General features: G+C 63.3%; 52 protein-coding genes and 4 pseudogenes (1 of these 56 only partly in view). 36 read left to right on the top strand and 20 right to left on the bottom strand.

The window, feature by feature from the left end:
- The 5 genes and pseudogenes from trbJ to GSQ88_RS15640 form a co-directional block, all read left to right on the top strand.
- The coding region (trbJ, locus tag GSQ88_RS15620; protein WP_159008932.1) for a P-type conjugative transfer protein TrbJ at positions 1–677 on the top strand (677 nt) is incomplete at its 5' end.
- 2 nt (positions 678–679) lie between these two features.
- Positions 680–1,048, top strand: coding sequence for a putative entry exclusion protein TrbK-alt (gene trbK-alt / locus GSQ88_RS15625; protein ID WP_159008933.1), 369 nt, complete (start codon positions 680–682; stop codon positions 1,046–1,048).
- Positions 1,048–2,235: a P-type conjugative transfer protein TrbL gene (gene trbL, locus GSQ88_RS15630; protein WP_159008627.1), complete on the top strand. Its 1,188-nt coding sequence runs from the start codon at positions 1,048–1,050 to the stop codon at positions 2,233–2,235. The genes trbK-alt and trbL overlap by 1 nt, the downstream gene beginning before the upstream one ends.
- The gene (gene trbF, locus GSQ88_RS15635; protein WP_159008628.1) at positions 2,235–2,918 is read left to right on the top strand and encodes a conjugal transfer protein TrbF; all 684 of its coding nucleotides are present in this window, start codon (positions 2,235–2,237) and stop codon (positions 2,916–2,918) included. The genes trbL and trbF overlap by 1 nt, the downstream gene beginning before the upstream one ends.
- Positions 2,915–3,397, top strand: a pseudogene (locus GSQ88_RS15640) (TrbG/VirB9 family P-type conjugative transfer protein); the annotation flags it as partial. The gene trbF and the pseudogene GSQ88_RS15640, both read left to right, overlap by 4 nt.
- A 45-nt stretch (positions 3,398–3,442) precedes the next feature.
- Here GSQ88_RS15640 and GSQ88_RS15645 read toward each other — a convergent pair.
- From GSQ88_RS15645 to GSQ88_RS35675, 4 genes and pseudogenes are all read right to left on the bottom strand, one after another.
- Positions 3,443–4,027 (bottom strand): annotated as a pseudogene (locus tag GSQ88_RS15645) (autoinducer binding domain-containing protein); the annotation flags it as partial.
- A gap of 65 nt (positions 4,028–4,092) precedes the next feature.
- Positions 4,093–4,968, bottom strand: a complete 876-nt coding sequence (locus GSQ88_RS15650; protein WP_349628222.1) for a glutamate dehydrogenase — start codon at positions 4,966–4,968, stop codon at positions 4,093–4,095.
- Between the two features lie 608 nt (positions 4,969–5,576).
- A complete protein-coding gene (locus GSQ88_RS15655) occupies positions 5,577–6,518 on the bottom strand; it encodes a tyrosine-type recombinase/integrase (RefSeq protein WP_246784816.1) in 942 nt (313 codons plus the stop codon).
- On the bottom strand, positions 6,409–6,945 hold the full coding sequence (locus GSQ88_RS35675) for an Arm DNA-binding domain-containing protein (protein WP_246784817.1): 537 nt from the start codon (positions 6,943–6,945) through the stop codon (positions 6,409–6,411). The genes GSQ88_RS15655 and GSQ88_RS35675 overlap by 110 nt, the downstream gene beginning before the upstream one ends.
- Positions 6,946–7,223: 278 nt before the next feature.
- On the opposite strand from GSQ88_RS35675, the gene GSQ88_RS15660 reads away from it, so the two are divergent.
- From GSQ88_RS15660 to GSQ88_RS15675, 4 genes are all read left to right on the top strand, one after another.
- Positions 7,224–7,592 (top strand): VOC family protein, encoded by a 369-nt coding sequence (locus tag GSQ88_RS15660; RefSeq protein ID WP_174248025.1) that lies wholly within the window; start codon positions 7,224–7,226, stop codon positions 7,590–7,592.
- 301 nt (positions 7,593–7,893) lie between these two features.
- Positions 7,894–8,706 carry a UDP-2,3-diacylglucosamine diphosphatase gene (locus GSQ88_RS15665; RefSeq protein WP_159008631.1) on the top strand — a complete coding sequence of 271 codons (813 nt, stop codon included), beginning with the start codon at positions 7,894–7,896 and terminating at the stop codon, positions 8,704–8,706.
- The gene (locus GSQ88_RS15670; protein WP_159008632.1) at positions 8,706–9,761 is read left to right on the top strand and encodes a glycosyltransferase family 4 protein; all 1,056 of its coding nucleotides are present in this window, start codon (positions 8,706–8,708) and stop codon (positions 9,759–9,761) included. Before GSQ88_RS15665 ends, GSQ88_RS15670 begins: the two co-directional genes overlap by 1 nt.
- 49 nt (positions 9,762–9,810) lie before the next feature.
- The gene (locus tag GSQ88_RS15675) at positions 9,811–10,809 is read left to right on the top strand and encodes a threonine ammonia-lyase (RefSeq protein WP_159008633.1); all 999 of its coding nucleotides are present in this window, start codon (positions 9,811–9,813) and stop codon (positions 10,807–10,809) included.
- A 96-nt stretch (positions 10,810–10,905) separates the two neighbouring features.
- Here GSQ88_RS15675 and GSQ88_RS15680 read toward each other — a convergent pair whose 3' ends face one another.
- On the bottom strand, positions 10,906–12,162 hold the full coding sequence (locus tag GSQ88_RS15680; protein ID WP_159008634.1) for a prolipoprotein diacylglyceryl transferase: 1,257 nt from the start codon (positions 12,160–12,162) through the stop codon (positions 10,906–10,908).
- Between the two features lie 75 nt (positions 12,163–12,237).
- On the opposite strand from GSQ88_RS15680, the gene GSQ88_RS15685 reads away from it, so the two are divergent.
- Entirely contained in the window at positions 12,238–13,452 is a 1,215-nt protein-coding gene (locus GSQ88_RS15685) for an MFS transporter (RefSeq protein ID WP_159008635.1), read from the top strand.
- Here the strand turns inward: GSQ88_RS15685 and dgcA are convergent.
- On the bottom strand, positions 13,422–14,417 hold the full coding sequence (gene dgcA, locus GSQ88_RS15690; protein WP_159008636.1) for an N-acetyl-D-Glu racemase DgcA: 996 nt from the start codon (positions 14,415–14,417) through the stop codon (positions 13,422–13,424). The genes GSQ88_RS15685 and dgcA overlap by 31 nt on opposite strands.
- 152 nt (positions 14,418–14,569) lie before the next feature.
- Here dgcA and GSQ88_RS15695 point away from each other — a divergent pair, with 152 nt between their 5' ends.
- The 5 genes from GSQ88_RS15695 (at position 14,570) to GSQ88_RS15715 (ending at position 18,593) form a co-directional block, all read left to right on the top strand.
- Complete coding sequence (locus GSQ88_RS15695) at positions 14,570–15,703, top strand: ABC transporter permease (RefSeq protein WP_159008637.1); 1,134 nt, start codon at positions 14,570–14,572, stop codon at positions 15,701–15,703.
- 19 nt (positions 15,704–15,722) lie between these two features.
- Complete coding sequence (locus GSQ88_RS15700) at positions 15,723–16,523, top strand: ABC transporter ATP-binding protein (RefSeq protein ID WP_159008934.1); 801 nt, start codon at positions 15,723–15,725, stop codon at positions 16,521–16,523.
- Between the two features lie 113 nt (positions 16,524–16,636).
- Positions 16,637–17,497, top strand: coding sequence for an MlaD family protein (locus tag GSQ88_RS15705; protein WP_159008638.1), 861 nt, complete (start codon positions 16,637–16,639; stop codon positions 17,495–17,497).
- A gap of 415 nt (positions 17,498–17,912) precedes the next feature.
- Positions 17,913–18,185 (top strand): DUF1427 family protein, encoded by a 273-nt coding sequence (locus GSQ88_RS15710; protein ID WP_159008639.1) that lies wholly within the window; start codon positions 17,913–17,915, stop codon positions 18,183–18,185.
- 36 nt (positions 18,186–18,221) lie between these two features.
- Entirely contained in the window at positions 18,222–18,593 is a 372-nt protein-coding gene (locus tag GSQ88_RS15715; protein ID WP_159008640.1) for a YciI family protein, read from the top strand.
- A 37-nt stretch (positions 18,594–18,630) separates the two neighbouring features.
- Here GSQ88_RS15715 and GSQ88_RS15720 read toward each other — a convergent pair whose 3' ends face one another.
- Both GSQ88_RS15720 and GSQ88_RS15725 read right to left on the bottom strand, forming a co-directional pair.
- On the bottom strand, positions 18,631–20,316 hold the full coding sequence (locus GSQ88_RS15720; protein WP_159008641.1) for an NAD-dependent malic enzyme: 1,686 nt from the start codon (positions 20,314–20,316) through the stop codon (positions 18,631–18,633).
- A 242-nt stretch (positions 20,317–20,558) separates the two neighbouring features.
- Positions 20,559–21,536: a LysR family transcriptional regulator gene (locus GSQ88_RS15725; protein WP_210253823.1), complete on the bottom strand. Its 978-nt coding sequence runs from the start codon at positions 21,534–21,536 to the stop codon at positions 20,559–20,561.
- Between the two features lie 169 nt (positions 21,537–21,705).
- Here GSQ88_RS15725 and GSQ88_RS15730 point away from each other — a divergent pair, with 169 nt between their 5' ends.
- Positions 21,706–22,575, top strand: a complete 870-nt coding sequence (locus GSQ88_RS15730) for a division plane positioning ATPase MipZ (protein ID WP_159008642.1) — start codon at positions 21,706–21,708, stop codon at positions 22,573–22,575.
- Between the two features lie 17 nt (positions 22,576–22,592).
- On the opposite strand, the gene GSQ88_RS15735 is transcribed toward GSQ88_RS15730, so the two are convergent.
- Both GSQ88_RS15735 and GSQ88_RS15740 read right to left on the bottom strand, forming a co-directional pair.
- Positions 22,593–23,729, bottom strand: coding sequence for a MerR family transcriptional regulator (locus GSQ88_RS15735; RefSeq protein ID WP_159008643.1), 1,137 nt, complete (start codon positions 23,727–23,729; stop codon positions 22,593–22,595).
- Positions 23,730–23,861: 132 nt separating this feature from the next.
- Positions 23,862–24,511, bottom strand: a pseudogene (locus GSQ88_RS15740) (Crp/Fnr family transcriptional regulator).
- 738 nt (positions 24,512–25,249) lie between these two features.
- On the opposite strand from GSQ88_RS15740, the gene GSQ88_RS15745 reads away from it, so the two are divergent.
- The 6 genes from GSQ88_RS15745 (at position 25,250) to GSQ88_RS15765 (ending at position 29,405) form a co-directional block, all read left to right on the top strand.
- Positions 25,250–26,371: an HWE histidine kinase domain-containing protein gene (locus GSQ88_RS15745; protein WP_159008644.1), complete on the top strand. Its 1,122-nt coding sequence runs from the start codon at positions 25,250–25,252 to the stop codon at positions 26,369–26,371.
- 470 nt (positions 26,372–26,841) lie between these two features.
- Positions 26,842–27,024 carry a hypothetical protein gene (locus tag GSQ88_RS35255; protein WP_210253824.1) on the top strand — a complete coding sequence of 61 codons (183 nt, stop codon included), beginning with the start codon at positions 26,842–26,844 and terminating at the stop codon, positions 27,022–27,024.
- Positions 27,025–27,036: 12 nt separating this feature from the next.
- Positions 27,037–27,237 (top strand): hypothetical protein, encoded by a 201-nt coding sequence (locus GSQ88_RS15750; RefSeq protein ID WP_159008645.1) that lies wholly within the window; start codon positions 27,037–27,039, stop codon positions 27,235–27,237.
- Between the two features lie 83 nt (positions 27,238–27,320).
- The gene (locus GSQ88_RS15755) at positions 27,321–27,935 is read left to right on the top strand and encodes a TetR/AcrR family transcriptional regulator (protein ID WP_502706733.1); all 615 of its coding nucleotides are present in this window, start codon (positions 27,321–27,323) and stop codon (positions 27,933–27,935) included.
- A gap of 71 nt (positions 27,936–28,006) precedes the next feature.
- Positions 28,007–28,873 (top strand): DMT family transporter, encoded by an 867-nt coding sequence (locus GSQ88_RS15760; RefSeq protein WP_159008647.1) that lies wholly within the window; start codon positions 28,007–28,009, stop codon positions 28,871–28,873.
- Between the two features lie 157 nt (positions 28,874–29,030).
- Complete coding sequence (locus tag GSQ88_RS15765; RefSeq protein WP_159008648.1) at positions 29,031–29,405, top strand: hypothetical protein; 375 nt, start codon at positions 29,031–29,033, stop codon at positions 29,403–29,405.
- 934 nt (positions 29,406–30,339) lie between these two features.
- On the opposite strand, the gene GSQ88_RS15770 is transcribed toward GSQ88_RS15765, so the two are convergent.
- Positions 30,340–36,081 carry an apolipoprotein A-IV repeat region-like domain-containing protein gene (locus GSQ88_RS15770; RefSeq protein ID WP_159008649.1) on the bottom strand — a complete coding sequence of 1,914 codons (5,742 nt, stop codon included), beginning with the start codon at positions 36,079–36,081 and terminating at the stop codon, positions 30,340–30,342.
- A gap of 384 nt (positions 36,082–36,465) precedes the next feature.
- Between GSQ88_RS15770 and GSQ88_RS15775 the strand changes: the two genes are divergently transcribed.
- Together GSQ88_RS15775 and GSQ88_RS15780 are read left to right on the top strand one after the other, a co-directional pair.
- A complete protein-coding gene (locus GSQ88_RS15775) occupies positions 36,466–36,861 on the top strand; it encodes an Hpt domain-containing protein (RefSeq protein WP_159008650.1) in 396 nt (131 codons plus the stop codon).
- A 97-nt stretch (positions 36,862–36,958) separates the two neighbouring features.
- A complete protein-coding gene (locus GSQ88_RS15780) occupies positions 36,959–37,279 on the top strand; it encodes a 2Fe-2S iron-sulfur cluster-binding protein (RefSeq protein ID WP_159008651.1) in 321 nt (106 codons plus the stop codon).
- A gap of 15 nt (positions 37,280–37,294) precedes the next feature.
- On the opposite strand, the gene GSQ88_RS15785 is transcribed toward GSQ88_RS15780, so the two are convergent.
- Positions 37,295–37,762, bottom strand: a complete 468-nt coding sequence (locus tag GSQ88_RS15785) for an acyl-CoA thioesterase (RefSeq protein WP_159008652.1) — start codon at positions 37,760–37,762, stop codon at positions 37,295–37,297.
- Between the two features lie 203 nt (positions 37,763–37,965).
- Here GSQ88_RS15785 and GSQ88_RS15790 point away from each other — a divergent pair, with 203 nt between their 5' ends.
- A complete protein-coding gene (locus tag GSQ88_RS15790) occupies positions 37,966–38,994 on the top strand; it encodes an NAD(P)/FAD-dependent oxidoreductase (protein ID WP_159008653.1) in 1,029 nt (342 codons plus the stop codon).
- Between the two features lie 249 nt (positions 38,995–39,243).
- Positions 39,244–39,825 carry a DUF2147 domain-containing protein gene (locus GSQ88_RS15795; RefSeq protein WP_159008654.1) on the top strand — a complete coding sequence of 194 codons (582 nt, stop codon included), beginning with the start codon at positions 39,244–39,246 and terminating at the stop codon, positions 39,823–39,825.
- Positions 39,826–39,841: 16 nt separating this feature from the next.
- On the opposite strand, the gene GSQ88_RS15800 is transcribed toward GSQ88_RS15795, so the two are convergent.
- The 4 genes and pseudogenes from GSQ88_RS15800 to GSQ88_RS15815 form a co-directional block, all read right to left on the bottom strand.
- Entirely contained in the window at positions 39,842–41,851 is a 2,010-nt protein-coding gene (locus GSQ88_RS15800; RefSeq protein WP_159008655.1) for an SGNH/GDSL hydrolase family protein, read from the bottom strand.
- A 77-nt stretch (positions 41,852–41,928) separates the two neighbouring features.
- A complete protein-coding gene (locus GSQ88_RS15805; protein WP_159008656.1) occupies positions 41,929–42,543 on the bottom strand; it encodes a TetR/AcrR family transcriptional regulator in 615 nt (204 codons plus the stop codon).
- Positions 42,544–42,556: 13 nt separating this feature from the next.
- Positions 42,557–43,809, bottom strand: a pseudogene (locus GSQ88_RS15810) (MFS transporter).
- An 82-nt stretch (positions 43,810–43,891) separates the two neighbouring features.
- Positions 43,892–44,959 carry a lysylphosphatidylglycerol synthase transmembrane domain-containing protein gene (locus GSQ88_RS15815; protein ID WP_159008657.1) on the bottom strand — a complete coding sequence of 356 codons (1,068 nt, stop codon included), beginning with the start codon at positions 44,957–44,959 and terminating at the stop codon, positions 43,892–43,894.
- Between the two features lie 401 nt (positions 44,960–45,360).
- On the opposite strand from GSQ88_RS15815, the gene GSQ88_RS15820 reads away from it, so the two are divergent.
- Both GSQ88_RS15820 and GSQ88_RS15825 read left to right on the top strand, forming a co-directional pair.
- Complete coding sequence (locus tag GSQ88_RS15820; RefSeq protein ID WP_159008658.1) at positions 45,361–45,867, top strand: YciE/YciF ferroxidase family protein; 507 nt, start codon at positions 45,361–45,363, stop codon at positions 45,865–45,867.
- Positions 45,868–46,079: 212 nt separating this feature from the next.
- Positions 46,080–47,510, top strand: a complete 1,431-nt coding sequence (locus tag GSQ88_RS15825; RefSeq protein ID WP_159008659.1) for an MFS transporter — start codon at positions 46,080–46,082, stop codon at positions 47,508–47,510.
- An 8-nt stretch (positions 47,511–47,518) separates the two neighbouring features.
- On the opposite strand, the gene GSQ88_RS15830 is transcribed toward GSQ88_RS15825, so the two are convergent.
- Positions 47,519–47,953, bottom strand: coding sequence for a hypothetical protein (locus GSQ88_RS15830; protein ID WP_159008660.1), 435 nt, complete (start codon positions 47,951–47,953; stop codon positions 47,519–47,521).
- A gap of 96 nt (positions 47,954–48,049) precedes the next feature.
- Here GSQ88_RS15830 and GSQ88_RS15835 point away from each other — a divergent pair, with 96 nt between their 5' ends.
- The 3 genes from GSQ88_RS15835 to GSQ88_RS15845 all read left to right on the top strand — a co-directional run bounded on the left by GSQ88_RS15835 (position 48,050) and on the right by GSQ88_RS15845 (position 49,786).
- Positions 48,050–48,484, top strand: a complete 435-nt coding sequence (locus GSQ88_RS15835; RefSeq protein WP_159008661.1) for an anthrone oxygenase family protein — start codon at positions 48,050–48,052, stop codon at positions 48,482–48,484.
- Positions 48,485–48,499: 15 nt separating this feature from the next.
- Positions 48,500–49,096: a hypothetical protein gene (locus GSQ88_RS15840; protein ID WP_159008662.1), complete on the top strand. Its 597-nt coding sequence runs from the start codon at positions 48,500–48,502 to the stop codon at positions 49,094–49,096.
- A gap of 105 nt (positions 49,097–49,201) precedes the next feature.
- The gene (locus GSQ88_RS15845; protein WP_159008663.1) at positions 49,202–49,786 is read left to right on the top strand and encodes a YdcF family protein; all 585 of its coding nucleotides are present in this window, start codon (positions 49,202–49,204) and stop codon (positions 49,784–49,786) included.
- 57 nt (positions 49,787–49,843) lie between these two features.
- On the opposite strand, the gene GSQ88_RS15850 is transcribed toward GSQ88_RS15845, so the two are convergent.
- Complete coding sequence (locus GSQ88_RS15850; RefSeq protein WP_159008664.1) at positions 49,844–51,187, bottom strand: aminotransferase-like domain-containing protein; 1,344 nt, start codon at positions 51,185–51,187, stop codon at positions 49,844–49,846.
- 183 nt (positions 51,188–51,370) lie between these two features.
- Between GSQ88_RS15850 and GSQ88_RS15855 the strand changes: the two genes are divergently transcribed.
- Both GSQ88_RS15855 and mddA read left to right on the top strand, forming a co-directional pair.
- A complete protein-coding gene (locus tag GSQ88_RS15855; RefSeq protein WP_159008665.1) occupies positions 51,371–51,598 on the top strand; it encodes a DUF1127 domain-containing protein in 228 nt (75 codons plus the stop codon).
- Between the two features lie 54 nt (positions 51,599–51,652).
- Positions 51,653–52,435, top strand: coding sequence for a methanethiol S-methyltransferase (mddA, locus tag GSQ88_RS15860; protein ID WP_210253825.1), 783 nt, complete (start codon positions 51,653–51,655; stop codon positions 52,433–52,435).
- A 13-nt stretch (positions 52,436–52,448) separates the two neighbouring features.
- Here the strand turns inward: mddA and GSQ88_RS15865 are convergent, their stop codons facing one another.
- Positions 52,449–52,874 (bottom strand): universal stress protein, encoded by a 426-nt coding sequence (locus tag GSQ88_RS15865; RefSeq protein WP_159008666.1) that lies wholly within the window; start codon positions 52,872–52,874, stop codon positions 52,449–52,451.
- Positions 52,875–52,947: 73 nt separating this feature from the next.
- On the bottom strand, positions 52,948–53,487 hold the full coding sequence (locus GSQ88_RS15870) for a SixA phosphatase family protein (protein WP_159008667.1): 540 nt from the start codon (positions 53,485–53,487) through the stop codon (positions 52,948–52,950).
- 109 nt (positions 53,488–53,596) lie between these two features.
- On the opposite strand from GSQ88_RS15870, the gene GSQ88_RS15875 reads away from it, so the two are divergent.
- The 3 genes from GSQ88_RS15875 to GSQ88_RS15885 all read left to right on the top strand — a co-directional run.
- Positions 53,597–55,066: an NAD(P)/FAD-dependent oxidoreductase gene (locus tag GSQ88_RS15875; protein WP_159008668.1), complete on the top strand. Its 1,470-nt coding sequence runs from the start codon at positions 53,597–53,599 to the stop codon at positions 55,064–55,066.
- A 125-nt stretch (positions 55,067–55,191) separates the two neighbouring features.
- Positions 55,192–55,692, top strand: a complete 501-nt coding sequence (msrB, locus tag GSQ88_RS15880; protein ID WP_159008669.1) for a peptide-methionine (R)-S-oxide reductase MsrB — start codon at positions 55,192–55,194, stop codon at positions 55,690–55,692.
- A gap of 232 nt (positions 55,693–55,924) precedes the next feature.
- Positions 55,925–56,659, top strand: partial view of a flagellar hook-basal body complex protein gene (locus GSQ88_RS15885; protein ID WP_159008670.1) — the 5' portion only. 1,473 nt of this gene lie beyond the right edge of the window; only the first 735 of its 2,208 coding nucleotides appear in the window; the start codon lies at positions 55,925–55,927; its stop codon lies beyond the right edge, outside the window.

The following is a 56,659-nucleotide window of genomic DNA, read 5'->3' on the forward strand; positions in this document are numbered from 1 at the left end:
CGGGTAAGCCGTCTTCGGCGCAGGTCGTGGTGTTCGATCCCAACAACTACGCGCAGAACGTGCTGACGGCCGCTCGCGCGTTGCAGCAGATCAATAATCAGATCACGTCGCTGCAGAATCAGGCCCAGTCCCTGATCAACCAGGCGAGGAACCTCGCCAACCTGCCGTTCTCGTCATTGCAACAGCTTCAGCAATCAATCCAGCGCACCCAACAGCTTCTGAACCAGGCGCAGCGGATCGCGTACGACGTCGGGCAGATCAACAACGCGTTTTCCACGACTTACGCGCCGGCATCGGCGTCCGTATCCAACCAGGCGCTGATATCAAACGCGCAATCCCGCTGGCAGACGTCAGTCGCAGCACTTCAGGACGCACTCAAAGTGCAAGCCGGTGTTGTCGGAAATCTCGACACCAACCGTACCCAGATGTCGGCGCTGGTGACGTCGAGTCAATCGGCCACGGGTGCCCTCCAAGCAACGCAGGCTGGCAATCAGCTCGTCGCTCTGCAAGCCCAGCAACTCGCTGACCTCACCGCGGCTGTTGCGGCTCAAGGACGGGCACAGAGCCTCGAAGCAGCCCAGCGTACCACCGCGCAGGATCAGGGCAGGGAGCAGCTCCGTCGCTTCCTCCTACCTGGCGTCGGCTACCAGCCCACTACTGTTCAGATGTTCCACTAATGATGCCGCACCTCACACCTCGCCAGTTCGCGCGGATCGCAGCCGTCGGCTTTGTCGTGTTGATCGTCGCGTTAACGATCGTGCAGAGCCGGCATAGCGAACAGACCGTCGTTGTTGCGCCGCTTGAGCACCGCGACGCGGAGACGCTCGTCGAAGAACTCGCTCGCTGCCGAACGATCACATCCGATGAAACCGCTGCGCTCGAGGCCTGCCGGCGGACGTGGGCCGAGAACCGTCGTCAATTCTTTGGGTCGGCGCCATCTCCGCAGTCGCCAGCCGATCCGGTCCTGAAGGCGCTCGGCGCGCCGGAGAAGAGCCAGGACCGGGTCGTGCCACGCGAAGTTGAACCTCAACAAGGCGAGGCACGCTGATGGGCGGCACCGGCGTTATCGATAACTTTCTCTCGGTCTTCACCAATTATATCGATTCTGGATTCGGGTTGCTCAGCGGTGAGGTGGCATTCCTCGCCACAACGCTTGCAGCGATCGATATCACTCTCGCGGCGATATTCTGGAGCTGGGCTGCGGACGAAGACATCATTGCCCGGCTGGCGAAGAAGACGCTGTTCGTCGGCGTATTCGCCTACCTGATCGGTAACTGGAACAATCTGGCCCGCATTGTCTTCGAGAGCTTTGCCGGACTTGGCCTCAAGGCGTCCGGCACCGGCATGTCCACCTCGGATTTCCTGAGCCCCGGCCGGGTCGCACAGGTCGGAATTGATGCCGGACGCCCGATCCTCGATTCGATCTCCGGCTTGATGGGCTACATCAGCTTCTTTGAAAACTTCGTTCAGATCACAGTTCTGCTGTTCGCCTGGATCGTGGTGCTGCTGGCGTTCTTTATCCTGGCAATCCAACTCTTTGTCACCCTGATCGAATTTAAGCTGACCACGCTCGCTGGCTTCGTGCTGATTCCGTTTGGCCTGTTCGGAAAAACCGCGTTCGCCGCCGAACGTGTGCTCGGCAACGTCATCTCGTCGGGTGTCAAGGTGCTGGTGCTTGCCGTCATCGTCGGTATCGGCTCGACTTTATTCTCCCAGTTTACAACGGGATTCGCGGGCAATCAGCCAACCATCGAAAGTGCCATGTCCATGGTGCTGGCGGCGCTCTCGCTGTTGGGCCTAGGCATTTTTGGCCCCGGTATCGCCAACGGCATTGTCTCCGGAGGTCCGCAACTCGGCGCCGGCGCCGCAATCGGTACGGGCGTCGCTGCGGGTGGCGTGGTTGCCGCGAGCGTTGCTGGTGCCGGGCTTGCTGCGGGAGCAGCAGGTGGAGCACTGGCTGGTGCTAGCAGAGGCAGTGCGTCAGTTGTCGCTGCAGCTTCAAATACCGCCAGCCCTCTCCCTCGTACTGCAGGTGCAATGTCGAGTGCGGTTACGCAAGGGCACGGTGCAACTTCCAGCGGGTCACCTTCTGCCAGCGGGCCGCCACCATGGGCAACGCGCATGAAGCGCGCGCAGACCATGAGCCACGGCGCCTCCGCGGCAACCCATTCTGTTCGCTCCGTCGATCATGCCGGTGGCGGTGCGTCCGTCGATCTCTCCGAAGGTGAAAGCTGATGTTCAAACGTCCCTCCGTTCGCTACGGGCGTATGCCTGAGCCCGAAACTCCCTATCAGAAGGCAGCACAAGTCTGGGATGAGCGTATTGGCTCAGCCCGCGTTCAGGCCAAGAACTGGCGACTGATGGCATTCGGCTGTCTGATGCTATCGGGCGGTCTTGCGTCAGGTCTCGTTTGGCAATCCCTCCGCGGCACGGTGACGCCGTGGGTAGTCCAGGTCGATCATCTCGGTCAGGCCCAGGCCGTAGCGCCGGCCGACGGCAGTTATCAGCTGACCGATCCCCAGATCGCGTTCCACCTGGCGCGCTTTATCGAGGACGTGCGTGGATTGCAAGCCGACGGCATCGTGCTGCGCCAGGACTGGCTGCGCGCCTACGACTTCACCACGGACCGTGGCGCCGCCGCGCTCAACGATTATGCGCGCACCAACGACCCTTTCGTCAATTTGGGCAAGCTGCAGATTTCGATCGAGGTCACCAGCGTCATCCGCGCTTCACCGGCCTCGTTCCGCGTCGCCTGGATCCAGCGCTCTTATGAAAACGGCAGCCTGAGCGCGACCGAGCGCTGGACCGCAATCCTCACCGTCGTGATCGATACGCCGCGCGATGCCGATCGCCTGCGCAAGAATCCTCTTGGGGTTTACGTCAACGCCATCAACTGGTCGAAGGAGCTGGGGCAATGAGATCATCTTCTATTCGCAAAACCGCATTGCCGGTTCTGTTGTTTTCGGTTTCCGCGCTTGCCGGCTGCGCTGTTCCGTTAAAGCCCCCGCCAGCGATCTCCTATGACGACGCAGAGCCGGCCGTGCAACTCGCCGATCCGCCCAAGCCGGTCGAAGTTGTCGAAATGCCAAAGCTGTTGCCGCTTCCTGGCCAACTCAAGCCGCTGCACGGCGCGCCTTCGAAGCCGGAGTCTGGCGATCCCCGTAAACGGGTCGAGAAAGCCAATGCCGCGGCCCGGGTGCAGCCGACTCGCAACGGCTACGTCAACGCGGTGCAAGTCTACCCATTCTCGCCGGGCGCGCTCTATCAGGTCTATGCCGCGCCGGGACAGGTGACGGATGTCGCCCTGCAGGAGGGCGAGCAACTGGTCGGTTCCGGCCCGGTCGCGGCCGGGGATACGGTGCGCTGGATCATCGGCGACACCGAGAGCGGGGCCGGCCGTGCGATGTGTAATGCCGAGAATGTGCCCGATCTCCCGGGCAGACTTGCCCTGCGCCGCCCATTCGAGGCATTCAAATTCGCGAGGTGATAAAGACACGCCGTCGACGACCCGATCAGGAGACAGTTTGCGTCGAACATGCGAGTGAAAATAGATCGCCATAAGCTGAAGCACGTGTCTTTGCGCTTCGACATGTCGAGAGAAGGCGGTACCGCGATGCTCGTCTGCCGCAAAAGTAACAGCAGCGATCGGACCACGACCATCGTGGATAGGAATTGTAAAGCCACACGCGATGCCAAATCCAGCGGCGTCCTCGAATAATTCCCGCTGCGGACGTGATAGGTGGCTCGCCCTCGAGTTGAGCCCCCATTGAAAGGGCTCGGTATCTTCGAGGGCCTGAGCTATCACGGGATCAAAGCGTTCGTAGCGGTTTTTTAAATACCGCGCCGTCCAGGTAGACGGATATGTCGATATCAGTTGCGGAGAGCCACTTTTTCGGCCGGGTAAGCATAGATAGGCGAAACAAGACAGGTCCAGTGCTTGAGTCGCCTCTATCATGCTTTCCCGAAGCGCCGTTACATCGGTGCTTTCGGAGAGACGATCGATGTAGGTCTGAAAGATGCGGTGCATTTCGATACAATATGGATAAGGCTAGATGGCCGTGCCCAATTAGCTGAGCCCAATCGCCGATTTATCTATATTCCGACCGCTTCGTAGCGTGCAGCGATTCTCCTGAGTGCGATTACATAGGCCGCCGTGCGCAGATCGACGATTCCTTTGTCTCCGTTCCAGAGCTCAGACATCTCGCGGTAAGCGCTCCGCATCTTCTCTTCCAATCCCGAGCGGACAAGATCGATTTCCCGACCACCGGCCAGAACACTCTCGAAATCGGCTCGGGGAAACTTGAGACCGGTCATCTTTTCCACAGCGGCTGCAAGCGTTAGAGCCTCATGCTGCCGCCGACGTCGCTCCATCAGGCCGAAGGCCATATGGGTGATGTTTTTAACCCATTCGAAATAGCTGACGGTGACGCCACCGGCATTGGCAAACAGATCCGGAATGATGATTTTACCTCTCCGACGAAGTTCTCGATCAGCCTCGAATGTCACTGGACCATTGGCTGCTTCTGCGACGATCTTCGCCCTTATGTCCGCGGCATTGTCGATGTTGATGACACCTTCGAGGGCGGCAGGCACAAGGATATAGCAATCGAGCTTTAACAGGGCATCGCCGTCAGTCAAGAATCGCCCGCCCCGAAAGCCTGCAAAGCTCTTCGCCTCGTCAAAATGCTCCTTCAAATGAACTACGTTTATGCCGTCTGGTTGCAAGACCGCCCCGTTCTGTTCAAGAACTGCGACAATTTTGCATCCGTCCTCGGCGAGGAACTTGGCGACGTGCCAACCGACGTTTCCGAAGCCCTGAACCACCACCGAGCGGCCATTCAGGGTTGAGGGAAGACCGGTACGTGCCAAGTCGATCGGAGTGTTGAAGAACTCGCGAAGCGCGAATTGCACTCCTCGGCCCGCGGCCTCCCCCAGCTTCAGCTTACGTTCGAACGGTTGAACAACAATCTGCGGGTGACGGTGCCGTGATGGCGTGACCCACGCTCTCTCTTGAGATCGTCGCCTTTGTTCGGCGCGCCGCTGGCGTGGAGGCTTTAATCGAAGACGCCCTTCGTCCCGACACCTCCAGGTCGATCACGGCCGGAGCGAATTGCAATCTCGCATGTGTCGCGGCTCCGAATATTGCCCCCTTTCGGCGTCCCACATTAGCCTTGGGTGCCGATTGGGAGTCAAAAGCCACGCCGATCCACAGTCGAACGGCGATTTACCATTCTTGAGCGCCAGAAGCGCCCACGCTGCAGCTATCGCAAATGGAAGCCACACTTCCCGGAAAATACGGGACAACAGGGGTTTGTGTTTTGCCCAAAAGGATTTCATCTGCGCTTTCGCAGGAATCGCTTGTGGAGATGAGCTGGTTGCCGCGCGGTGTTTCCTCGGGCGTACGCGCATACTTGAACTTGTGGTCGGGTGAGTAGACCTGCCGATCTGCACCGTTCGGCATTGTGCTGGTGCAGACTGCGACGGTCCAGCACGAGATGCACAAGCATCAACGACCATCACACGAGCTTTCCACGGATTGAACTGGGCAACATTAACCACGCCTGATGATCGGTGACTCAGGCCTGCGCGCCTCCCTTGATCGGCATCACCTTCTTGGGATCGAGCCAGTAGTCGATCCGATCAGCCCAATGCTGCATCAGCTTTGTGCGCGAGCCGATCAGCGCGAGCGGTCCGTGCTTTTTGTAGAGCCCTTCCACCGTAGAGTTATCGAGATGCGCGAGCTGCAGCTCGACGACATCGCCATCCCATGCCTTGGCGTCCTTGATCTCTTCGTGGTGAGATAGGGTCGAGAAGGTGGTCCGGAATCCGTGGGCACAATGATCTGTCTTGGTGTCAATGCCAAGCAGCCGCAAGCGCTTGTTGAGCGTGTTGTTTGATAGCGGTGCGTCCTTCGAGCAGGAAAACGCGTACCGGCGATGCCCGGTCAGCTTCTGAACGCTGCGCAGGATTGCTACTGCCTGGCGTGACAAAGGCACGACATGGTCCCAACCGGTCTTCATTTTGACGGCTGGAATAGTCCAGCGTTCGGCATCCCAATCGACCTCGCTCCACTCCATTTCATTGACCATGCCGGGGCGGGGAATGGTCAGCGCATCGAAGCGCAAGGCAAGGCCGACAACGTCACTAAACCTCGCTCTCGTCCACGGTGCGCTGATGAGCTTGAACACGCGCGTCACGTCGCGTGGTTCGGTGACGCCGGGACGCGGCGTCGAAATGTTGGCAATCATCTGCCCATTCAGGTTGCGGAATGGATTGTAGCCGTCGCCTTCGGCGTCGGCATAGTTGCAGATTTGCTCACCGATGCTGCGCACGCGGTCGCGGTCCAGCTTTCCCTCGGCTTCGTATGAACGCATGAACGCGAGCACGTCCGGACGCTTGATGTCCTCCCTACACAGCTTGCCGAAGCGAGCCTTGACGTAGCCGACGCGCAGCTCGAGCACCTCGATGGTCTTGGGGTCGCGCACCGCGACGATCCTGCCGCGTTTGACTTTCTCCACCTTCTTCTTCGCAAGCCACTCGTCGGCCCATTGCTCGAAAAGGCCGGGCGGCCGCCTGCCTGTGCTTGTCGAGCTGCTTCTCGGTGCTCGGGTCTTTGCCTTCCTTGAGCAGGTCTTTGGCCTTGTCGCGCTCGCGCCGCGCGTCGGCGAGTGAGAACGTGCCATCCTTGCCGCTGCCGTAAGGGCCGATGGAGTAGGTTTTCTGACGGCTGTGGAAGCGGTAGCCCATCCGCCAGAGCTTGGAGGCAGCGTTGCCGGGCCTGCTCTCGTCCGGCGTGACGAAGAGATAGAGACCGCCGCCGGTCACGTCGGAAATCTTGGCGGGGCTCCAGGCGTCCTTGTCGAATTTCGGTCGGGCAGCGCGGCAGTCGACGTCGGTCCTGATCTGCTTGGGGTTGGCGCACGCGCCATCGTTCTTGCGGGCCATCTGCTCAATTCCCTTCGGTCGGAATAGCGAAAGTCGCCGTGAACGTTTGTTCTCCCCGATACCAACAAAAATACCAACAAATCGGACGGCTGGGATCGGATGAGAACAAACGGTGACGAACACCGCTGAAGTGCCTATTTTTCAAGGGTTTCCGAGCACTTCGCGGACGGTTGCGGACGCTTTAGAACGGGTTTGAACAGCCTAGTTGGTGCCCCTGTAAGGTACTGGCTATGGACGAGCCGACCGCTCTTCCCAAACCAGATCGAAGGAGATGTCCCGTGACCAATTTCAATCTTGTGGTGCTCTACGTCCAGGATTCAGGTGCCAGTGCCGCCTTCTACCAAACGCTTCTGGAGCGCAATATTGTGCAATCTTCGCCCAAATTTTCGGTGTTGCCACTTGATGGGGGAGCCATGCTGGGGCTTTGGCAGCGCGAGGACGTCGAACCGCGCGCCGGCAACGAATCCGGTGGCGGCGAAATTGCGTTTACCGTCGCCGATGCCGACGCGGTACGTGCAACCCATGAGGCGTGGAAAGCGCGTGGCGCCAAAATCGCGCAGGCTCCGACCAAGCTGCCTTTCGGGCACACGTTCGTCGCCCTCGACCCCGACGGACACCGCTTGCGGGTCTTCGCGCCGCCGGCGTGATGGACGCGTATAAGGACACCGCTGAAAAGGACCGATCGGGAAGCGCGCCTGCTGCCGTAGGCGCGCTTCCCGACCTGATTGATCGGGACGAGCTAATACACCCTGTCGCCTCGTTGTCGCACAGCACTGCTATCTGCCCTTTTACAAGACAGGGTGTCTGATTCGAATTCAGACCCATCGGGTGCGGAATGGGGGCATTCCGTTTCAAGCAGAGCGATCGGCCCATTAGGGCGCGAGGCCGGCGCAACTGTGTCCATGTGAACGTCATCGCGCTGTCACGGGATTGTGTTAGGTGCCTTCCATGGGAAGTGACTCGATGAGTGAGGAGAGCCCCGAAAGGCGCTTCCGCACTTTGTTTATCTCCGACGTCCACCTCGGCGCCCGCGGCTCGCAGGCCGAACGATTGCTGGACTTCCTTCGCGTCCACGACGCCGACACCATCTACCTGGTCGGCGATATCGTCGATGGCTGGGCGCTGAAATCCAACTGGCACTGGCCGCAATCGCACAACGACTTCGTGCAGAAGATGCTGCGCAAGGCGCGCAAGGGCGCCAAGGTCATCTACGTGCCCGGCAATCACGACGAGTTCCTGCGGAACTATTACGGCACCCATTTCGGCGGCATCGATGTCGTCGAAAACACCATCCATACCGGGGTCGATGGCCGGCGTTACCTGGTCATTCACGGCGATATCTTCGACCTCGTGGTGCAGAACGCGCGCTGGCTCGCCCATCTCGGCGACAAGGCCTATGATTTCGCGATCCAGATGAACCGCCTGGTCAACTTCTTCCGCCGCGCCTTCGGCGTGCCCTATTGGTCGCTGTCGCAATGGGCCAAGCAGAAGGTGAAGAACGCGGTCAATTATATCGGCGCGTTCGAAAAAACGCTCGCCGCCGAAGCCCGCCGCCACGGCGCCGATGGCGTGATCTGCGGCCACATCCATTACGCCGTGATCCGTGACGATGACGGCATCCGCTACATGAATTGCGGCGACTGGGTCGAGAGCTGCACCGCGCTGGTCGAGCATGAAGACGGCCGCTTCGAAATCATCACCTGGACCGATCCGTTACGCCGGCTGGCGCCAGTGCCTGCCGTGACGGCGCGCGCCGCCTGATGCGGATCCTGGTCGCGACGGATGCGTGGCACCCCCAAGTCAACGGGGTGGTTCGCACGCTCGCGATGATGGCGGAAGCGGCGAAAGAATTCGGCGACGAGGTCTCCTTCCTCACGCCGGAATCGTTCCGCACCTTCGCGATGCCGAGCTATCCTGATTTGCGGCTGGCGCTGCCGGGCCCGACCAAGACCGCGCGACTGATCGAGGCGGCGCGGCCCGACAGCATTCACATCGCGACCGAAGGGCCGATCGGGCTATTGGTGCGGCGCTACTGCCGCAAGCACGGTCTCGCCTTTACCACCAGCTTTCACACCCGCTTCCCGGAATACATCTCGGCGCGGTTGCCGATTCCCGAATCCTGGATATGGGCCGCGCTGCGCCGCTTCCATGGCCCGAGCCAGGCCGTGATGGCGGCGACGCCTGCGCTCGCCACCGAGTTGCGCCAGCGCGGCTTTCGCAACGTGGTGCTATGGCCGCGCGGCGTCGATGCGAAACTGTTTCATCCTCGCGCCGTCGACCTCGGATTGCCGCGACCGGTGTTTGTCTGCGTCGGCCGGCTCGCGGTCGAAAAAAATCTCGAAGCCTTTCTCGATCTCGATCTGCCCGGAACCAAGCTGATTGTCGGCGATGGACCGGCGCGGGCATCACTGGCCCGCAAATACCCGCAAGCGGTGTTTCTCGGCGCGCGCCAGGGCGAAGAACTGGCGCAGGCTTATGCGGCCTCCGACGTCTTCGTGTTCCCGAGTCGGACCGACACGTTTGGCCTGGTGCTGCTGGAGGCCCTTGCCAGCGGCTTGCCGGTCGCGGCATTTCCCGTCACCGGTCCCCGCGACGTGATCGGCGCGGAACCGGTTGGGGTATTGGATGAAGATTTGCGCACTGCGTGCCTGCAAGCGCTGAAAATCGCGCCGCAAGCCTGCCTGGAGTTTGCCGCAAAACACACCTGGGAAGCCTCGGCGCGGGCGTTTGTCGACCAGATGGCCGACATCCGCCATGCCGATCCCGCCAGCGAGGCGGTCGAATTCGAGCCCGAGCACCCGAGTTTCGTCGCCTGAGCGCTTCGCGCCGCTTGCCGCTAGGGCCGCCGACGCGATAGAGTTCGGCATGACCGATCAAACCCAGGTTCCCCAATCTCTGCCCGTGACATCGGCCGATGTCGATGCCGCGGCAAAAGTGATCGCGCCGTTCGCGGTGCGCACGCCGTTGTTGTCGCCGTCGGTTCTCAGCGAGCGGGTCGGCGCCAGGGTGTTCCTGAAACCGGAGCTGCTGCAGCGGACCGGCTCGTTCAAATTCCGCGGCGCCTTCAACAAGCTGTCGTCGATCCCGATGAGTGCGCGCGGCGGCGGCGTGGTGGCGTTCTCGTCCGGCAATCACGCCCAGGGCGTGGCGGCGGCGGCGAAGATCCTGAACATGCAGGCGACCATCGTGATGCCCGCGGATGCGCCGCTGTCCAAGCGCGAACGCACCAAGGGCTATGGCGCCGAAGTCGTGCTGTACGAGCGCGCGGGGGAGGATCGCGAGGCGATCGCCGGCGAGATCGCCCGCAAGCGCGGCGCGACCATTGTGCCGCCCTATGACGACCCGCTCGTGATTGCCGGCCAGGGCACGCTGGGCCGCGAAATCGCCGAGGACATGGCCGCACTCGGCCTTGCGCCCGATATCGTGGTCGCGCCGGCCTCCGGCGGCGGCCTGATCGCGGGCGTGGCGACCGCGGTGAAGGCGCGGTTTCCGCAGGCCGCGATCATCGTCGCCGAACCGGAAGAATATAACGATCACGGGCTGTCGCTGCGCGCGGGCCATCGCGAAGCCCATCACGCCACCGGCCGCACCATCTGCGATGCGTTGATGGCCGCGATACCCGGCAAGATCACGTTCTCGATCAACAGCCAGTTGCTGGCGCAGGGCGTCACCGCCTCCGAGGACGAGGTGAGGGCGGCCGTCGCCTTTGCCTATCGCGAGCTAAAACTCGTGGTCGAGCCCGGCGGCGCCGTCGGCCTCGCAGCGCTTCTCGCGGGCCGGATCGACGTGCAAGGCAAGAACGTCGTGATCGTGCTGTCCGGCGGCAATGTCGATGCGGATCTGTTCGCGCGGCTGGTGGCGTAATTAGAAACGTCATTGCGAGGAGCACTTGCGACGAAGCAATCCAGTCCTTGCTTGTTGTTCTGGATTGCTTCGCTGACGCTCGCAATGACGGTGCTGCTACGAAAACAGCGCGATCTTCTCGATTTGGCTGAGGCGCCGGATCGCGGCCAGCGGATCGGGGCCTGTGGTCGTGGGCATTCGCAATAGTCCATTGGCGATCAGGGTCGCGCCGAGCGAAGGTTCGGGTTCAGGCTCGAATGCAGGCTGAGGCGGAGCAGCAGCGGGCGGCTCGATGGCCGGCGCGATCTGCGGCGCGACCAACGTCTCTTCCGTGACCGACGTCTCCTCCGCGACCAACATCTCCTCGGCGGCTTGCTCCGGTGGTTCCCAGGAGATTTCTTCTGCCGTCGATGCGATCATCGCGGGCTCGGCAGCCGGCGAATCTGCAAGCTGGGTCTCATAGCCGTCGATATCCGCATCGCCATCCTCATCGGATGGATCATAGGCGGACATTTCGGCCGCGATCATGTCGAGTACCGCCTCGTCCTGCGCGTCGGCGTCCTCGGCGCTGACGTCGGCCGCTTCGGCGACTTGCTCGCTGGCCTCAGGGTGCGTTTCGGCGATGGCCTGCGCGGTGGCAACGGGCGCTTCGACCGGCACGGTCTCGGCCGATAGCGCCTGCGTGTCGGCGACAGCTTGGGCGACATCTGGGAGTGGCTGGGCCGGCTCGATATCGGCGGCAGGCATTTCGCTCGATGGCGCAGGCGAGGGCGATGCCGTGGCCTCCACGCTAGCCTCTGCGGGGGTATCGGCAGACGCCTCGTCGCTTTCGTCAAATGCCGCGATGCTGTTGCCGATCAGGTCGAACGCTGAGCCCAATGCGGCGTGCGGGTCAGCCGACGAAATGTCGCCGCAGCTGGCCTCGATGGCGCTGACCTGCGAATCCAACAGATCGCAAATCCGGCCGTCGGCGCCGATCTCGCGCCAGCGCCAGGAGATTTCCCGAATCACCCGCGCGCCCTTGCGCACCGGCGCCAGATGCTGCTCCAGCGCGAGGCCGTCGATCGCGGCCGTGGCGGCCACTCTGGCCTCGCTCAGTGCGGCCTTGATGGCGGCGATCGCATCGCTAAGCCCGGTGTCGGGCACCGGTTCGGGCTCCGGCTGCTTCTGGGCGGCGAGCGATTGTTCGATTTTAGCGACCGCGTCGAGCACCATGCGGGTGTCGGCGTTGCGGTTGCGCTTGGCATATTCGCCGAGAAACCAGCGGCCCCGCGACGTCTCCATGAAGGCTTCGCTGATCGCGTCGTAATCTTCCTCGCGCGGCTGGGCCGCGCGGGCGGAGATCGGCGATAGGGCAAATGCTTCGTCGGCCATGCTAAACTCATCGCGCAAATCACCGCGCGTTACGTTAACGATCACCACGATCTCAAGCGAATCGCAATTGAATTGATGCCTGCCGAATCACAAATCCCCATCGCATCGCCGAATCAGGTCAGGCGATTCGCGCGCTGGCTGAGCCTGTTCTACGGCACTACGTTCGGCCTCGGCGGCACCTATCTGCCGTTCTTCCCGGTGTGGCTGAAGGCCATCGGCATCGATCCGTCATGGATCGGCATGATCGCTGCGGCCCCCGCGGTGACGCGGTTCACCGTGCTGCCGTTTGTCACCGGCTTGGCCGAACGACATCGCGCGGTGCGCGGCGCGATGATCGCAACCGCCTTCGCAACCGCGTCCGGATTTCTCCTGATCGGCACCCAGCACGCGCCACTCGCGGTATTTCTGCTGTTTGCGCTCACCGCATCGGTATGGACGCCGATGGTGCCGCTGACTGATGCCTATGCGTTGCGCGGCGTGGCGCGCTACGGCCTCGATTACGGGCCGGTGCGGTTGTGGGGCTCGGTGGCCTTCATCCTGGGCGCGCTGGTATGCGGGCTCTTGGTCGATATCATCGCGGCCCGGCACCTGATCTGGGTGATCGGCGCGATGGCTTCGCTCGGCGCTGTGATCGGCCTTGGGTTGCAGCCGCTGGATCAGCCGAAGAGGGCGCCAAGCGAGCTTCACGGCGCGCGCGCGCTGCTGCGCGATCCCGGCTTTTGCGCCATCATCCTGGCTTCCGCGCTGATTCAGGGCAGCCACGCCGCTTATTATGCGTTCAGTTCGATCAGTTGGCAGGCCGGCGGTCTCAGCGGGCTGACGATTGCGGGATTGTGGGCGCTCGGCGTCATCGCCGAAATCGTGGTGTTCGCGCTGTCGCCGCGATTTACGCTGGCGCCATCGATCCTGGTCGTGGTCAGCGCCTTGAGCGCGGTTGCACGCTGGACCTTGACCGCGCAGGAGCCGCCGATCGCGCTCCTCGCTCTGATCCAGCTTTCGCATGGGTTGACCTTCGGGCTGACCCAGGTCGGCATCATGAGCCTCTTGGTCTATCGCGTCCCCGGCCATATGATGGCGAGGGGGCAGGGCTACCTCGCGGCTTGTTCCGGTATCGTCAGCGCCAGCGCATCTATCCTCTCGGGCGCGGTCTATGCGCGATACGGCCAGGGAGTTTATTACGTCATGGCCGCGATGGCGTTGTCAGGCGCGGTCGTGATGTGGTTCGCCCGGCGCCGGCTGGCGGATCATCCCGCCAGCGATCATCCCCAGAGCGTTGCCTCCGGCGGATAGACCAGGCTGCCGTCGTAGCGCAATCCGCCGTCGCGGTCGCGCTTGAGCAGCAGCGGACCGTCGAGATCGACAAATCGCGCCGCGCCGGCCAACAGCATTGCCGGCGCCATCGCCAGCGAGGTCGACACCATGCAGCCGACCATGATGTCGAATCCGAGCGCGCGCGCCGCATCCGCCATCTCGAGCGCTTCGGTCAGTCCGCCTGTTTTGTCGAGCTTGATGTTGATCGCATCGTAGCGCTCGCGCAGTCCCGCCAAGGTCGGGCGATCGTGCACGCTTTCGTCGGCGCAGACTGCCAGCGGCCGCTTGATCTTCGCCAGCGCTTCGTCGCGGCCGGCCGGCAGCGGCTGTTCCACACAAATGACGCCGGCTGCTGCGCATTCGGCGAGATGTTGTTCCAGATTGTCCGGCGTCCATGCCTCGTTGGCGTCGACGATGAGTTCACAATCGGGTGCGGCCTGGCGCACGGCCTTGATTCGCGCGCCGTCGCCATCGCCGCCGAGCTTGATCTTGAGCAGCCGCCGGTGCGCGGCCTCGGCCGTCGCCGCCGCCATCGCCTCCGGCGTTCCGAGCGAGATGGTATAGGCGGTGGTGCAGGGGCGCGGGGCAGGGCGCCCCAGCATGTCCCAGACGCGCTGTCCGCTGGTTTTGGCTTCCAGATCGAGCCATGCGCAATCCAGCGCGTTGCGGGCCGCGCCCGCCGGCATCGCCTGCTGCAGCGCCTGCCGGTCGAGCCCGCGCCTCAACGCCTCCCGCATCGATTTGAGCGCGGCCAGTGTTGCCTCCGGCGTCTCGCCATAGCGCGGATAGGGAACGCATTCGCCGCGTCCGGTCAGGCCGCCACGGCTGAGTTCCGCCACCACCGTCACCGCCTCGGTCTTGGCGCCACGGCTGATCGTGAAGGAACCGGCGATCGGCCAGCGTTCGATTCGGGCGGAAAATTTTAGATGGTGGCTGGAAGTCATTTTAATATCTGGCCAATTTCTGAACCGTATGCTTGCCCGGCGGGACTAAGTATGGCTGGGTACGGGCCGTTTCTACAAGCAGGCGGCGGCGTGGTGGGAACTTTCATCGTGATGATCAGAGCGTTTTCGAACAGGCGCGGGGAGCGGGCATCGTGAGCGGTGACCCGACACTGGAGCGCATTGCCCAGGGCAATGGCCTCGCGCTGTGCGCGGGCGGATCGTGGACCGCGCGCTTTGCGCCGCTGCTCGAGCCGCTGGTGGCCGATGCCGAAAAGCTGACCGGAAGCCGGCCCAATATTTTCATCGACGTCTCGCAGGTCGACAAGCTCGACACGTTCGGCGCCTGGCTGATCGAGCGGCTGCGCCGCAGCCTGACGCAAGGCGGCGTCGAGGCCAAGATCGCAGGGCTTTCGGACAATTATTCCAGCCTGGTCGATGAAGTGCGCCGGGTCAAAGTCGCACCCGCCGCCGGCACGACGTCGGTGACCATCACGGGGATGCTGGATCAGGTCGGCCGCAGCGTGGCCGGCTTCGGCACCACGATCGTCGAACTGGTCGACATGCTCGGTGCGGTTCTCGCCGCCAGCGGCAGGGTCTTGATTCATCCGACCAGCTTTCGCCTGACCTCGACCGTGCATCATCTCGAACAGGTCTGCTGGCGCGCGGTGCCGATCGTGGGCCTGATCACCTTCCTGATCGGCTGCATCATCGCCCAGCAGGGCATCTTCCATTTCCGCCGCTTCGGCGCCGACATCTTCGTGGTCGACATGCTGGGCGTGCTGGTGCTGCGCGAGATCGGCGTGCTGCTGGTGGCGATCATGGTGGCGGGCCGCTCGGGCAGCGCCTACACCGCCGAACTCGGCTCGATGAAAATGCGCGAGGAGATCGACGCGCTGCGCACCATGGGTTTCGACCCGATCGAGGTCTTGATCCTGCCGCGGATGCTGGCGCTGGTCATCGCGCTGCCGATCCTGGCCTTTATCGGCGCGATGGCGGCACTCTATGGCGGCGGGCTGGTGGCGTGGCTGTATGGCGGGGTCGATCCCGAAGCGTTCCTGCTGCGCTTGCGCGATGCGATCTCGATCGACCATTTCACCGTCGGCCTCATCAAGGCGCCGGTGATGGCGGCGGTGATCGGGCTCGTCGCCTGCGTCGAGGGGCTCGCGGTCGAGGGCAGCGCCGAATCGCTCGGAGCGCACACGACGTCTTCCGTGGTGAAGGGGATCTTCTTCGTCATCGTGATGGATGGCGTGTTTGCGATCTTCTTTGCGTCGATCGGAATGTGACATGACTCCAGTAAGTGACATGACATCAAAAAGCACCTTGGCGCCCGAAATTGCCCCTGAGATCTCCGACGCCATCATCCGGGTTCGCGATATCACCGTGCAGTTCGGTTCGACGCGCGTGCTCGACGGGCTCAATCTCGACGTCAAGCGCGGCGAAATCCTGGGCTTCGTCGGCCCGTCCGGCGCCGGCAAGTCGGTGTTGACGCGCACCATCATCGGCCTGGTGCCGAAGGTCGCGGGACACATTGAAGTGTTCGGGGTCGATCTCGATGCCGCGAGCACCCGCGAGCGGCGTGGCGTCGAGCGCCGCTGGGGCATCCTGTTCCAGCAAGGCGCGCTGTTTTCCTCGCTGACGGTGCGGCAGAATATCCAGTTCCCGGTGCGCGAATATCTCAACGTGTCGCAGCGGCTGCTCGACGAGATCATGGTGGCCAAGCTCGGCATGGTCGGCCTGCGTCCCGAAGTGGCCGACCGTTTCCCCTCAGAACTCTCCGGCGGCATGATCAAGCGCGTGGCGCTGGCGCGCGCGCTCGCGCTCGATCCCGAGCTTGTCTTCCTCGATGAGCCGACCTCGGGCCTCGATCCGATCGGCGCCGGCGATTTCGACGAGCTGGTCCGCACCCTCCAGCGAACTTTAGGACTGACGGTTTTCATGGTAACCCACGATCTGGATAGTCTTTATACCGCTTGCGATCGTATCGCCGTTTTAGGGAACGGTAAGATCATTGCCGCAGGATCGATGGCCGACATGCAGGCCTCGCAGCATCCCTGGTTGAGGTCCTATTTCCACGGCAAGCGTGCCCGCGCGGTCATGGGTTAGGGAACTTGGGTTAGCGAGCTTGGGTTAGGGAATCTGGGTTAGGCGAACTTTGCGATAGCGTTTGGGTTGGTAGGCCAGTGGCCTAATTAGTTTTCGGTACCGGAGTTGTTTTGATGGAAACGCGGGCGAATTACGTCCTGATCGGAACGTTCACGCTGGCAGTGATCGCCGCGGCGTTCGGCTTTGTGATGTGGTTTCAGAGCCTCCACACCACCAAGGCGCGCGCTCCGCTGCGGATCATCTTCGAAGGGCCGGCCTCCGGTCTGCGCAATGGCGGCAGCGTCAATTTCAACGGTATTAGGATAGGCGAAGTGATCTCCGTCAAGCTGGACAATCCACGCCGCGTGGTTGCGCTCGCCATGATCGAGAACAATGCCCCGCTCCGCAAGGACACCCTGGTGGGGCTCGAATTCCAGGGCCTGACGGGGGTCGCGGCGATTTCGCTCAAAGGCGGCCAGGAGGCCGCGCCGCCGGTGCCGCTGGATGAAGATGGCGTTCCGGTGCTGACCGCCGATCCCAACGCCTTGCAGGATGTGACCGAAGCGATCCGCGGCACGCTGCAGAACATCAACCGGGTGGTCGCCGACAACCAGCAGGCGGTGAAGAACTCGCTGCATAACCTGGAAACCTTCACTGCGTCGCTGGCGCGCAACTCCGACAAGATCGACAATGTCATGCTCAAGGTCGATGGCGTGATGTCCAAGGCCGATAGCCTGATGCTCGGGCTCGACACGTTGGCCGGCGGCAAGGACGGCGGCGAGCTGTTCCTGACGGTGAAATCGATCCGCGAACTGGCCGAGGATTTCGACAAGCGCTCAGGCGCCTTGATGACCGATGGCCGCCGTACGCTCGGCGATATCAGCCGCGCCGTGAACAATCTCGACAAGAATCCGACGCGGCTGTTGTTCGGCCCGTCCACCACCGCCTCGACCCCGGCGTCGACACCCGCGGCGACCGAGCGGAAGCGGCCGTAAACGCGGGCGTTACGGCCACGCTCCGACCGGCTTCACCAGCGGGATGAGATTAGATTGAGCCGCTCCGGCGCAAATCGGGTGAGGGCTCTTATACCAAACGAGAGGCCCTAACCCCTCACCCGGCGCGGAGCCTGTCAACGGGCGCGCATTCGCGCGACCCGTTGGCGCCGACCTCTCCCAATCGAAGTCGGATATATCCGACTTCGATCAATATGATGCCCAACTCGGGTAAACCCGAGTTGGGTGGGAGAGGTGAAGGGAAGTCACGGCCGATTCAATCAATCATCTTGATCCAGCCGTGCGGGTCGCGACCGCGTCATTTCCACTTATCGCAAAGATGGCTTCCGACCCCGCCGCTTTCGCCGGGTCTCGCCCGTCGGCATGTTGCGGCTATCACAGAGATAGAGGTCGAGACGTGAAGATGTACCTGGTTTCATTGGGCGCGGGCGTCCTCGTTGGCGTCATTTACAGCGTGTTGCAGGTTCGCTCGCCGGCGCCGCCGCTCATCGCACTCATTGGTCTGCTTGGCATGCTGTTCGGTGAGCAAGTCATCCCGGTCAGCAGGGCGCTTGTCGATCGGCCGGGATTTCTCCAGATGGGGACCCGGCCGGCGCAGGCCGACCGCACCGCGCACCATCCTGATGGCGGGTCGGGACACGACGATCGATCCGCGCCGCCGACGAAATGACTTGGCGCGCGCGTAACGATGGAACGGGAACGAGCTATGTCCAAAGCCTATCGCGAGATTCGAGATCTCACGTCGTCTAACCTTCGCAAGAGGGTGTGCATCGCGTTCAGCTATCCGACCATCTCTCAGGAGGAAATGCTGCCTTATGTCGCCGAACATCTGCGGTACATGGCAGCGCATGAGGATGAGATATTGATGTCGGGCCCCATCATCAAAGAGGGCCAGATTGTCGGCGAGGGCATCACCGTCCTTTTGACGGATAGTGAAGTGAAGGCCGCCGGATTCATGCGCCATGAACCGCTGGTCCGGCGAGGCTTGCGGCGTTTCGAGATCAAGACGTGGGAGCTGCGCGAAGGCACGTTGAACGTGGTCGCGAAACTTTCGGAGAGCAAGTTCACGCTTCGATGAGGCGAGGGGCTTCAGCTTGCGTGAGCCCTCGCGCGTTTCATCGATCGAGCTTTCGATACGGCCGGTAGCGCGGCTCCCAGACATAGGCGTCGATACGCGCGTCCAGTTCCGCGGCCTCACATTGCTCGGCGACGCCATCGATCTGCGCCCGGCGCGCGACCGCCTTGGCCATCAGGACGGATACGTTCCGCAAATCCGATATCGGCGGCAGCAAACGTGGCATGGCATCGGAAGCAACCGCTCCGATGCTCGACAGCGTCACCGCAGCGGCCATGAACATCCCGTCGGTGACCCGGCGCGCCCCGGAAGCGAGAATACCGAGCCCCATGCCGGGAAAGATGTAGGAGTTGTTGGTCTGGGTAATGCGATAGGTCCGGCCGTTCCAGTTCACCGGAGCAAACGGGCTGCCGGAGCCGATCAGGGCACGCCCGTCGGTCCAGGAAACCAGTTGCTCGGCTGTGGCTTCACTGCGGGAAGTCGGGTTGGAAAGAGGAAAGATCACCGGTCGGTCGACCTGCTGCGCCATGGCGCGCACGACCGCCTCGGTGAACGCGCCGGCCTGGCCGGACACGCCGATCAAGACCGTCGGTTTCGCGTTGATCACAACATCCAGCAAGCCGATGCCGCCAGCATTCTGTTGCGCCCAGCCTGCAACGGCGTTCTTGGCCTGAACGAACGGCTTCTGGGCTTCGGTGATTCCCGGCATGCCCTCGACCAGCAGGCCGTCGCGATCGACCGCGAAGAAATTACGGCGCGCGGCGGCTTCATCCGCGCCGGCTTCGATCATCGCTTGCAGGATCAGCGTGGCGATCCCGCATCCGGCCGATCCCGCGCCCAAAAGGGCAATGCGCTGCTCCGTCAGGGGCAGGCCTGTCACCTTGACCGCCGTCATCAGGCTGGCCGCCGCGACCGCGGCGGTGCTCTGGATGTCGTCATTGAAGGTGCAGAGCCGGTCACGGTAGCGCGCCAACAGCCGGCCGGCATTGTGGCCGGCGAAATCTTCCCATTGCAGCAGCACGTCCGGCCACCGCTCCACCACCGCCGCCACGAACTCTTCGACGAATGCGTCGTAGTCAGTCTCGCCGATACGCTCATGCCGCCAGCCCACATAGATCTGGTCGGTGAGACGGTCGCGATTGTTGGTGCCGACGTCGAGCAATATCGGCAGCGTGAAGTCGGGGTGGATGCCGGCGCATCCGGTATAGAGCGCGAGCTTGCCGATCGAGATGCCCATGCCGCCCGCGCCTTGATCGCCCAGACCAAGGATGCGCTCGCCGTCGCTGACGACAATGACCCGCACCTTGTCGAAGCGCGGGTCGGCCAGTATCTCGCGAATTTTATGCCGGTTCGGGTAGCTCAAAAACAGCCCGCGCGGCTTGCGCCAGATCTCGCTGAAGCGCTGGCATCCCTCGCCGACGGTCGGCGTATAGACTAGCGGAAGCACTTCCTCGAGATTGCGGGTCACCAGCGCGTAGAACAGCGTTTCGTTGGTGTCCTGCAGATCGCGCAAGAAGGCGTAGCGCTCGAAGTCGGTCTGGTAGGCGCGCAGCACCTGTAGGCGGCGCGCGACCTGATCGTCGAGCGAGCCGACATGCGGTGGCAGCAGTCCGTGCAGGTGGAAGGCGTCACGCTCTTCGGTGCTGAACGCCGTGCCTTTGTTCAGCATCGGCGTGTTGACGAGCTCATAGCCCGTGCGATCGGTCTCGATCGGTCCATTCCACATGCGGCGGCTCCTTGTGCGTGGTCCATCTGCCCCGTTGGAACAGCCCGGTCAATATGACAGCGCCATCATGTGGTTCAAACAAACGCGGGGGATCGGAACGGCGCGGTAGAGCGTTTTCGAGCCAACGGGTCGCGCGAATGCGCGCCCGATGACAGGCTCCGTGGGCACCGGTTCGCGTGAAGAAAACGCGTCAAAACAAAAGACTAGAGCCCCGTTCCGATTCCATCGGAACGGAAAAGGCTCTAGGTAGCAATCTTGAATGTCAGTTCATCGGTTGTTTCTTTCCTGGCTCCGCCCATCGCGTGAACCACGTGATCGACAAACAAACGGATCCGGGGAGGGACCGGCTTGCCCGGAGCGAACACCGCGTACAATTCGATGGTCGCGCAGCGATACCCCGGCAGTAACTCGACGAGTCGTCCGGCGGCCAGATCGTGAGCGATGTCCCAGTGCGCTTCCCAGGATATGCCTTCACCAGAAAGCGCCCACTCATGCAGAACCGAACCGTCGCCGCTGGACAGGCTTCCCGAAACATGGGCCTCGTAATCGGTTCCTTCGCGGCTGAAGCGCCATAGATCGACGAGACGGTGGCGCCGCGCCAGACGCAGGCAGTTGTGTTCGCTGAGCTCGCCGGGGGACGTCGGAGCACCCTTGCGCGCGATATAGGAAGGCGCCGCGCAGACGATCTGGCTCGTCGTCGCGACCTTTCTCGCGATCATCGTCGGATCGCTCGGAAGCCCGAAGCGGAACACGAGATCGAAGCCGTCGGCTTCGTTTTCGAGGCCGACATCCGAGAGCACGAGATGCGCGTCGAGGCCGGGATGCTGGGCTGCGAAGGCCGCAAGCAGCGGCGCAAGTTGCCGGCGTCCAAAATCCGCGGGAGCTCCGACCCGCAGCAAGCCACGCGCCGCCCCGCCGCGCGAGGCGACCTCGGCTTCCGCGTCGCGAATTTGTTCGAGGATCGTCTTGCATCGCTCGTACAGCAGCAGGCCTTCGTCGGTAAGCCGGAACCGGCGAGAGCTGCGCTCGGCCAATCGAACACCAAGTTTTGCTTCCAACGCCGACAGCCGCCGGCTTACCGCGGCCGGAGAGGATTGCAGGGCAAGTGCTGCGGCGGATATTCCGCCGGTCTCGACGATGGTGCGAAACAGCGCAAATTCGGAAACTGAATCCAAAATTGTTCCTCCCGCCGACGGATGCCTGCCGGCGACGGCATCCAACTTACCATTTATTGCTGCCGGCGTGGCGGCGGCAACGGCTGCGCGTGCCGTGCTGCGCCGCACAGGATGCGCCGTCTATGGTCGTCTGCGCTTGCGGGAACCCGGCGAATCAAAGCTAATTGCGCGGACCTGCCAGAGTGAAGCTTCATCATGTTTCGAAGGCGGTCCAATGTTGGTTGAACACGCAATACGCGCGCGGTCGGCGCGGGTGATCGTCGTCGGTAACGAAAAGGGCGGCTCGGGCAAGTCCACCGTCGCCATGCACATCGCCATCGCCCTGACCAAGTCGGGACAGAACGCTGCCACCATCGACCTCGATACGCGGCAGAAGAGCTTTACCCGTTACATCGAGAACCGGCGCGCCTGGGCCCGGCAAGCCACCCGCAAGCTCGATATTCCCGAACATTTCTGTTTCGGAAATCTCAATTACCCGAGCGCCGACGAAGAGGCCGCCGGCTGCAAGGCGCTCGAGGACACCGTCGATACGCTGGCCGACCGCTATGGTGTCGTCGTGATCGACACCCCGGGGCAAGACAGCTATCTGGCGCGGCATGCGCATTCGCTGGCGGACATCCTGATCACGCCGCTGAACGACAGTTTCGTCGACCTCGACGTGCTCGGCAGCGTCGATCCCGCGACGCTGAGCGTCACCGGCGTCAGTCACTACGCGCAGATGGTCGAGCATGCGCGCGGTCAGCGCCGGGTTCGCGATTCCGGCACCATCGACTGGATCGTGTTGCGCAACCGGTTGTCGACGCTCGGCTCACGCAACAAGCGCGTGGTCGGCGAAGCCTTGCAGGAGCTCTCGCGCCGGCTGAACTTCCGTCACATCGATGGGCTGGCCGAACGGGTGATCTTTCGCGAATTCTATCCGCGCGGACTGACCGCGGTCGATGATCTCGATGAGGCAACCTTGAACGCGCGCCCCACGATGTCGCACATCACCGCGCGGCTGGAGATGCTGAAACTGCTGGCGGCGATGGGACTGGATCGCGCGATGACGAGCGCGACCGTCGATCAGGGCCGCGACGCGGCTTGAGACCCGGCAGCGAACCATCAAGCCATTTGCGGTCGCCACGCAATGACGCCCTCTGTCCGTGCGCGCACTTCAGGTGATGCAAGACAGGTCGCCACGGCCTCGAAACCGGGAAATCCAGGATACGGACGGACCGTGGTTGGGGGGCTGTGATTGGCCGGGCAAAGGATGATTGATTCGTCGTTGCCCACGGCGTCCAGATCCAGAATCGAATTGGATCGCGTAAGAAAAAACAGCGGTCGAAGTTCGGGACCACGGCGGCGCAGGCGTGCGATCAGAGCTTCCTGGGTGGCCTTGTCGAGCCCCTGTTCCAGCATGTCGATGACCAGGGCGCTCGGGCCCTCGGTTTCCAACCCGGCGATCAGGCAGACCAGAGCCTCCGAAACGGTGGCACCGTCATCGACCAGCCACGCCAGCGTCTGATCGACCCGCGACTTGAGGGCCGGATCGCCGTCCAGCCGTGGTTTGGCCGCCGCGTCCCCGTGCATGAGCCGATCCAGGCCGAGGAATGCGGCGCCCGGCAGGGTCTCGGCGATGCGCTTGGCCAGTTGCGTCTTGCCGCTGCCCAGCGGTCCAATGACGTAGTTCAGGGAGCGGATGTCTTGCAATTCAAACCGTTCGCCACCCCAAGGCCAGGGCAGGTCGAACGCGACGCCAGAGCCTTTTCCGTTCCGATGGAATCGGAACGGGGCTCTGGTCTTTTGTTCTGACGCGTTTTCTTCACGCGAACCGGTGCCCACTTCGCTCGAAAACGCTCTAAATCTGGCGGACGGTCTCATCAGGTTTGCGAGTTCGCGGGCGACCGGCGCCCGCCCGCCGGCGAGGTCGGCCCGCAAGCGGCGGACCTTATCGACGGCATCGACGAGTTGATGAACGCGATCTTCGAGCGCCGCCTGATGCGCGGCCAGTGCCGGTTCAAGACTCTCGGAGCAGCCTTCCAGCACGCGCGCCACCTGGCTGAGGCTAAGGCCGAGTTCGCGCAACGCCGCGATCTCGGCAACGCGGGCCATCTCGTCGGGACCGTAGGCGCGCCAACCGGCCGCGGTGCGGACCGGGGCGATGAGACCGCGCTGCTCGTAGAGCCGCAACGCCTTGGCGGAAACGCCCAGCCGCTTGGCGGCCTCGGAAGGACTCAGGAAGGATGCGGCGGAGTTCACGAATCACCTCGACATTGGCTGACCGCACCCCTTATCGGGGCGGCCCCAAGGGTCGGGTCAAGTGGCAATCCGCCAATTCTGGACAATTTCGCGCGCGATCAAGCCGCGCTTGGTCGCGTGATTCGAGGCTTGCTAGGTTGGTTTTTCGTCTCTTTGCAGCTGAGGTTTTTCATACAAGACCGCGTTCAACAAAGAACGGTGCACCTCGATCTTTCCGTTGTAGCTGATCAATCCCAGCTTGCGAAATTTGTTCAGGAAGAAGCTCACCCGCGATCGGGTCGTTCCGATCATCTCCGCCAGGGTTGCTTGACTGATCGAAGCATCGATCGGCGTTGGCTTCTCATCCTTTCCGAAATGGCCAGCAGAAGAAGAAGGCGCGCGAGCCGTTTCTCGCTCGAATTGAATAGCTGGTCGATCAGATCTTCTTCCGTGCGATTGCTCCGGGTTACCAGGTAAGTCACGAAAAGCTCTGAAAACGCAGGCTGCTTGCGAAGCGCCGCCAGCATCGCCTTCCGCGTTATCGAGGTGACAAGGCACTCCTCCAGAGCCTTCGCGGTTCCGATGCGGACGGTCTGACCATTCAGACATCCCTCACCAAAAAACTGCGAAGGATTCAAGATGCCGACGACCGCTTCTTTGCCCTGCTCGGAAACGACGGTCACCTTGACCGCGCCGGACTGGATGTAAAAAATCTTATCGGCCTCTTCGCCTTGGGCGTAGATGATCCGGCCTTTACGGTACTTGGTTATCGTCTTGCCGACCCCGACTTTGGCGAGAAACATTTGGGGATCGAATTGTCGCTTTGCTGACTTCACAAGCCTCTCCTTTGGACCGGCGATGTCTAAATATTAAAAATGGGGTGTTGTGGTCAATATTGACCAACAAACCCGTTTTAGGGGTGAGAAAATCACCCAATCAGTAGCCGGTGTCCGGCAGCGCGTCGCGCACCCGCTTGATCCAAGAGGGGGTCCTGCATGCTCGGCTCTCATGCACTACCCGCCGGTCCGCCGCTCGGCACCCTGGAGCGCCCGCGCTGTCAGCACTGCCAGACCCGCACGATCCTCGGCCGCTCGGCGCCCGGCCCGGCAGGTTACGAATTCCGCACTTTCGAGTGCCCCAGATGTGACCGTGTCCAGCGAACCCTGGTGGTCAGCGACCCCATGAGCGGCGACGCGAGAGGGTGGCTTCGTGGAGAGCTTAAATCCCCGGACTAGATTGTGGCAATCTCCCGACACATTAAAAATGGCGGCCGCCGCGGCCATATCCAGCAGTTGCAAGCTGCATCAGCGAACTGAGGCCCGGCATGCGTAACAGGAATAAGGTCGTATTTTTGACGGCGGACCATCTGGACGAGCAGGCGGATGCGCGCGCCAGTGAGGCGAACCGATTACCCGAAGGAGAGGCAAGGCAGAATGCGCTTCGGAGCGCGGCACAGTTGAGGGTGTACGCTTCCATGAAGCGCGTGCTCACCCCACAACTGCCAAATCGAAATAATAGACGCGGATCGGAAGGCTAGCGGAATGTCGGACTTTGAGCCTACCTCGCGGCCCCCTAACGGCCATCTCTTCACAGCGAGGAGTGTTCTTGCCGACGCGCCCTTCCGGCGAAAACCGCTGAGCACTTCCATCAAGGTGGTCGCGAGGGCAGCGCGTGCCGCCCTCGGTTTGCGTCCCGCCCAACAGCCCTTCGAATTGCCCGCGCGGCTGTTCGAACAACTGCCGTTTGCGGTTTATGTGTGTGACCGGGACGGCCTGGTGCTGCGATACAACCGCCGCGCTGCCGAACAATGGGGCCGGTCGCCCAAACCCGGCGATCCCAACGAACGGTTTTGCGGATCACATCGAATGTTCCGCCCCGACGGCAGTCTGCTCCCGCACCATCAATGCCCCATGGCGGATGTGCTGCGCACCGGCATCTCCGTGCGCGAACGGGAAGTCCACATCGAGCGACCTGACGGCGTGCGCGGCATCGCGCTCATCGACATCGAGGCCATCAAGGACGGCGACGGGAACATTGTCGGCGCGGTCAACTGCTTCCAGGATATAACGGAGCGCAAACGCAGCGAGGCGCAATTCGTCAATCTCGCGCACGAGGCCGAGCATCGCGTCAAGAACATCTTGTCCACCGTGCTGGCGACGGTGCGTCTCTCTCGCGCCGATACGCCCGATGATCTCAAGCACGTGATCGAAGGGCGCATCAATGCCCTCGCAAAGGTCCATGGGTTGTTCGTGCAGTCGCGCTGGACCGGAGCTGAGCTCCACACGCTGGTCACGCAGGAGCTTTCGCCTTATAGCGGCGCCACAGAGGGGCGCGTGCGAATTGAGGGACCATCCTTGATGCTGGAGCCGAATGCGGCTCAGACGATTGCGATCTCCCTGCATGAACTCGCCACCAACGCGGCAAAATACGGCTCGCTATCGGCAGCGGATGGCCGCGTTGAAGTCGCCTGGTCGCGTACGGCAGACCGGCGGCTCAGTTTGCGCTGGGTTGAATTCGGTGGGCCGACCGTCACGCCGCCCACCCACCGGGGGTTCGGCACGCGCGTGATAGAAAAGATAATTGTAGGCCAACTGGGGGGTGAGGTGCATTTCGATTGGCGCGACCAGGGGCTGGCGTGCGAGATCGCCCTGCCGCTTGCCTAGTGTTGTCGTCATCCTCCTGCCATCGCCTGTGAGAGTGAGGCGGCTGGCTCAGGCGGCCATTTGGCAGGCGGCTGCCTCGGTCCGGCACGGCCCGTGAACACTTTCACCTGAATGAGCAATATTGACCAGTGTGCGGCGTCTGAAGGCCGCATACTCGGTGATCACCGTCCGTCAGCGGCATCCACCGGTGACAGAGAGTTCGGTAACGCTCCCGCCCAATACGGGGAAGTGTCATGACCTCCATTCCGCAATCCCTGACGACAATTGAGCGCCCGCGCTGTTCCCGCTGCCAAACGCGGATGATGCTGGAACGGGTATCATCGGGGCCGATCGGCTTCGAACACCGGCTGTTCGAATGCCCCAAATGCGATCACGTTGAGATCAGCGTCATTTCATCCGATCCCTTCAAATCGAACGCGCTCGGTTGGCTTACCGGAGAACTCAGAACACCGAACTGAGGGAGCAACACAATGCTGGATACACAAAACCAGGGGCCGCAATGCACCGCTTGCGGTTCACCGATGAAGTTGACGGCGATCGAGCCGAGTGCGTTCGGCCATGATTTGCGAACCTTTACCTGTCCGCATTGCAGAAGGGTTCAGCGGCATATTATCGAAAGTACCGCGACCGAGGCTTGGCCGAAGATGAGTTGATCGGTGACATCGATGTATCAGCGCGATGAGTGCATAAACCAGGCTTCCATCTGTCGAGAGCAGGCCAAGGCCGATCCTGCGCGTTACGACGATTGGATAGATCAGGCGACCGTGTGGCATCAGCGCGCCATCCAGGCCCGACGCGGGAAAGCGGTGACCTACGACATTCGTGATGGGCGTATGATCCCGAAGCGGCCACGTATCGATTCTTGATCGGGAGACTCTCGACCAATAGCTCGCGTTTGACCGATCGCCGCCATTTGCAATTAAAGACCGATTGGTCTATATATACGACCATGACACCGCAAACCCCCATGCCGTTGCCGCGTGGCCGGCCCCGTGGCTTCGACACGGAAGCCGCTGTCGAGCGTGCCATGGCTGTGTTCTGGTCGCGCGGCTATCACGGCACGGCGCTTCCGGACCTGCTTCGGGCGACCAAGCTGTCGCGTGGCAGCCTTTATGCCGCCTTCGGGGGCAAGCACGCGCTGTTCCTGCGTGCGCTCGATCGCTATATCGCCGACGCGCTGGCGCGGATGGACGCAGAGCTCGATCCGCGCCACCCGCCGGTTGATGGTTTGCGGGCCTTGCTGGCGGGTTACGTCGACCGCACCAGCGGCGCCAGTGGCCGGCGTGGATGCCTGCTGGTGGCCACCGCGATGGAATTGGCCGATCACGATCCGGATGTCGAAAGTCGCATCCGCGGTTTCTTCAAAGCCATGGAGACCAAGACCGCCGGCGCACTGTCGCGCGCGAAGGCCGCGGGCGAACTGGCGGCCGGTGTCGAGCCTGCAAGCGCCGCGCGCATACTGCTCTGCTTCGTCGAGGGACTTCGGGTGATCGGTAAAACCGGACCCGCACGAACCATGTCGCAAGCCACCGCCGACGCTCTGCTCGACCGCTTCATCAGCTAGCTCAGCCCGCGGACGCTGCCCAGGTTATGCGCGCCTATATCTGGACCGATTGGTCTTAAAAAGAGGATGCCATGTCTTTCATTCAGATCGCCTGCGCGGTGCTGGTGCCGCTGCTCTGGGGCTATCAGTTCGTCGCCATCAAGGTGGGCGTGGTGCAGTTTCCGCCGCTTTTCTTTCTCGGATTGCGCTTCCTCGCCATGGCACTGCTGCTGATCCCTTTCGTCAAAAGACCGACACGTCAGGAGTTCGGCCCGATCGCTCTGATCTCGGTCTTCCTGGGCGGACTGAATTTCGGATTGTTCTATGTGGGCATGGGGCTCGGTTCGGGCAGCATCTCTGCCGTCGCCTATCAACTCAACACGCCCTTCACCGTGCTGTTGGCGTGGCTGCTGCTGGCGGAGAGGCCGTCGCTGATGACGTCCGCCGGTGTGTTGCTCGCCTTCGGCGGTGTGGTGGTGTTGGCGGCCGGGCCGGGCCTGTCGGCAAATGCGTTACCGATCCTGCTGGTGGCCGGCGCAGCCTTCGCGTTCGCGGTCGCCAACGTCCTGACCAAGCGCCACGGCCCGTTCGATCCTTTGATGTTGACGGGGTGGTCGTCGCTTTTCACGGTGCCGCAGGTGATGTTGATGTCGCTGTTCACGGAACACGGACAACTGATGACCCTCGTCACGGCGGACGAACGTGGCTGGATGGCGCTCGCCTACACCATTTTCATCGGGGGAATTGCAGGCTTCGGCCTCTGGTTCTGGCTGATCGGGCGTTGCACCATGGCCCGCGTGGCGCCGTTCGCCCTGCTGCTTCCGGTGTTCGCGCTGATCTCGAGCGTGTTGTTCCTCGGCGACCGCGTGACCCCGACATTGGCGATCGGGGCGCTACTCGCGATCGCGGGCGTCGCCATCACGCAAGTGAGGCCGATCGCTCGACCGGATTTAACGTGAAGTCGCCTCTGACGACTTCCGCCATTGCGCAGCAACGATCGATCGGCATCGTGCAAGCGCTACGGCGGGAAAACGCATGACGATTCCATGGGAGTTATTAAACGACCATTAACCCGAGGGTAGCACCAATGGCCGCTACGCTGAGGAAGGATCGATCGTGAACCAGAGATCGTTTGGCCGTCGTGGGGATCCGCAGCCTTCATTCGGTCGTTCGATGGGGACAACCGAAACCGTGGCCCAAGCCGCGAGGGTCCCGTCCACCGCGCCCTCTATCGAGCGGCCCGTGCGCTTGCCGGAAAAAATCGAGCTCCCTTCGCTCGATGACGAATTGCGACAATGGAAGCTTGCACGCAAACGAAACTTCGAGATCCCATGGCGTCCGCTTTCGCTGATGGCGACGCTGTGTTTCGGCATCGGCTCCTTCGTGTTGCCTGATTCAGTGAACGATAACGTAGAATGGCTGCTCTATGCTTTGGCGGCGGCGAGCCTGTATGCAGGCTTTCGTAAACGTCGCCGGGACACCAAGAGCTGATCTGATGGGTCGCTTGTCCGCTCATCTCACCCGCAAGCGTGGCCGTCACTGCGCTGAACACCATCCTTCGAGACGCGGCCAAGCGGCCGCTCCTCACGGGCGAACGCAGCGCGTTCGTCCCGGGGATGACGCTTCTTTTTGCTTGCGCGCAAAATCTAATTTGTTGGCTCGATTCTATCTGATTTGGCCTGTCCATCGCTTCACATCTCCACGACATTTCTGATTTTCAGAAATTATCCTTGACTCTCGGCCCAAATCAGCTGCTTATTCCCTGCCATCCCGTCCCGAGGAGAGGGGGCGTTGGCCATCGTCACTGACGTTGGGGCGGGGAGCGGTGGACGCGGATGCGCTTTTGACGAACGGCGCTGATGCGGACGGCAAAGTCGTGTGGTCCTGACGCCCCGATGGCAGGTGTCAAGTTCTTGAGAAGCTCACGCTTCTTAGGGACGACGGTGACAAGCAAGCCAGGTCTCGCCGGGGAGAGCACGATATAAGCTGTAAAACCATTGCGCAGGGAAGGCCGGACTGCTTCCGCTGAACCTGTATGCTCGTGTGCGTTTTTGTTTGCTACTTTTGCACGCGAGACCGCGGGTGCAGCGCGCACCCGGTCTTCCCTGCGCCCTCTCGTTTTTGGGGGCAAACGAATTTGCAAACCTCGGGCGGATGCCGTCGCGAGAATGCCCACGTTCGTCATCGTCCGCGAAGGCGGACGATCCAGTATTCCGAGGCGTCAGTGATGGAATCGGAACTCGCGGCGTAATGGATACCCGCCTTCGCGGGTATGACGGCGGTGGGTGGAGTATCGTCATCAGCGTCATTTCGAGGAGCGAAGCGAAGCAAGCCTCTGTTCTCGGCCCGCTCTTCACCCAAACGAAAACGGAGGCATCGCTGCCTCCGTTTCTTTATTCGCTATTCGCCACTCGCTATTCGCGGCTCATCCCAGCCGTCCCGCCGCATGCGCCAGCAGGGTGTAGACCATGCCGGTCTCGGAGGTGAGGTGGCTGCGCAGGGCCTGCGGGCCGCGCTCGTCGCGGGCGACTTCGTCGAGCAGGCGCTCGAACTCGGCGATGTAGCGGTCGACCGTCTGCTTGAAATTGCGGTCGGCGCGATATTTGCGGGCGACCTCGTCAAAAGCCTTCTGGCCGGCCGGCGTGTAGAGCCGCTTGGTGAAGGCCTTGCTCTCGCCGCGCTGATAGCGATCCCACATCTCGGCGGCGAGGTTGCGATCCATCAGGCGTCCGATGTCGAGCGACAGGGATTCCAGCGGGTTGACGCTCGATGCCGGCGGCTGCGGCGGACGGCTGCGCGGGATCTCCGGATTGCCGGCGCCGGTGTCGGCGCGGTTGAGCAGGCCGGAAAGCCATCCGTCATTGCTGCCATCGGCACTGGCGGGACTGACCGGCGGAGCTTCGGTGCGCCGCGGGGCGGGCATGCCGAGGTCCGGTGGCGGCAGGCTCGATGCGCTGCTGGCGGTTTCGCGCATCCGCGGCGCTGGCGGCGGGGGCGGCGGCGCGGAACGCGGGGCGGCGTAGGTTTCGCCACGTCCGCCGACGGTTGCCAGCATCGGCTCTTCCTCGCGCTGCACGCTGGCGCGGCCGCTGCTCGCGCTCACCACGTCGAGCCCGCGGCCGTGGCGCGCCACGATCCGGTTGAGCTCGGCCAGCGCCTCGATCTGATCGACGATTACCTTGCGCATCTGCGAGGTGCTCTCGGCGGCTTCCTGCGGCATCTCCAGCACGCCACGGCGAAGTTCGTTGCGCGTGGCTTCCAGCTCGTGCTGCATTTCGCCGGCCATCTGCTTCATGCTCGAGACCATGTTCGCGAACTTGTCGGCGGACTCCCGGAACATGGCGTCCGCTTCCTGAGTGCCCTGCTGGTAGAGCTGGCTCATGGTGTCGGCGGTGAGCCGGCGCTCTTCCTCGGCGGACTGACGGACCGCCTCGAACTGCCGGGTGATCGCAGCCGAACCGGCGCCGGCGGTTTCCGCCACCACGCGGGCGATGTCGCGGGCGCGCTCTTCGGCGGCCGCCAGCGATTCATCGAGCAGGCTGGTGAACCGCGACAGCCGCTGATCGAGATCGGTGGTTCGCAGATCGATGGTGGTGACCAGCGATTCCAGCGTCGCCTTGCGCTCGGCGACCGACGCGGTGGTGCTGCGGTTGCTTTGTTCGACCACGGTTGCGGCCTCGACCAGCGTCTTGCCGTGGGTTTCGAACTGGGTCGACAGCGTGCCGAGGTTATCCAGCGCTTCGGAGGTCTTGCCGTTGAACACGTTCAACTGGTCTTCCAGCGCCTGCGAGGCGATGCCGTTGCGCGAGGTGACGTCGTTCATCGCGGTGACGAAATCGGCGACACGGGTCACCAGCGCGCGCTCCAGCGAGTTGAGGTTGTCGTGGGCGCCGGTGAGCACTTCCTGCAGCAGGATATTGCCTTCACGCAGCCGCTCGAACAACGCCACCGTGTCGGTGCGCAGGATCTTGCTGGTTTCCTGCATCTCGGTGACCGCCGCGATCGAGACCTGACGCGACTGCTCGATCGCGGTCCGCGACGACAGCTCGAGGTCTTTCAGCGACTTGTTGACCGCCCCGGTGGCCAATTCGCCGGCCGAGGTAATGGTTCGCGCGACGTCGCTGCCGTTGGTGGTCAACGACTGCGAGAAGGCCTGGCCGCGGGTTTCGATGGCGCGCAGCGCCTCCGACGTGACGCGGTCGATATCGAGCGTGAGCTGGCTGGTCTTGCCGCTGATGGCGTCGACCAGCGTCCCGCGCTTGCCGTCGATCATCTGCGACAGCCGATCGGTCTGCTGCTGCACATAGGTGACGATTTCGTCGGTCTTGCCGGTCATGGTGGAACCGAACGAGCCGCTGGCGGCGAGCACCGAGCGCTCGATATCGGCCGAGGTCGACTTGATCTTGGAGCTGATCTCGTTCGACGCGGCGACCAGCGCGCTCTGTGCATTGACCGCCGAGGTCTGGATATTGTCGGTTGTGGTGACGGTGACCACACCGAGCGAGCGCTCGATTTCGATGGAGATCGCTCTGATCTGGCTCGCAGCGTCGGACGAGGTCGCGGCGAACGAGCTTTGCGCCTCGCGGGCGCTGTTGAGGATCGAGGTCGCGGTATCCGCGCCGACCGCCGTCAGGGTGCGTTCGACATCGATCGCCAGCGACTTGACGTGGTTGGCGGCCTCCGAGGAAGCGCTGACCAGCATGCTCTGCGCGTCGCGGGCGCCGGAGGTGATCTGTTCGGCGGTGGCGGTGCCTGCCATCGACAGCGAGCGCTGCATGTCGGCAGCGAGCGACTTGACCTGGCTGGCCGCGTCGGCGGACGCCGTGACGAGAACGCTCTGGGCTTCGCGCGCCCCCGATGTGATCGTCTCTGCGGTCGACGTTCCCGCGCTCGACAGCGAGCGCTGCATGTCAGCGGCGAGCGACTTGACCTGGCTCGCAGCATCGGCGGAAGCCGTGACGAGAACGCTCTGGGCTTCGCGCGCCCCCGATGTGATCGTCTCCGCGGTGGACGTTCCCGCGCTCGACAGCGAACGCTGCACGTCGGCGGACAACGACTTGATCTGATTGGCCACTTCCGTGGAAGCCGAAAGCAGCGTGCCGTGGGCGTCGCGTGCGCCGGCGGTAATTGCGTCGGCGGTCGATGTTCCCGCCATCGACAGCGAGCGCTGGACATCGGCGGCGAGCGACTTGACCTGGCTCGCGGCATCCGCGGAAGCGGTGACCAACGTGGTCTGGACTTCACGGGCGCCCGACAGGATCGACGAGGCGGTAGCGCTGCCGGCGGCCGAGAGCGTTCGCTCGACGTCGGCCGACAGCAGCCTGATCTGGGTAGCCGCTTCCCCGGACGAGGCAACCAGGGTTGCCTGGGCTTCGCGGGCGCTGGTCAGGATCGAGTTCGCAGCGCCAGTGCCGACCGCGGTGAGGGCGCTTTCGACTTCCGAGGACGTCAGCTTCAATTGGGCGCCGACGTCGGAGGAAACCGACAGCAGCGATTGTTGCGCGGTGCGCGCGCCGGTCTGGATGGTCTCGCTGGTGTTGACCACGAGGTTGGTCAGCGAGCGCTCGGCGTCCTCGACATGCGACCTGATCCCGGCGGACAATTCCTCGGCGCGTGCCATCAGGCCGTCGCTGGCCTGGCGGCCGCTGCTTTCGATACGGCCTGCCACGGCTTCGACGCGCGAGCCCAGCAGGTCCTCGAACTGCGAGACCCGGGTGTCGATATCGGCGGCGACCGCGCCGACACGGGTTTCGATACCCTGATGAATCTCCTGGAACCGCGCCGTGATGGCGTCGGTGAGCTGGGCGCTGCGGCCATCGATGGTCTGGGTCGCGGTGGTGATGCGCTGGTCGACGGCGTCGACCGCGAGCGCGGTGCCGGCGGTGAGGGAGGTGGCGAGGTGGGTGAGCCGCGAGTCGATCGACTGGATCGCCTGCGTTGCGCCGTCCGTCAGCGTCAATGTCAGTTGCGTGAGGCGGGTGTCGATCGAGTGGATCGCCTGCGTCGTGCCGTCCGTCACCGACGTGGTCAGGTGCGTGAGGCGGCTGTCGATCGAATGGATCGCCTGCGCGGCGCCGTCGGTCAGCGACGTCGACAAATGGGCGATGCGGCCATCGATGGTCTCGGTGACCGATTTGGCGCGCGTATCGAACGTGTTCTCGAGCAGGCCGAGCCGGCCGTCGATGGTATCCGTCACCGCCTTGGCGCGGGTATCGAAGGTCTCTTCCAGCGACGCGAGCCGGCTACCCAGGGTTTCGGTGACCGACTTGGCACGGGTATCGAACGTCTGTTCCAGCGATTGGGCGCGGGTATCGAAGGTATGTTCCAGCGATTGCAGGTGTCCGCCGACGGATTCGTCGAAGGTCCTGATCTTGGTGTCGAGCGAGGTATCGAGATCGGCGACGCGATTGCCGAGCGTGGTCTCGAATTGCAGCAGGCGCTGGTCGAGCGAAGCGGTGATCTCGCCGCTGTTCGAGGTCAGGCGGTTGTCGAAGGTGTCGACATAGGTCTTGAGGCTTTCGGAGATGTCCTGCGTGCGCTGGCCCATCCGCTCGACGATCTCACCGCCGAAGGTTTTGACGGTGCGGTCGAATTCCGAGATGTGACGGGTAATCAGCGCGCCCAGCGTGCCGGAGTCGCGGGCGAATCTTTCGGCGAGGTCGCCGCCCTGGTTCTTCACCAGTTCGTCGAACGCGCTCATCTGCAAGGACAGCGAATCGTGCGCGGTTTCGGTCTGGCTGACGACCTTGGCCATCAGCGAACTGACGGTGGCGTCGAGCGCGTCGCTGGCCTTGTCGCCGCTGTTCATGATCTGGTTCGCCAGCCGATTGCCGGCGTCGTCGATCTTGCTGACCAGATCGCCGCTGCGCAGTTCCAGCTCAAGCAGCAGCGAGTCGGAGGAGTTTTTCAGCGAGTCGTGAACCTGTTCGGTGCGGTCGGAAATGCCGTCGACGATGGTGGAGGAACGCTGCTCGAATTCGCTGGTAATGCGGTCGATGCGCTCGTTCAGCATCTCGTGGACGCGGTCGGCGAGATCGACGAACTCGTCGTGTACGTGCCCGGTCTTGAAATTGAGGCTGGTGGTGAGGCGCTCGCTGGCGTCGAGCACCGCGCGGGTGGTCTCGGCGCTGGCTTCCTCGAGGCGGTCGAGCAGGTCGCCGCCGCGCTCGCCGAGCGCCAGGATCATGTTGTCGCCGGCGTTGCTCAGCGCGCTGGTGATGTGGGCGCCGCGCTCCTCGAGCGCGCCGGTGATGCTTTTGGCGACTTCATCGACGCGCGATGCGATGGCGTCCGAGATCAGCGCGATGTCGTGGCGCAGGTCGATCTGCACGCCGGAAATGGCGCTGCGAACCTGTTCGGCCTGACCGACCAGATTGTCGCGCTGATGGGCGATGTCCTGCAGCAGCGCGCGGATGCGCACTTCATTGTCGCTGTAGGCGCGTTCCAGCGCGGAGACTTCGTTGGCAACCAGGGTTTCGAGTTCGCCGGCGCGCGCGATTGCGCGTTCGACGCCGTCGCCCATCGCCGCGACTTCGCGGCGGATCGCCTGGCCGACGGTGACCATGGAGTCGCTCGCAGCACCCTCGGGCTCGGAGAAGCGGATCGCGACCTGCGCCATCGACTGCGCGATCATGCGCAATTCCTGGCCGCGCCAGGACAGCGCCGCGAGGAAATACAGCAGCAGCACCGGTGCGACGAACAGCGCCGCAAGCCCGGCCAGCGCCAGGGTGCCACCGCTGCCCTGGCCCACCAAGGCCTGCAGCGAGGGCAGGAAGCTGATCGTCAACAAGGCCGCGCCGACCACCCAGACCACGGTGAAAAGCGTCGCGAGCGTAAAAGCGCTGCGGGCGGGGCGGCCCTTCTGGATGGCTTGCAGGATCTGCCCGATGGTTTCGCGGTCGTCATTGGCGGCGCGTCGGGGCGTGGTCGGGCGCGGTTCTTCGATCGGATCGAAGATCGGCCGGTCGTTGCCGGGCCGGGCCTCGAAGGTCGGCTCGTTGAAGATCGGCGGCGGCGAGGCCTGAGACGTCATCTCATCGTGGAGCCCATCGTGATCGCGATCATGGTCGGTCCCGGAATGCGAGACGTCGCTGATGTTCAGGGCTTCCTGAATGGCAGAAAGCGCGACTTCGGTAGGGTCTTTGGCCTTCTTGGGATTGTTCGCCATGTTGAGTCTGCGCCCTCGTTTTACTTTTTACGCATCCGGCTGATCTTGCGGGTGTTTCGCAAGCGTCAGACCGGTCTTCCCCAGCGGCGCGCAAGGCGCGACGTCGCTCGCCTTGTCCGCTACATCCGCAAACATCCTATTGGCAGAGCGGTGCGAATGAAATGGCCGGGATTAATACAATCTTAATCATCGTTAACAGCACAGCGGCGTAAAGCCTTAAGAGCCCTGCAAATTCCCGCTTGCCCGCGCCAATCTCGACGACTTTTCGTCAAAAAAGCGGCGGACTTGCGGCAAGTACGCAAAACGTTCCGTTAACCATTTCTGTGGTTGGCTGGCCAAACTGCGTTGCCGAAACCGCCCGCGCAGGGAATTTGGATCACTGCCATGCCGCTAAACGTCGAACGGATCGAATGGATGCCATCACCGCCGCTCGCTCCCGATGATGGTCCGATCGATAGCGCCCATCTTGATCGGATGACGCTGGGCGATGCCAGCCTCGAGCGCGAAGTGCTGGCGATGTTTTCGGGCCAGGCGGTCGGCCTGATCGACCGTCTCGCCACCACATTGCCTTCGGATGCCGAACCTTCGGAAGCGCTGGCGCTCGCGCACACGCTGAAAGGCTCGGCGCGGGCGATCGGTGCATTTCGTGTCGCCGATGCCGCCGAAGGCCTGGAAACCGCGATCCGGCACGGCGACGATCCGGCCGAGGCGCTGGCGAGGCTGAAGGATGCGGTCGCCGAGGCGCGGACGGCGATAGACACGATCCTGCGCCGTTCCTGATCCGCCCGCTCCGTCAAATTCCCCGCACTAGCGCAGAGCGGATCGACCCGTTATAGGACAGCTCGCACCTTTCTTAATCCCGCCAGCACGAGCGATCATGGCCAAAATCACCTTCATCGACCATTCCGGCGAATCCCGCGTTATTGAAGTCGAAAACGGCGCGACCGTGATGGAAGCGGCGATCCGCAATGCCGTCCCGGGGATCGAGGCGGAATGTGGCGGGGCTTGCGCCTGCGCGACCTGCCACGTCTATGTCGACGAGGCCTGGCGCGAAAAGGTCGGCGCGCCGACGCCGATGGAAGAGGACATGCTGGATTTCGGCTTCGATGTACGGCCGAACTCGCGGCTGTCCTGCCAGATCAAGGTCAGCGACGCGCTCGATGGCCTCGTGGTGAGCACCCCCGAGCGGCAAGCCTGATTTATCGGGCCAGACTCAAAGCACCGGCTGGGCGACATCGACCCCGCGACGCAGCCAGGGCTGAAAACTCCTGACGATGTCCGCGGTCAGCGGCGTCGGTCGGTGGCTCGCCTCATCGATCAGCACCGACGTCGATTGCGCCGACGCGATGCATTTGCCGCCGCAAAACACCACTTGGTCGAACGTCACGGATGTCCGGCCGAACTTGATCAATCCCAGTCCCATCTCGATCGTGTTGGGCCAATTCAGCTCGGCGCGGAAATGCATGTCGAGCCGCACCATCATCCAGGCGAGCCCCTGCGGCATCAGGCCGTAGCTGCGGTCCTTCATCAGCGTGACGCGGCCGGTCTCGAAATAGGTCGCGTAAACCGCGTTGTTGACGTGCTGGTTGGGGTCGAGATCGGCAAAGCGCACATGGTCCGTCACCCGAAACGGAAAATCCTCAAGCTGCGGGGCGGAATCGAGGCGAGCAGGCGCATTCACGGGACTATCTCCGGGCATTTGCTGTCCTTGAACCTGAGTTCGACAACTCCGGCAAGGGCTTGCGGGCATGGCGGGGTGCCATTTATGGCTTTCCTCAGGCGGCCGTCTTGGATAGACAAGCGAGCCCAAGATTCTGCAAGAACATTCTACAAGCGCATTCCCGGGGACATTTTAGCGAACGGTTCAACCGAAAAGAAGCTGACATGAGCGAAGCGATCAAAACCGATGTGCTGATTATTGGCGCAGGCCCCTGTGGACTGTTCGCCGTTTTCGAACTTGGCCTGCTCGATATGAAGACACATCTTGTCGACATCCTCGACAAGATCGGCGGCCAGTGCGCCGAGCTCTATCCGGAAAAGCCGATTTACGACATTCCCGGCATTCCCTTGGTGACCGGGCAGGGCCTGACCGAGGCGCTGATGGAACAGATCAAGCCGTTCAACCCGACCTTCCATCTCAACGAGATGGTGGAGAAGATCGAGAAGATCGGCGATCCCGGCTTTCGCGTCACCACCGATGCCGGCCAGGTGTTCGAATGCAAGGTCGTCGTGGTCTCCGCCGGCGGCGGCTCGTTCCAGCCGAAGCGTCCGCCGGTGCCGGGCATCGAGGCTTACGAAGGCCGTTCGGTGTTCTACTCCGTGCGCAAGATGGAACAGTTCCGCGACAAGAAGCTTTTGATCGTGGGTGGCGGCGATTCCGCATTGGATTGGACGCTCAATCTGCACCCGATCGCCAAGCGCGTGACGCTGTTGCATCGGCGCGACGATTTCCGCGCCGCGCCCCACAGCGTCGAGCAGATGCGTGCGCTGGTGGCCTCGGGCAAGATGGATCTGGCAATCGGCCAGGTCACCGGCCTCGAAGGCGACGGCGGCGCGCTCAGCGGCGCCCACGTCAAGGGCAACGACAACGCGATGACGAAGGTCGATTGCGATACCCTGCTGCCGTTCTTCGGCCTGACCATGAAATTAGGTCCGGTCGCGAACTGGGGCATCGCGCTTGAGAACAATCTGGTGCCGGTCGAGACCGCGAGCTTCGAGACCAACGTGCCCGGAATCTTTGCGATCGGCGATATCAACACCTATCCGGGCAAGCTGAAGCTCATTCTGTCCGGCTTCCACGAGGGCGCGCTGATGGCGCAGAAGGCGCATCGCTATGTCTATCCGGACAAGCGGCTGGTGTTTCAGTACACGACGTCGTCGTCGAGCCTGCAGAAAAAACTCGGGGTTAACTGATTTAGTTCCAAATCGATTCGCGGTGCCGGCGGTCTGCGTAATGATCGTCACGGAAGGCAATTGAGGACTTAGGGCATGAGGACTTGGCCAGGGACTTGATTAAGGACCTGGTCTAAGGACTTGGCGACCGTATTTTTGACGGGCCTCGGCGGTTTCGGGGAACCATAAAGCCACATCGGGCACTGGCACCGTCCGCGAAATGGCCTTAGTCTGCGGTCATTAGTTTGTGAATTGGTCAGGTGAATGATGATGCGGATAGTTGTATCCAAGCTTCGACTGGCATTGCCGATCATCGCCGGCGTTGCGCTGGCGTTTGCCCTCCTGTTGCCCGCGAAGGCCGCGGAGCCTTCGGCGGCCGGCCTTTGGCAGAAGCTCGAGAACGGCAAACCGGTGGTGTGGTTTCTCATCATCGATCATGACGGCGTCAACTTCGAGGGCGTGATCGCCAAGGAATTCCCGCTGCCCGGCGAAGATACCAACGACATCTGTTCGAAATGCACCGACGATCGCAAGAACGCGCCGGTGCAGGGAATTTCCTTCATCCGGGACATGAAGCGCAGCGGCCTGAAGTATGAAGACGGCAACGTGCTCGATCCGCGCGATGGCAAGATCTATCATGCGAAGATGACCGTCAGTCCCGACGGCCAGCAACTGACGATGCGCGGCTATCTCGGCATATCGCTGTTCGGCAAGGACGAAATCTGGTACCGCATCCCGGATACGTCGATCGCACAGATTGACCCCGCCATCGTCGCGAAATATTTGCCGCAGCAGGCGGCGGCCATGAAGCCGCTGCCCCCCGCCAAGAAGGGCGCCGTGCCCGCGCACTGATTTGGCGCTTCCGATCTCAGCGGGCGTCCGGCGCGATAGCTGGCGGCGCCTGCAACGGCGATACCGGTTCGGAAGTCACTTCGGGCACCTCGAGGTCGAGCCGAAGCACGGAAGTGGCGGCCGGCAACGCGGCATCGGCCATCGCGGCGTGACCTTCGGCGGAGGGATGGATGGCGCCGCCGTAGACCGCCGACAGAATTCCCCATGTCGCATCATGGATATCGGAAGGTTGCATCGAGGACGGCAAGCCCTGTGGGTAGGTCATCGCCGCGAAGTAGCTGTCATTGGCGTCGCGAATCCAGCGCGCGCGCGGCAGATAGGCGCGATATTCGCCGGCGCTGCGGCCGCACATCATCGGCTGGCTGGCCGCCGCGACGATGTCCGAATTGAAGCTATCGCCCTTGTCGGAGAAGCAGCTGCGATCGAATTCCGGATCGCTCTCCGCGCGTGCGCAGAATCCGTGATTGGCGAACGCGGCCTGATGGGCATCGACGAACGTCATGCGATCGCCCGCGGGATCGCGGCACAACACGCCCGATTGACACAGCGCCAGCGCTTTAAGTTGCGGGAGGAATTCGTTCTGGACGAAGCCGCTCACGCTGGCGAGCCGCTCGGGGTTGGCGTTGAACGACGGATGGATATCGAATCCGGCCCGGCCGCCGGGGCAGGGCGCGCCGCCCGATAGCACCGGGTTGGCATAGGACACGTAAATGACGCGCGAGAGGTCGCCAACCAGCGGCTTCAGCCCATCGCGAAGCTTGGCGAAGCTGCGTGGCAGGTCCCGCGTCAGCTCCGCGCGCGAATCTTCGACCGATCCGATCAAGCCTCCGCGGATAAACAGCTCGCGTTCGGTCCGCGCGTCGACGATGGTGTCGGCGACCAGCCCGGAAAAATTGATGTCGTTGGCTCCGACCGACAGCAGCACCAGATCGAGCCTGCGGTCCGGCTGCCGGCGCTTCGCGGCGTTGAGGGCTTCGCGTAGGTCGGACAATTGGGCATTGACGGTGCCCGAGCAGTTGTTGGCGAATTTGCCCGGCGGGCATTCGCGCGCGCGCTGCGCGCCGAACAGCCCGTCGGCGATGGTGGCGCCGGTGCATGCCAGCGGCAGGTAAGTCACCGCGATATGCGGATATCGTACCGCGAGCGCCAGCGCGGTCCGGGTCTGGTAGCTGTACAGCGAACGATGGCAGGCGGCATTGAACCAGAGCGCGGCCTGGCGTTGCCAGACCTGTAGCGAGTCCGGTGCTTCGCAGGCGCGGCCGCCTTTATAGCCGGCGCGGCTCGGGCGATAATACTGGTCGCTCTCGCTACCCAAATAGGATCGGAAGCAGAAACCCTCATCCGAGAGTGCGACCGGCCGGTCCGGGTTGCCTTCGCCCGAAGCGATGCTGTCGCCTAGGCCTGCGATCAGGATGTCGCGCACCGCGATCGCCGACGTCACGCGCTGCGGTGCATCGGCACTGGAGACATCGACGGTGACATTGGTGGCGCGGCCGTAACGAGCCCGCAGGTTGACCGGCTCGGCGCAGTCGAGCGTCGATTGCCGCGGGCTGTCGCCGTCGTCGAACGACCAAGCACAGATCGCACCGACCGGAACCTGGCCGGTGAGCCGAACGGTGATCGGATGATCGGTCGGCGTCAAATAGCTTTCCTTGACGTTGTCGCGCGTGCAGGGCTCGGTCACGTGCCCGGTCAGATCGATACAGAGGCGGTTCACGGTATTACGTGCCCAGCCGCGGCCGTCGCTTTGCGCTTCCAGTGCCCGTTCCGAGGCCAGGATATCGCCGGCCTGCGCGCTGTCGCTATGAAGCAGGAAATCGCGTTCTTCGCGGAACAGCCGGAAGCGGTTGCGAACCTCCCAGGAAATCTGCATCGAACCGTCTGGCGCGCCCTGCGCTGCCGCTGGCGCACCCTGTGCTGCCCCCGGCGCACCTTGTGCTACGGCCGGCGTTTGCGTGATGGCGGGTACGATCGCTGCGGTGAGCAGCGCGCAGAGGAATATCGAACGGAGGTGAATTCGCATCATGGCGCGTTTGACGTCATTGGTGGGGCGGAAATATGAGCGATCGATGTTTTGCTGCTGGACGCCAGACCCAGCCGGCATCAATCGAAGCTGGCATCGGAGGGCAATCCTGCGGTTCTGAAACAGACCCGCTGCAGCCGCTTGACCAGGCGGCTGCGAACGATCCGCTTTTCCTTCAAATAGGCGTCGTCGATGATGCCGTGCATGCCGCTGAACAGGAACACGGCGGTAAAGTGCGCGTCGTCGATCGACCATGCCCCCGCATCGGCGCCGGCACCCAGCAGCGAGGTCAGATGGTCGATGACGAGATTGTCGACCAGGCCTTCGCGCGTCGGCGCGCGGGCTTCATGGAACAGCATGTCGTGAAGTGTGATGGAATCGAGATAGAATGTCACGCTGGCTTCGGCCCAAGCCGCAAGCCTTCCCGCCCAGTCCTGTTCGGACGTCGCCGCCAGCGCGGTCTCGATGCACGCGAGGTGCTTTTCCGCGAAGCGTTCGCCCAACGCTGCGAGCAGCGCCTGCTTGGATTCGAAGTGCAGATAGACCGTTCCCTTGGCGACATCGGCGCCCGCGGCGACCTGGTCGATGGTGGTCGATCCGACGCCCTGTTCGAGAAACAGGCGCTCGGCGGCGTCGATGATTTCTTCGCGCCGAACCTCGGGCGGCTTGGTGCGCGGGCGGAGCTTTTGCGTCATCGGATCTTGCGCCTCATTCCAGCCGCTCCACGTTGCGCAGCGCTGGAAACAGCTTCATCCATAACAGCGCCACGGCGACCGTTCCAACGCCGCCCAGCACGGCGGCCGGCATCGCGCCGAGCAACGCCGCGGTGAGGCCGCTCTCGAACTGGCCGAGCTGATTGGAGGCATTGATGAACAGGAAATTGACCGCGCCGACCCGGCCGCGCATCGCATCCGGCGTTGCCAGTTGCACCAGCGAGGTCCGGATTACCACGCTCACCATATCGGCGGCGCCCATCACCGCCAGCGCCAGCAGCGAGAGCCAGATCAGATGCGAGAGCGCGAACACCACGGTGGCGAGACCGAAGACGATCACCGCCTGAAACATCCGCATGCCGACCCGGCGTTTGATCGCATGGCGGGCCAGCGCGGCCGTCATCAGCTGGGCGCCGGCCGCGGGCGCCGCGCGCAGCACGCCGAGCCCCCATGGCCCGGTTTGCAGAATGTCGTGCGCATAAATCGGCAGCAGCGCGGTGGCGCCGCCGAGCAGCACCGCGAACAGATCCAGCGAGATCGTTCCCAGGATTGCGGGGTTGTCGCGCACGAATCTGACGCCGGCGAATAGATCGTCGAAGGTCGGCGGCTCTTTCGGCAGCACGTCGCCTTGCAGGCGGATCAGGCCAGTGAGGATTCCCGCCAGCAGCGAGAATGTCGCCATCAGCACATAGGCCCACCCGGCGCGATCGCATAAGCGAGGCCGCCGGTCGCCGGGCCCGAGATCGCCGCGGCCTGAAAGGCACCGGAGGAAATCGCGGTGGCGCGTTGCAGGGATCCTGGCGGCACGATGCCGGGCAGCAGTGCCGCTCCGGCCGGCCCTTCAAACGCCGCGGTGATGCCGAGCAGCGTCAGGCTTGCGAAAATCTCCGGCGCGGTCAGCCATCCGGCGAAGGTGCCCCAGGCCAGCACAGCCGTGATCAGCGCCTCGGCGATTTGGCAGATCTGCGCGACCCGCCTGCGGTCGTAGCGATCGGCGGCATGGCCCGCGGCGAACACCAAGAGCGCCGAGGGGATGAACTGCACCAGCCCGACCATGCCGAGCTGGAAGGCGCTGCCGGTCAACTGATAGATTTGCCAGCCGACCGCGACGGTGGCGATCTGGTAGGAATATTCCGAAAGGCTGCGCGCCGCGAGATAGAACAGGAACGAGCGTTGGCCGAACAGGTTTTCGGGCCCGGCAGACGACGCAGCAGCAGGCGCCGGATCAGGGGATGAAGGGGCAGGCATGCGATAAAATGACTGACCGTCGGTCAGTCGTCAAGCCGTTTGCCAAGCTCTGTCGCCGCGGCAGGCTCCAGCTTTCTCGGCGTCAGGCTTGCTGCTTGAAGCGCTTTACCGGCTGCGGCAGGGGGGTAACGTTGGGCGGCGGCCCATTCTCGACCAGTCTGCGGCGTTTCTGCCAGGGCAGCGCGACATTGAGCCAGAACTCGCGGGCGCCCATGATGGAGATCGCTATTCCGAACGGAATCACGAAATACAGCACCCGGAATACCAGCAGCGTGGCCAGCAATTGCTCGCGGCCGAATTCCGGCAGCGCCACCAGCATCGCGGCGTCGAACACCCCGAGGCTGCCCGGCGCATGACTGGCGAAGCCGAGCAGGGTCGCCAGGATGAATACGACGGCCAGCGAGACGAAATCGATGTGCGGCTCTGCCGGCATCAACAGATACATCGCCAGCGAGCAGAATCCGAGATCGACCACGCCGATCAGCATTTGCAGCAGCGTCAGCCGGGCCGAGGGCAGCACGACCTTCCAGCCGTTCTGTCCGAGTTCGCGACGGTCCTTGCCCATTCCAAGCCAGACGAAATAAGCCGTGATCCCGGCCAAGCAGCCAAGCGCCATCAGCCGGTTGATGGTTGGCGGCAGCAGATCCATGGCGCCGGCGGCCGAGGGATGCCACACGAGGCCGAAGCCGAGCACCAGGAGATTGCCGAGCCAGAAGGTCAATCCGGAGAGAAAGCAGATCTTGGCGACATCGATGGCGTTGAGCCCGTAGTCCGAATAGATCCGGAAACGGATCGCGCCGCCGGTGAACACGGTGGCGCCGATGTTGTGGCCGATCGTATAACTGGTGAAGCTCGACATTGCCGCGATGCGGTACGGCACGTGTTTCTTGCCGATGGTCCGCAGCGCGAAGAAATCATAGAATGTCAGCGTGCAAAACGCCCCGATCACGCACAACGCAGCCAGCGCGATGTGGTGCGGGGATATGTCCGTCAGCGCCGTCAGAATCACGCCGGTATCGACACCCTTGAGGGTGCGGACCAGTGTCGTGATCGCAAGGGCAATGATCAGCAGGCTCGCGGCGATACCGAGCCGCTTCCAGCCAATCCGTTCCTTGAAGCCACGCCCCAGCGTGGTCAGCAGTCGATGCATTCATCCTCCCGGCGGGGCGGCGACAAGTCTTTGCTCGAAGCCATTGATGCCAAAGGGCGGCCAATCGCTCCATCGGCAAAGATACATAGGGCAAAAAGCTTTCGATGTGCAGTCCTTGACAACGCCAGCTTCAGCCCCCGGAAGACGCCGCTGTCACACGCCATACATATGTCATGGTGCACCGGATTCGAGTCTTGAAATCCAGCGCGCGACACCCACCGCCTTGCGTCCTGTCGCGTGGGATCACTGCTCGCATTCCTTGTTCCATCGTTACGTTTCGCCTTCGGCAGTAACATCGCGGCGGCCGGCCGGTTAGCGTCGTACCAGCCATCGAACATATCGGCACCGCGAGGACGAAAGCGCTCGGCGCCGTTGTGTTCCATCAACAAGGAATCGGCGCAATGGGACTTTTTACCAAGGACATTAAGACGATGGACGATCTGTTCGTGCATCAGCTGCAGGATATCTACTATGCCGAAAAGCAGCTCGTGAAGGCGCTGCCGAAAATGGCCGATAAGGCCTCCGATAAGCAGCTAAAACAGGGTTTCCTGACCCATCTCGAGGAAACCAAAATCCATGTTCAACGCCTTGAGCAAGTGTTCAAGATGCATGGCGCCGAAGTGAAGGCAGTGAATTGTCCGGCGATCGACGGCATCATCACGGAAGCGGACGAGGTCGCCGGTGAGGTCGAGGACAAGAAGGTGCTCGACGCCGCGTTGATCAACGCGGCACAGGCCGCCGAGCACTATGAGATCGTGCGCTACGGCAGTCTGATCGCCTGGGCAAGGCAGCTCGGCCGCAACGATTGCGCCAGCGTGCTGCAGAAGACGCTCGATGAAGAAAAGGCGACCGATCAGAAACTGACCTCGCTGGCGGAAGGCAAGATCAATCTGCGCGCCGCGAGTTAGTCCGAAAACAGGCCGCAAAGCACGCCGAATGAGGCAAAACGCCGCGCCGGGATCGTCCGCGCGGCGTTTTCCGTCTTGCGGTATCGGGCCCACGGATCGCCAAACCGCTGAATCGGATCCACGGTGACGGAGATAGTTCGATCTCCTTCGAAGTGTCTGTCCTGAACAGGGGCATTTGTCAGACGTTGGTACCTCGAATTTGGAGGTAACCCATGCCAAGCACATCGCTCAGGTTCTCGTCTTCTTCGGCCGCCGAAACCAGCTCGCGCGTCGCGCCGGAATCGCCGCCGTCGAAGCTCTCGACGAGGCTGACCCTGGCGGCCATGAGCCTCGGTTACGCGGTGGTCCAGCTCGACGTTACCATCGTCAACACCGCGCTCAACAGCATCGGCGGCTCGCTCGGCGGCGGCGTGTCGCAGCTGCAATGGGTGGTCAGCGCCTACACGATTGCGTTTGCCGCATTCATTCTGACGGCCGGCGCGCTCGGCGATCGGATCGGCGCCAAGCGAATATTCATCGCCGGCTTTGCGATCTTCACCGCCGCGTCGGTGGCCTGCGCGTTGTTGCCCAACGCCACCATCCTGATCGCGGCAAGGGCGGTCCAGGGATTGGGCGCGGCGATACTCGTTCCCAACTCGCTGGCGTTGCTCAGCCACGCTTATCCCGATGACAAAGCGCGTGGTCGCGCGGTGGGCATCTGGGCCGCCGGCGCCAGCCTTGCGCTCACGGCGGGGCCGTTGGTCGGCGGCGGCCTGATCGCGCTGGTCGGCTGGCGATCGATCTTCCTGGTCAATTTGCCGATCGGCATCGCCGGTCTGTGGTTAAGCTCGCGCTATGCGAGCGAAACCACGCGCTCGCCGCAGCGTGAGATCGACCTGCCGGGCCAACTCGCAGCGATCGCAGCTCTTGGCTGTCTGGCCGGGGCGATCATCGAAGGCGGCGCGCTCGGCTGGAGCAACGCGATCGTGATCGGCGGTTTTGCGGCCGCGGCGGTTCTGGCGGTGCTGTTCGTCTGGCAGGAACGTCGCGCGCCGCAGCCGATGCTGCCGCTGTCGCTGTTCCGGCACCGGATATTCGCGCTGACGGCGCTGACAGGCCTTCTCGTCAACGTCGCCTTCTACGGATTGATCTTCGTGTTCAGCCTGTATTTCCAGCAGGTCAATGGCTGGTCGGCATTCGCGACCGGGCTTGCCTTCGTTCCGATGATGGCCGCGGTGCTGCCGGTCAACCTCGTCGCCTCGCGTGTGGCGGAACGCCTAGGTGCGCCCGCGACGATCGCGATCGGCGCGGCCTTGTCGGCGTTTGGATGCCTCGCGCTGCTCGGAATTGGGCAGGGCACGAGCTATTGGGCGATCTGCGCGCAGCTTATCGTCATTGGCGGCGGCCTCGGCCTGCTGGTGCCGCCGCTGACGTCGACCCTGCTCGGCAGCGTCGAGAAACAGCGCTCCGGAATTGCTGCCGGCGTGCTCAACGCGACCCGGCAGACCGGCAGCGTGCTGGGCGTGGCCCTGTTCGGCTCGCTGGCCGGCCAGGCCGACGCGATGGTTTCGGGCGCGCATGCGTCGCTGCTGATTTCCGCAGGCCTGCTGCTGGTGGGCGGTGCGGCGATCTGGTGGGGCGCGCCTCGTCGGCCGTCGCAATGACGAGACCGCTAGGCCTTGCGCAGCGCAAACAGCGCGCCGCAAAACGCCATCGTCGCGCCGAGGCACAGCGCGGCGAGGCCCGCGAGCACGCCCGATGTCGTCGGGATCGGGCTCGGCGCGGAGGCGGCCTGACCGGCGCCGGCCAGCAGCAATACGCCGACCGCGATCAGGAACTGGCGCATCCGCTGCGGAATTTGTCCGGATGCTGCGCTTTGCATCAGCGTTCCCGTGAAATAGCCGCCGCAGAAGCCGACGGTTGCGATCAGCCACCACGCGATCGCCGCACCCGCCGGGATGAATTCATCGCTGCCGGATCGCCAGAGGCCACCTAGATCCAGTCCGAAGCGGGCGCCCAGCATGTGCACGGCCAGCGCCAGCAGCACGCCCGAAATCATCGCGCCGGCGAGGATCAGGCGGCGCGGAAAATAGATCGTTTCGGCCATACTCTGCTTGTAAGATAAAGCCGGCCGGCCGCGCAAGCCGACGCGGCGCGTTTCAAGATTCTTTTGGCAACCACTTTTATCTGAGGTCTAGACCCCATGACCATCGGGCTTTTGGCGCTGACGGTGGCGGCCCTGTTCACGGGAGCTGCGATCTACGTCAACGTCGCCGAACAGCCGGCGCGGCTGATGCTGGATGATCGCGCGCTGCTGACCGAGTGGAAACCATCCTACAAGCGCGGCGCCGCGATGCAGGCATCGCTCGCGCTAGTCGGTTTTGTGCTCGGGATGGTCGCCTGGTGGCAGCAGTCTCATCCGGGCTTTCTGGTTGGCGCTATCGCGATCATCGCGCCGTGGCCGTGGACGCTGCTCGTCATCAAGCCGGTCAATGATGCGCTGCTCGCGACCGCGCCGGAACAGGCCGGGCCGCCATCGCGGGCGCTGATCGAAAGATGGGGCGGGCTGCATGCGGCGCGCACCGCCTTGGGAGCGCTCGCGTCATTGGCGTTTCTTTGGGCCTGTCTGTCGCGATAGTCTGGACATTCCCGCATGAAGAACGATCCAGCAGACGAGGCCACCACCCGCTACGCCTACAAGGCATCGCTGGTCGGTGCGGCGCATCAGTTCGAACTGACGAGCGAGGGCCTTAGCTGGCGTATCGGCGGCAAGTCCGGCCTGTGGCCTTACGCCGCGATATCAGGGATTCGGTTGTCGTACCGTCCGGTGTCGATGCAATCGCGCCGCTTCCGCGCCGACCTCGATGGCGCGGGCCTTCAGCACAGCCTTGGGCGCATCGTGCTGTTGTCGACAAGCTGGCAGACCTCGGTGCTGATGGCGCCACAGGACCGCGACTATCGCGCCTTCGTCGTCGCGCTGCACCGGCGGATGGCAGAGGCCGGCAGCAACGCCGTGCTGACAGGCGGTCTCAAGCCGCGGGTTTATCTCGCGGCGCTGGTGCTGCTGGCGTTGGTCGCAGTGGCGATGGCGGGATTGCTGGTCCGCGCCGTCGTGACCGGTGAGTTGGCTGGCATCCTGTTTCTGCTCGGCTTTGCCGCGCTGTTCGGCTGGCAGGTCGGCGGCTTTGTCAGGCGCAACCGGCCGCAGACCTACACGTTCGATCATCTCCCCGAGGCGCTGCTGCCGTAAGCAAGCTGCGCAATACCGCCTCGCAATCAAGCGCAATGAAAATTGACTTTGCGATTGTATCGACGCGATGCATCGTTCTCGTCGCTGTGAATAATAGGGCGGGCTGTGAAAGATCCGACAAGGCTGCCGTCCGAGGCGGAAATTGCCGAGATCAATGCGAGGCATCTGATCCGCACGCCGATCAAGCCTGCCGATCTGTTGTTTGTGTTCGGGACCCGCGAGGATGTCGCGCGTCGTGTCGATGAGGCCTTTCGGCTGTGGCGCGAAGGCTTGTTTCGCTGGTCGATCGTCAGCGGCGGCGTGACGCCGGGATCCAGCCTTTCGGAGTGCGCCATACTGCGCGACGCGATGATCGCGCGGGGCATCCCGGCCGAAAGGATTCTCAGCGAAGATCGCGCGATGAATACCGGCGAGAATGTGATTTTCTCGCTGCCCGTGATCGACGTCGCGCTGGGACTAAGGAACGTCCGTAGCGTGATCTGTCTCGGCAACACCTGGACCGCGCGCCGCTATGCGATGACATTGCAGCGGCACTGGCCGGAGGTGGAGAAGATGCTGGTCACCGTCGACAGCTTTGCTGCGCCGCGGGCGCTCTGGCACACCGATCCCGAATTCTCTCGTCGCGTGCTCAGCGAATGGGACAAGATCGAGCCCTACCTGGCGAAAGGCTTTATCGCGGCATGGCCGTGATGTGGGATGCGCCGCAAAGGACGACAGAAGAGGCGAGGGCGGCCGGACCCGATCGATCTATTCGGTCGAATCGAAATCTTCTTCCCTAGCGTTCAGCATTCCCGACAACATCCGCAGGCCCACCTCAAGTTGCTCGATCGCCGGCGCGGCCAGCGCCAGCCGTACCGCGTTCGGCGCGTGCCCGGGCGTCACAGCGAAGGTCGTCGATGGCGTCAGCGCGATGTCCCGCCGCGCCGCGGCGGCAACGAAGGTCTGCGACCGCCAATGCGGCGGCAGCGACAGCCATAGATGGTAGGATTTGCTGTTGGTCTGGATTTCGAAGCCGGAAAGATATTTCGCCGCCATTTGCTGGCGCTTTGCCGCATCGATGCGCTTGAGTCGTGACAGCTCCGAAGCGGTGCCGTCGTCCATCAGCCGCTGCCCGGCGGCGAACGCATAGCCCGACGCCGTCCATCCGCCCGATCGCACCGAGGCCATGACGCTCTCGCGCAGGCGCGGCGGCGGCACGATGAAACCGAGCGCCAGCCCCGGTGCCACCTTCTTGGAGAGGCTGTCGAGCACGATGCAGCGATCCGGCGCGAGCGCGGCAAGCGGCGCTTCGTCGTCGAGGAAGCCATAAACGGTGTCTTCGATGATAGGCAGATCGAGCTTCTCGACGACGCGGATGAGGTCGGCGCGCCGTCCCGGCGGCATCGTGATGCCAAGCGGATTTTGAATGATGGGTTGAAGATACAGCGCCGACAGATGCGCATCGCGATGCGCCTTTTGCACGGCATCCGGGCGAACGCCATGTTCATCCATGGCGAGCGGCACCAGCGTCACGCCGAGCCTTGCCGCGATGCCCTTGATGAACGGATAGGTCAGGCTCTCGACGCCGCAACGGCCGCCGGGCGCCACCACCGCGGCAAGTGCCGCGGCGATGCATTGCCGGCCGTTGGCGGTGAACACGATCTGCCCGGCGTCCGGCGACCAATCCTTGCGCGCCAGAAACGCCGCCGAAACGGTTCTTGCGGCCTGCGTTCCGGTGCTGGTGGCCTGTCGCAACGCGACTTCGAGCGCTTCCGGCCGGTTTAATCCATCCAGGCTTTTGGAGATCAAGGCCGACTGCGTCGGCAGCAGCGGATAGTTGAATTCGAAATCGATGCGCGCGCCGCGCGGTTCGGGCGGGGCGGCGCTGCCGCGGCGCGCCTGTCCCGAAATGAAGGTGCCGCGTCCGACCTCGCCGACCACGAGGCCTCGGCGCAACAATTCAGTGTAGACGCGGCTCGCGGTCGAGACCGCGATCCCGCGCTCATAGGCAAAGCTGCGCTGCGGCGGCAGGCGATCGCCGGCTTTGAGCGCGCCGCTGGCGATCTCGACCGCAACGGCGTCGGCAAGCTTCAGATACTCGAATTTCGACATTATTGCACCGAGATCAATGTTTTACTTGCACCGAGATATGTATCGGATCATTTATCCTCCATCAAGCCCGCGATTGCACTGAGGAGTGCCCGAGCAATCCTTACGTCAGGGCGCAGCCGCCGTTGTCAGGCGTTTGCGTCGACGGCTCCGCTTTGCCGCGCGGAAGCCAATTGGAGACCGACCATGAGCACGATGTCCCCGACCGCCACACGGCCCGCGACCGCCGGCCCGTTTGTCCGCTGGATCGGAGCATGCGCGCACGCGCTCGCCGTCTATTTCGACCGCCGGGCCGCGATCAAGGCGCTTCACGAACTGGACGATCGCGGGCTCCGCGATATCGGGCTCGCACGCTGTCACATCGAGGCGGCGGTGGGCGGCGCGCTCAATCCGGAGATGGGGCGGCTTCGATAAAGCCCCAAGCGCGCTTCGCGCGTTCCGGCCCGGCAGAAATCAAGGAGAACAATTATGACCATCACGGTCGATCATCACCCGCGCCATCACGGCGGGCCGCGGGCGGGACGTCTCGCCGGCCTTGTCAGCCGTTGCTACGGCATGATGGCTTACGCGAGCTTCCTTGCATCGTTTCTCTATGCCATCGGCTTCGTCAGCAACCTTGTCGTTCCCAAGAGCATCGACACCGGGGTGGTCTGGCCGCCATTCGTCGCGTTCTGCATCGATCTGCAACTGCTCTGCGTGTTCGCCGTCCAGCATGGCGGCATGGCGCGGCCGAGCTTCAAGCGCCTGTCGACGGGCCGTGTCTCGCCGTTGGTCGCGCGCAGCACTTTCCTGTTGTGCACCAGCCTCACGCTGATCCTGCTGTTCGCGGCGTGGCAGCCATTGCCCGCGCTGGTGTGGCAGGCGGAAAATCCGATTACCGCGGCGGTGATCCAAGCGCTGTCGTTGCTCGGCTGGTCGATCGCGCTGCACAGCATCTTGCTGGTCAGCCGTTTTGATCTCTTCGGCCTCAAGCAGCGGCTGCTGAGCTTCGCCGGCCGGAGCGAGATCGCGACACCGTTCCGGACGCCCGGGCTCTATGGTGTAGTCAGGCACCCGATCTATCTGGGTCTCATGATCGCGTTGTGGGCCGCGCCGGTGATGACCGCGGGACATCTGCTGTTGGCCAGCCTTGCGACCGCCTTTATGTGCGCCGGCATCTGGCTGGAGGAACGCGATCATCTCGCTCTGTTCGGCGATCGCTACCGGCAATATCGCGCGCGGGTCGCGATGCTGCTGCCCGGTCTGTTCTGAGGCCTAGGCTTTTTTAATGCCGCACCACCAGCACCGAGCATTTGGCGTAACGCACGACATGGCCGGCATTGGAACCGAGGAAATAGGTCCGCATCGCCGGCCGGTGCGACGTCATCACGATCAGGTCGGCCTTGATCGCCGCGGCTTCTTCCAGGATCTCGTGATAGATGCCGCCCTGCCGCACCACGCTTGAAATGCGCGCGGCGTCGATGCCGGATTCGCGCGCGACGATCGTAAGCGCCTCTTCGGAGGTTTGCCGCTGCTGGCTGTCGAAATCGGCCGGCACATATTCCGCCAGCATCACCGGCGTCATCGGCAGCACGTTGAGCAGCCGCACCGCGCCGCGCCAAGTTTGCGACAGCGTCGCCGCGGTCGCAATCGCAGGCTTCGCCAGATCGGTATCGGCGAGATCGATCGGCACGAGAATCGAGTTGAACATCTGCGCCTCCCTGTCCGTCATCAACATAACATATATCGATAACCCGGCGCGGCCAGCTCAATCGTTCAAGGCTTCAGTCGGCCTGCTTCAAAAGCTTGGGGCTGACGAAGCGCACGAGACGTCCGCGGCGGAATGCCACATCGGCCCAGTCGTCGACCGCGAAATCGAAGATCGCAAGGCCCGACGTCGGCAGGTTGTCGGTCAGTGCCTTGCGCGCGGCGGGCTCGCCGCCGCCGTCGGTCAGGGCCAGCCCCAGTTCGTGCATTCCGGGATTGTGCCCGACGATCAGCAGCCGCTTGGGGTCGGTGGCGCAGGCCGCGTGGATGGTTTGCAGCAATTGCGCGGGATCGGCGCCATAGAGTTCCGGCAGCAGTTCCACCTGCGGCGGCGGCACGACATCCTTCATCGCGGCCCAGGCCAGCTCCCAGGTCTGGTGCGCCCGGGTCGCTGGCGACACCAGCACGGTGCCGGGAAACGGCGGATGGCTGGCGATAAAGCCGCCGATCTCAGCAGCGTCCCTGCGGCCGCGGTCGTCGAGGCGGCGGTCCTGATCGCGGCCGCTCGGCGCGTCGCTCTCGGTCTTGGCGTGACGCAGCAGCATCAAACGGCGCATGGTGCAATCTCGATTCGTTTCAGTCTTCCCGCAACTCCCGCGGATTAATGTACAGACTTTAGGCCCAGAGCAAGGTGACAAGCGCCCGATCGGTCCGTAAGAAAACGCCATGAGCGAGACGCCCCCCAGCGCGACCACCCGAGCCGATCCGGCCGCGATACCCGAGCGCTCGCGGCTTTCGTTCGACCTGGATGCGGATATCTGCGTGATCGGCGCGGGGCTCGCGGGGCTCACGGTGGCGCTGGAGGCGGCGCGCCTCGGCGCCAGCGTCGCCGTGCTGGAGGGCCGCCATGTCGGCTGGAACGCCTCCGGCCATCAGCTCGGCACGGTGATGCCGGGCTACGGCCTTTCGATCGGCGAGCTGATCGCCCGCGTCGGCATCGAAGACGCCCGCGAGCTCTGGTCGCTGTCGAAGCAGGGCGCGGAACGGGTGCGGGCCAATGCCGCCGAACAGTTGATGCCGGGCATGGCCTTGAGCGAGGGGGCGCTGGAGGTTTCCAACGTCGATGTCGGCGATCAATTGATCAGCCGGTTGCAGATGCTGAGCGAGGATTTTGAGACCGAAGTGGAGGGCTGGCAGGTCGATCGCGTGCGCGCGGAGCTCAAGACCGGGCGTTATTTCCACGGCATGTATTATCCCAAGGCGTTCCAGATCGACGGCCGCCAATACATCCATGGCCTGGCCGCGCTGGCGCGGCGGGCGGGGGCACGGATTTTCGAGGACACGCCGGTCGTCAGCATCGATTCATCGGGGATTCGCAAGCGCATCGTGACGCCATCGGCGCGGTTGCGCGCCGCGCATATCGTGCTTGCCGGCAACATCCATCTCGGCGCGCCGCTGCGGCGGCTGTCGGAAACGCTGCTGCCGGTCTCGCGCTACGCCGCCGTCACTGCGCCGCTCGGCGCGCGGCTGGCCGAGGCGGTCACGTTCCAGGGCTCGGTGATGGACAGCGACGGCGTCGATCAGTTCCGCATCGTCGACGGCGACCGCTTGATGTGGGCCTCGCCGGAGACCACTTGGGCGGCGCGGCCGGAGCGCTACGCCGGCGCCATCGCGCGGCGGATCCGGACGATTTTTCCCCAGCTCGGCAAGGTCGAGATCACCGAGACCTTCGGCGGCGCGGTTGGGCAGACCGTGCACGGTATGCCCCAGATCGGCCAGTTGCGCCGCGGCCTGTGGGTGGCGAGCGGTTTTGGGCGCCAGGGCCTGAACACCTCGGCGATCGCCGGGCACTTGATTGCGCGCAGCATTCTCTGGGGCGACGATCGCTGGCGGCTGTTCTCGCCGTTCGAACTGGTGTGGGCGGGTGGCCCGACCGGCCGGGTCGCCGGACATCTCGTCGGCCTCTGGAGCAGGGGAAGTTCCGCGACCGCCGGCGCGCTGGCCCGCTATCGGGAAAGAGCCCGGGTCCAGGAAAATCTCCGCGAGGCGCGCCGCCTCGAAGCCAACCGTCAGGCGGGAACCCGGCCGCCGGGTGCTCGCCCGTCACGTCCTCGCCCGCCGCCAGGCCAGCCGCGTCCCGAACGCCCGACGCCGCCGCCAGCTGCGGCCGATCCCGGTGAAGGCGCCGGCGGGTAGGGCGCTTGCGCGGGCCCTCGCAGAAAAGTGAGAAATTTAGGCCCCAACCGGCGTAACTTCTCCCCGGGCGTGCCGTATCTCGTGGTGAACCCCGCCCGATTCCGCGGAACGCCAAGGAGACCATCATGATCGATCGCCGTATCCTGCTCGCATCCGTCGCCGGTCTGTTCGGCTTCATGTCGCTGCGCTGGTTGCGCGCCGCCCCGGCCCAGGCTGCCGAGAAATTCGAGGTCGAAAAGACCGAGGCGGAATGGCGCGCACAGTTGACGCCGCAGCAATATGCCATCCTGCGCGAGGAGGGCACCGAGCGGCCGAATTCGAGCCCGCTCTTGAAGGAACATCGCAAGGGCATCTTCGCTTGCGCCGGCTGCGACCTGCCGCTGTTCTCCTCGGAGACCAAATTCGAAAGCGGCACCGGTTGGCCGAGTTTTTATCAGCCGCTAGCGAACGCGGTCGGCAAGCACGATGACCGCACCTTCGGCATGTTGCGCAGCGAAATTCACTGCCGCCGCTGCGGCGGTCATCTCGGCCACGTCTTCGACGACGGACCGAAGCCGACCGGCCTGCGCTACTGCATGGACGGTTTTGCGTTGCAGTTTCATCCGGCGGCGGCGCAGGCGTCTTAGCTTCTTTTAACGCGTTTCTTCGCGCGAACCAGTACCCGCTTCGCTCGATTTCGCCCGGCAATTGTTGCCCGCCCGGCAAATGTGCCCCGGTCCCTGGACCGGGGCTTTTGTTTTAAGCGGCTGATATAGCGCGGCTTTTGTTTTTGGCACGGCGCTTGCGATGTCTCCTTCGACGACGGTCACGGCCAGGCAATGCCGGCCGGTCGCTCGAATCGAATGTGGAGACGATGTTATGGGTATCTTCGATGCGCTCAATACCGCGGTGGGCGGCCTGCAATCGCAATCCTACGCGCTGCAAAACATCTCCGGCAACATCGCGAATGCCTCGACCATCGGCTACAAGGGCATCGACACCACCTTCGAGGATCTCGTTGCCCAATCGTCGGGGCCGACCTCGCAGGTCGCTGGCGGCGTCCAGGCGTTTTCCCAGCAGACGTTGACCACGGCGGGCACCGTCACCGCATCGACCGTTGCAACCAACATGGCGATCAACGGCGACGGCTTCTTCTCGGTACAGAAGCCCACCAGCACCGTGGATAATCAGCCGGTCTTCAACGGCGTCACCGACTATACGAGGGCCGGCGATTTTCAGGTCAACGCCAACGGCAATCTGGTCAACGGCGCCGGATATTATCTGATGGGCGTCACGGTCGATCCGAAGACCGGCAACCCGCTCGGCAGCGTCGCGAACGTTCTCCAGTTCCAGAACAACTTCATCCCGGCGCAAGCCACCAGCACCCTTCAATACGCCGCCAACCTGCCGACCACGCCCACGACCACGGCGAGCGCCACCGCGGCTGCCGGCACGATCACCGCCGCCGGCGGTTTGAACACCGGCGACTTCACCGAGAACCCGACGGTGTTGGGCACGCCTCCGCAGCCTTACGGCAACTCCTCGGCGACCGGCACCGCCGAAGCGGGCACAACAGGACCGATCAGTGCCGCGACATTGCTTTCCAGCGCGGCA

Source organism: Bradyrhizobium sp. S69, assembly GCF_009766005.1.
GTDB lineage: Bacteria > Pseudomonadota > Alphaproteobacteria > Rhizobiales > Xanthobacteraceae > Bradyrhizobium.

Excerpts from the sequence above, each read along its gene's own strand:
- trbK-alt (WP_159008933.1), top strand. The coding sequence starts at position 680 with ATGCCGCACCTCACACCTCGCCAGTTCGCGCGGATCGCAGCCGTCGGC.
- trbL (WP_159008627.1), top strand. The coding sequence starts at position 1,048 with ATGGGCGGCACCGGCGTTATCGATAACTTTCTCTCGGTCTTCACCAAT.
- trbF (WP_159008628.1), top strand. The coding sequence starts at position 2,235 with ATGTTCAAACGTCCCTCCGTTCGCTACGGGCGTATGCCTGAGCCCGAA.
- GSQ88_RS35675 (WP_246784817.1), bottom strand. The coding sequence starts at position 6,945 with ATGGCCCGCAAGAACGATGGCGCGTGCGCCAACCCCAAGCAGATCAGG.
- GSQ88_RS15665 (WP_159008631.1), top strand. The coding sequence starts at position 7,894 with ATGGGAAGTGACTCGATGAGTGAGGAGAGCCCCGAAAGGCGCTTCCGC.
- GSQ88_RS15670 (WP_159008632.1), top strand. The coding sequence starts at position 8,706 with ATGCGGATCCTGGTCGCGACGGATGCGTGGCACCCCCAAGTCAACGGG.
- GSQ88_RS15675 (WP_159008633.1), top strand. The coding sequence starts at position 9,811 with ATGACCGATCAAACCCAGGTTCCCCAATCTCTGCCCGTGACATCGGCC.
- GSQ88_RS15680 (WP_159008634.1), bottom strand. The coding sequence starts at position 12,162 with ATGGCCGACGAAGCATTTGCCCTATCGCCGATCTCCGCCCGCGCGGCC.
- GSQ88_RS15685 (WP_159008635.1), top strand. The coding sequence starts at position 12,238 with ATGCCTGCCGAATCACAAATCCCCATCGCATCGCCGAATCAGGTCAGG.
- dgcA (WP_159008636.1), bottom strand. The coding sequence starts at position 14,417 with ATGACTTCCAGCCACCATCTAAAATTTTCCGCCCGAATCGAACGCTGG.
- GSQ88_RS15700 (WP_159008934.1), top strand. The coding sequence starts at position 15,723 with ATGACATCAAAAAGCACCTTGGCGCCCGAAATTGCCCCTGAGATCTCC.
- GSQ88_RS15705 (WP_159008638.1), top strand. The coding sequence starts at position 16,637 with ATGGAAACGCGGGCGAATTACGTCCTGATCGGAACGTTCACGCTGGCA.
- GSQ88_RS15715 (WP_159008640.1), top strand. The coding sequence starts at position 18,222 with ATGTCCAAAGCCTATCGCGAGATTCGAGATCTCACGTCGTCTAACCTT.
- GSQ88_RS15720 (WP_159008641.1), bottom strand. The coding sequence starts at position 20,316 with ATGTGGAATGGACCGATCGAGACCGATCGCACGGGCTATGAGCTCGTC.
- GSQ88_RS15730 (WP_159008642.1), top strand. The coding sequence starts at position 21,706 with ATGTTGGTTGAACACGCAATACGCGCGCGGTCGGCGCGGGTGATCGTC.
- GSQ88_RS15745 (WP_159008644.1), top strand. The coding sequence starts at position 25,250 with ATGTCGGACTTTGAGCCTACCTCGCGGCCCCCTAACGGCCATCTCTTC.
- GSQ88_RS35255 (WP_210253824.1), top strand. The coding sequence starts at position 26,842 with ATGCTGGATACACAAAACCAGGGGCCGCAATGCACCGCTTGCGGTTCA.
- GSQ88_RS15750 (WP_159008645.1), top strand. The coding sequence starts at position 27,037 with ATGTATCAGCGCGATGAGTGCATAAACCAGGCTTCCATCTGTCGAGAG.
- GSQ88_RS15755 (WP_502706733.1), top strand. The coding sequence starts at position 27,321 with ATGACACCGCAAACCCCCATGCCGTTGCCGCGTGGCCGGCCCCGTGGC.
- GSQ88_RS15760 (WP_159008647.1), top strand. The coding sequence starts at position 28,007 with ATGTCTTTCATTCAGATCGCCTGCGCGGTGCTGGTGCCGCTGCTCTGG.
- GSQ88_RS15770 (WP_159008649.1), bottom strand. The coding sequence starts at position 36,081 with ATGGCGAACAATCCCAAGAAGGCCAAAGACCCTACCGAAGTCGCGCTT.
- GSQ88_RS15775 (WP_159008650.1), top strand. The coding sequence starts at position 36,466 with ATGCCGCTAAACGTCGAACGGATCGAATGGATGCCATCACCGCCGCTC.
- GSQ88_RS15780 (WP_159008651.1), top strand. The coding sequence starts at position 36,959 with ATGGCCAAAATCACCTTCATCGACCATTCCGGCGAATCCCGCGTTATT.
- GSQ88_RS15790 (WP_159008653.1), top strand. The coding sequence starts at position 37,966 with ATGAGCGAAGCGATCAAAACCGATGTGCTGATTATTGGCGCAGGCCCC.
- GSQ88_RS15795 (WP_159008654.1), top strand. The coding sequence starts at position 39,244 with ATGCGGATAGTTGTATCCAAGCTTCGACTGGCATTGCCGATCATCGCC.
- GSQ88_RS15800 (WP_159008655.1), bottom strand. The coding sequence starts at position 41,851 with ATGATGCGAATTCACCTCCGTTCGATATTCCTCTGCGCGCTGCTCACC.
- GSQ88_RS15805 (WP_159008656.1), bottom strand. The coding sequence starts at position 42,543 with ATGACGCAAAAGCTCCGCCCGCGCACCAAGCCGCCCGAGGTTCGGCGC.
- GSQ88_RS15815 (WP_159008657.1), bottom strand. The coding sequence starts at position 44,959 with ATGCATCGACTGCTGACCACGCTGGGGCGTGGCTTCAAGGAACGGATT.
- GSQ88_RS15820 (WP_159008658.1), top strand. The coding sequence starts at position 45,361 with ATGGGACTTTTTACCAAGGACATTAAGACGATGGACGATCTGTTCGTG.
- GSQ88_RS15825 (WP_159008659.1), top strand. The coding sequence starts at position 46,080 with ATGCCAAGCACATCGCTCAGGTTCTCGTCTTCTTCGGCCGCCGAAACC.
- GSQ88_RS15830 (WP_159008660.1), bottom strand. The coding sequence starts at position 47,953 with ATGGCCGAAACGATCTATTTTCCGCGCCGCCTGATCCTCGCCGGCGCG.
- GSQ88_RS15835 (WP_159008661.1), top strand. The coding sequence starts at position 48,050 with ATGACCATCGGGCTTTTGGCGCTGACGGTGGCGGCCCTGTTCACGGGA.
- GSQ88_RS15840 (WP_159008662.1), top strand. The coding sequence starts at position 48,500 with ATGAAGAACGATCCAGCAGACGAGGCCACCACCCGCTACGCCTACAAG.
- GSQ88_RS15850 (WP_159008664.1), bottom strand. The coding sequence starts at position 51,187 with ATGTCGAAATTCGAGTATCTGAAGCTTGCCGACGCCGTTGCGGTCGAG.
- GSQ88_RS15855 (WP_159008665.1), top strand. The coding sequence starts at position 51,371 with ATGAGCACGATGTCCCCGACCGCCACACGGCCCGCGACCGCCGGCCCG.
- mddA (WP_210253825.1), top strand. The coding sequence starts at position 51,653 with ATGACCATCACGGTCGATCATCACCCGCGCCATCACGGCGGGCCGCGG.
- GSQ88_RS15865 (WP_159008666.1), bottom strand. The coding sequence starts at position 52,874 with ATGTTCAACTCGATTCTCGTGCCGATCGATCTCGCCGATACCGATCTG.
- GSQ88_RS15870 (WP_159008667.1), bottom strand. The coding sequence starts at position 53,487 with ATGCGCCGTTTGATGCTGCTGCGTCACGCCAAGACCGAGAGCGACGCG.
- GSQ88_RS15875 (WP_159008668.1), top strand. The coding sequence starts at position 53,597 with ATGAGCGAGACGCCCCCCAGCGCGACCACCCGAGCCGATCCGGCCGCG.
- msrB (WP_159008669.1), top strand. The coding sequence starts at position 55,192 with ATGATCGATCGCCGTATCCTGCTCGCATCCGTCGCCGGTCTGTTCGGC.